Consider the following 57,671-nt stretch of genomic DNA (forward strand, 5'->3'; position numbering starts at 1 on the left):
CACCCCGAAGGGATCCACTCGCTTCCCGCGCTCGACTTGCATGTATTAGGCACGCCGCCAGCGTTCGTCCTGAGCCAGGATCAAACTCTCCATAAAAGTTAAGTTTGACTTGCTCATTTGCACACCGGATGTGCTTCGTTTCAAATCTCTTCTATAAAAGAAGAAATGTTTTGACGTACTGGTTGGTTCGTTCAGTTTTCAAAGATCAAATGTTTTGTTTGCCGCTTCAAAACAGCGACTTAATTAATATATCATGTGCAGTTGTTTTCGTCAACAACTTTTTATGATTTATTTTGTTAAGCCATTTGCGGCTTGCCGCTCTCTTAACGCGACAAGTAATAATATATCATGGCATTCAGAATGACGCAATAGGTTTTTCAAAAAAAGATACATATTTTCATAGATTGGTCTTTCTATATAAGTTATTCCATTGAAAGAGGGTGTTTTTAGGATCCCGGAGGAAAGTTAAATAATAAGGAAAGTTCTAATTAAAGAAAGATTTTCCGCAAAATAAAAAGGGCGAAGTTTAAACTCCGCCCTTTTAAATAATCCAAAAATGAATAGCTGTTAATGACAATACCCCAGGAACCCCCAGGATAGCTGATACGATTGCCGTAAAACCATTGATTGGAACATGCAACCCGAATTGGGCTCCGAACAAGTTCACGAAAAACAATAGAATGACAGCTACAATCAGCCTGGTCATGACCTGCCCTACAACCTTCAACGGCTTGGCCGGCATGCCTATAATGAGTAATAACGGGATGGCCAGTCCTAATAAAAGAATGACGAGTACCGGATCCATAAAAAACCCCCTTGTCCAAGAAACTGTTCTATCAACAGTCTATGCTTGTAAACAAGAGGGTAGTACACCGATTAAGACAAAGCATTGATTCCTCTGAATCTCGCTTCTCTTAATAGGTAGAAATATTTCGCTTTGACGACCGCTAAGTCATTCAAGCCGTCGTCGCTCGGTTCGATGCTCTGTTCAATGATCGTGTTTAACGTTTCCCACTCCCGCTTCAACTCTTTAATATGAAGGAGGAGTTCTCGATCCATTTCTTTTTTCACTTTTTTCTTTCTGCCAAACAAATCTTCTCCCCCCTCCTAAAGTTCTCTTCGTCCTTCAAGAGCTTTGGACAGGGTCACTTCGTCTGCATATTCTAGGTCGCCCCCAACCGGAAGACCATGAGCAATTCTCGTCATGCGAATTCCGGAAGGTTTTACGAGACGGGAAATATACATGGCTGTCGCTTCCCCTTCAATGTTCGGGTTTGTTGCCAGAATCAATTCTTCAATTCCCTCGTCTTTCAACCGGTTGATCAGGCTTGCTACGTTGATATCTTCCGGACCGATGCCGTCCATAGGCGAAATCGCGCCGTGAAGCACGTGATATTTCCCCCTGAATTCTTTCATTTTTTCCATTGCGATGACATCCTTTGGATCCTGAACGACACAAATCAACGTTTGGTCTCTCGATTCATCCTGACAGATGGAGCAAGGATCCTGGTCTGTAATGTGCCCGCAAACGGAACAATGAGTAAGTTCCCTTTTCGCGTTGACCAGTGATTTGGCAAAATCGAGGACATCATCCTCTTCCATTTCTAAAACGAAAAAAGCCAGGCGAACAGCCGTCTTCGGTCCGATTCCTGGCAGTTTCGTAAAACTGTCGATCAGTTTTGATATAGGTTCCGGGTAATACATGAAAATTCCTCCTAGAACATTCCTCCAGGCATACCTTTCGTGAATTGTCCCATAGTATCATTCGTTTTATCATCCACTTGCTTCAATACGTCATTTGTAGCTGTAATGATCAAGTCTTGCAGCATTTCTACGTCATCAGGATCGACAACTTCTTCGTCAATCTCAACGTCGGTGATTTCCTTCTTTCCGTTGGCTGTCACCTTTACCATACCGCCACCTGCAGAAGATTCGAAGGTCATTTCATAAAGCTCTTCTTGAGCCTTCATCATTTTCTTCTGCATTTTTTGCATTTGTTTCATCATGTTATTCATGTTTCCTCCACCACGCATGGAGCATTCCTCCTTTAAATAGCTGTTAATCTTGGACTTCTATTAAATCATCTCCGACTAGTTTCCGGGCTTCTGAAACTAGAGGATCCTCTTCACCCGCTTGGGATGGAGACGTTTCACTTTCTTCTCCTTCTATTCCAGACCCTCCGTCAGATGATTGTTTCTGTTTCCGAACGTATTCTTCCCTGATTTCCTGCCAGTTCTGTTCGGGGATCGGAATGATCGTCAGCGGTTTCCCGATGAATTCCGTCAGCAATGGCTCAATAGTCTTCTGGTGTTCCGATGCCAATGAGCAATGGATATCATACCGGAAAGCAAGCACAAGCGCCTTCGAAGAGGCAGCTCTCGGCTTACTGTTCAAAAGCGTCGCATGGGCTGGAGCGTTCGTCCGCTTCAAAGCTTCCATAAAGTCCGCCCAGCGTCCCTGAACATTCTTGATGTCTTCCTTGGACGCTTCGTTCAACACTTGGCGAATACGTTCATAGGGAACATTATACCCTTTTTTTCCGGATTTTGCAGGGGCTCGCTTTTTCGGCGCCGCCTGTGGTTGTGGCGTTGCACTGACCCCTTTTTCTTTCAGGCTTGCCAGCTCCTTTTCAAGGCCTTCAATTCTTCTTGCCAGTTGATCTACGGCTTCTGATTGGACCGGCTGTCCTTGGGCAGGTCCCGCCTGAACTTCCACCATATTCAGCATGGCAATTTCTATGAAAACTTTCGGGCTCGTCGTCCATTTCATTTCCTGTTGGCAACGGTTTAGTTCGCGGATCGCTTGCTGAATCCAAACCGGAGACAATTCGCCTGATAAGCTTTTGAAAGCTTCATCTGGAATCGCCCTTTCCAAATTATGCTCAAGGTCTGGTGCACTTTGGAATAAAAGCAGATCCCTCAAATAATAGATCAAATCGAAAACAAAGCGGCCAGGATCTTTTCCTTGTTGAATCAATTCATCCACCGCTTCAAGAGCTGCTCGTGCATCCTGATTATGAAGCGACTGCAAAACCGCTGTTAATTTACTTTGAGAAACAGATCCCGTCACCGCAAGAACGTCTTCTATCGTCACTTCATCTTCACTGTAGGAAATCGCCTGGTCAAGTAGACTCAGGGCATCACGCATTCCACCTTCTGCTGTGAGCGCTACAATTTCCAACGCTTCTCTTTCAATAGCGATTTCTTCTATTGATGTGATTTTTTCCATTCGTTCAACCATCGCTTTTTGCGAAATCCGCTTAAAATCGAACCGTTGACACCTGGATATGATCGTCAATGGAATTTTATGAGGCTCCGTTGTTGCAAGTATGAATATGACGTGCTTTGGAGGTTCTTCTAATGTTTTCAATAAGGCGTTGAAAGCTCCCATCGAGAGCATATGAACCTCATCGATGATGTACACTTTGTAAGGCACCGCACTAGGAGCATATTTTACCTTGTCCCGGATTTCCCTGATTTGCTCGACCCCATTGTTTGAAGCGGCATCAATTTCAATGACATCTGAGATCGATCCATCCTGAATACCAAGGCAAGCATCACACTCATTACACGGTTCCTTCACAGGGGAACGCTCGCAGTTGACGGCTTTTGCGAAAATTTTGGCAGCACTCGTTTTCCCTGTCCCCCTCGGTCCAGAGAATAAATACGCATGCGAAAATTTATTCTGCTCAATCGCATTCTGCAGTGTCCGTGTAATATGCGTTTGTCCGACGACTCCTTCAAAATTCCGCGGGCGCCATACGCGATATAAAGCCTGATAGCTCATAAAACCGTTCTCCCTTAATAGTCTCTTCCTCATTATACCTGATTCAAGGTTGTGATGTGAACCTTGGAAAATAGGTATAAAAAAAGAGCTGCTATGAACGGATCATAACAGCTCCTTGTGTTTTCATATGTAATGCCGTGCACCCATCTTCGATGATGTGGCCCTAAGCGTTACTCATGGTTGTGGCTCGACCCAGGCACTCCCACGGCACACGGGAGAGACAGCTTACTGCTGCTTCCTTCCGGACCTGACAGGATTCACTGGTTCCCGTTGCGCAGGACCTGGGTGTCAACACCACTCACATAAGGCAGACCTTAAGGCCGCACCACCTTGGATGGGGATTCGGCCTCGCTATAGCGGATTGCGAGTACAGGGCACCGCTACCTCCCCGCTTAGCACGGCATTAACAAGTATAGCGAGTTTTCGAGAAAAATGCAATGATAAAACACTGTTAATTATTAGTCGATGGCTTATTTTTCTTACGCTCGCGCAGTTTCCGGAAAAAATCCGTCAATATTTTTCCACATGTTTCTTCCATAACACCCGGAAGAACTTCTGATTTATGATTGAAGCGATCGTCGTCTAATAGATTAAGAAGCGTACCTGCACAACCTGCTTTCGGATCCTTGGCACCATAAACCACCCTTGGAATTCTCGATTGCAAGATCGCACCTGCACACATTGGACAGGGCTCTAAAGTGACATACAAGGTACATTCCTCAAGTCTCCAGCTTCCTACTTGCTGGTTCGCCCTTTCAATTGCGATGAATTCGGCGTGGGAAGAAGCCAACTGGGATGTTTCCCTCTGATTGTACCCTTTCGCAATCACTTCTCCATCTTTCACAATGACGGCCCCGATCGGAACTTCCCCTTCCCCCTCAGCCTTTTCCGCTTCTTCTAAAGCAAGTTTCATATAATGTTCATCGGCAAACATGAGCTTCCTCCTGTGATTTTCAAGAATAATTCTGTTTTCCTCTTTCATACATTATTAAAGATGAGAAAGGAGCGAATCCATATGCAAATCCACGTCGTTCAAGAAGGAGATTCGGTATTCTCCATTGCTGGTCTCTACGATAGTACGCCAAACGCCATTATCGAGGCAAATGAACTGGAGACCCCGGGGGACCTTGTCATCGGTCAGGCTCTAGTCATACCGATTGTCGGACAATTTTATTTTGTCCAGCAAGGGGACAGCTTATATTCCATTGCTCAAAAGTTCAATACCACTGCTGAAAAGCTTGCTCAGGTAAACGGCCTTCAAGTCGGAGCCCCTCTTCCAGTTGGTTTGCGTCTTTACATTCCAGATGAGCCACCAAGACCTATTACAGCGAATGCTTATATTGAGCCTTACGGCGGAGAAGTCTCTGACACGCTTCGTGCTTCTGCTGAAAACAGGGCGGGTTCACTAACCTACCTGGCTCCGTTCAGTTATGAGATTCAGGAAGACGCTTCATTGAAAGCTCCACCTCTTGATAATTTCAAAGAGATTGCTCAACAGAACGATACGGCTCTTATGATGGTCGTTACAAACCTGGCGGAAGATGGATTCAATGCTGAATTAGGCAGGAAAATCCTTTCTGATGAAGCCTTGCAGGATAAACTGCTCGACAACATCATACAAACGACCAAGCAGGTAGGGTTTAAGGACGTCCACTTTGATATGGAGTTTCTCCCTCCTGAAATGAAAGAGAACTATAACCAGTTTCTGAGAAAAGCAAAGCAGCGATTGGCCGCTGAAGGCCTACTCATTTCCACCGCCCTGGCTCCTAAAACAAGTGCCGACCAAAAAGGAGCCTGGTACGAAGCCCATGACTACAAGGCCCATGGGGAAATTGTAGACTTCGTTGTATTAATGACTTATGAATGGGGGTACAGCGGCGGTCCTCCACGTGCCGTATCTCCAATCGGTCCTGTCACAGAAGTGGTCGATTATGCGTTGACTGAGATGCCAGCAGAAAAGATTCTTCTCGGTCAAAATTTATATGGCTATGACTGGACTCTTCCTTATGAGCCAGGTGGGGAGTTTGCAAAGGCAATCAGTCCACAGCAAGCCATTCAAATTGCGAGAGAGAACAATGTCCCGATTTCCTATGATCAGGAAGAACAAGCTCCTTACTTCACTTATACTGATAACGCCGGAAAGAAACACGAAGTATGGTTTGAAGATGCCCGCTCGATTCAACAAAAGTTCGACTTGATTAAAAATCGTGGTCTTCTTGGCATCAGCTATTGGAAACTGGGACTTTCCTTTCCTCAGAACTGGGTGTTGCTTGATGGGCAATTCAGTATTGATAAGAAATAGAGAGAGATCCTTGCCTGCAAACGATCAGACAAAACCTCAAACAGTCACTTACACCTGCGGAAATGTAAGTGACTATTCTTTTTTCACAAAAGTAACGACGTGCGTTTGAACCTCTGTATCATGAAACGCTTGAGATAGACCTTTTTCTTCTATTTCCCTTTTTGATACTGGTCGGTAAGGAACCTCTACGCTGAACGGTTTTTCAAATGGAAAAGGGTGAACGGAAACTTTCTCTTCATCTACCCAACGGGCGATCATGCCATCCGGAGCGAAATCAAAGGACTGCCTGAATCCATTTTTAAACCATGGAACTTCTTCTTCTTTCGGTATTCCAGGTTCCTGCATGCATACATAAAGGGACAAATCGTCACAAAATTGCAAGCGGCGAAAATGAAGGTCATAAACATCATAAGGAATGTCCATCTCCATCGCTTCGAACAAATGCTGCTGACGTGTTTTTTCTTCAGCTAAAAATGCTTGTACAGCCGGATCCTTGTCATCCTTAGAAAAGAAAGACGCGTAATGCATACTGCAGAGCATACCAGCATACAAGGAACGGTCGGCTACCTCTTTGATCCCGCGCTGATAGGCCTGCAATTTTTTCTCTAACGGATAATCGACGAACGTATAAGGACGCTCCTTTTCTTTATTCCATTCCGGATGATCATCCAGCGGAATCCAGGCTCTGTCGTGCTGCTGTATCGCCCAATCCGCTTCTTCTCTCAATTTTGAGCGCAATAAAAAATTATTCTTCCAATGGGCGACGATTTGGGCTGATATCTTGGCGTGCTCATGCTGAGGAATCAGGTGAAACTGGTGTTCTTTTTCAATGACAATCATCGTTTTGTCCTCCTCCTTCTATACGTATGCATGTATGTAATATAGAACGATCTATGATCTTCCTTTCATTATATAGGAACTTGCCCGTCCTCTCTACAATAGGAGGTTACAAAATTGGTACTGTTTTGGTAATCGTTCTTCTATAATATGGAAGGATTGTGGAAGACTCAATTTCGAAATGTTTCGGGCTTCGTTGCCTAGTTGAGTGTAAGGGGTGGCTGGGAAGCTCCTCGCTTTCCTGCGGGGGAGTGGCAAGCTTCCTCGGACTACGTCCTGCGGGTAAAAAATGCATGGTGAGACCTCACAGGCGCAGTTCGAGGAAGATCAAGAGAACAGAGGAAGTTCGATTAAGTTCGGCACGTCCTGTGCCAACATCAAATGCCCCCACCTCGTGTGGGGCCCCGCGGAAGCGAGCTATTCCCCGCAGCCCTCATCCACTCAACAAAAATCTCGAAACTTAGTCTTCCACAGTCTAGAGCTTTTGTGATTCAAGCCAGTAGGTTTGTTAAAAAGAAGAAAAAGGCCATGGGGGAGAAATTCCCTCATGGCCTTGCTTTCTATTTATTTCAAGAGTTTTAAAGCTTCACGGTTGAAGGCTGGAATATCATCAGGCTGGCGACTTGTGACCAGTTGGTTCTGACAAACGACAACTTCTTTATCCTCATAGTTGACGCCTGCATATTCCATATCGACGGAAATAGATTTGAACCCGGTCGCTGTGCGGCCTTCGAGAGTTTTAGCCGTGATCAATAATTGTGGCCCATGGCAGATGGCGAAAACAGGTTTCTTTTCATCCATAAAATGTTTCGCAAAGGAAACGAATTTCTCATCACCACGCAAAATATCAGGTGAAAAACCACCAGGGATAAACAATGCATCAAAGTCTTCCGGTTTCACATCATCAATGGATGTATCAATTTTAACGGAAGATTCTCCCTGTTTTCCTTCCACTTCTTTGCCTGCTTCCCATTCAATGGTCGTTACTTCGTGGCCTTCGTTTGAGAACGCTTCTGCGGGTTGTGTATATTCTACATCTTCAAACATGGACGTCATGACACAAGCAATCTTACTCATATCTCAATCATCTCCTTGAATGTATGGGTTGAATTTGAACACATAGGATATCTTCCCCCGTGAGATGATTTTAAACCTAATTTCCACTTAATGGTTATTGGAAGTCTTTCATCGAAAACTGCTGGAAGGTTGTATCCGATTGGTTTCGGTACACTTCCTTCCCTGCAATCGTATTGATAATATGAACATTCCGGTGTACGGACAATCCTAAATTCGTAGCTCCTGCTCCGTGTGAGTGGACGAGGTTGGTCAACGTAAAGAAGTGATGGTCACGATCATCGTTGAAAAGGAGCTGATAATCGCGTGATACTTTATACATCTCTTCCTCTTCCCATTCGATTTTTTCTTTGAAACGGGTCATGAACCAGTCAGGGAAATGAGGTTTGTACCCTGTGGCCAGTACCACTTTTTCGGTTGGATACGTGTACTCGACTTCTTCCTGCCACTGTTTACACTGCAGGTGATATCCGTCCTCTTTCGCTTCAATGCCTTTAATTTCAGTCATCGGTTGAATAAGGACACGGCTATCCTGCATGCCGGCTGTTCGATGGTAAAGCTTCGAATACAGCCTCGTGAGTGTATCAGGATCAATTCCTTTCCGAAGCGGTCCGAGCGTATCGAGAGCATCCTTCCGTTGTTGGAGACTCAAGGCATGAAAGTAATCGACGAATTCCGGTGTGAACATTTCTTGAGCAAACTTAGCCGTGTCCAATTGAAAGAGCCCTCCGGATCTTGTGAAGAGGCTCAATTTCATATCCGACTGTCTGTCCTGCTCTTCTAATAAATCAAGGAAAACCTCTAAAGCGCTCTGACCGGAGCCGACAATGGTCACATGCTTTGCCTTCAGTAAATGATCTTTTTCAAAAAGGTAGCGACTCGTATGCATCACATCTTCGTTCGGTAACCGATCCATACCATCCAAAATCAACGGTTCACTACCCGTTCCCATGACAATGTGCTTGGCTTGGAAGTACTTTTCCTCACCCGTCGCCGTTTCTTTGACCACCACTTCATAATGGGGGGCATCCGCTTCTTTATGGTCCATCACATCAACGACGGTATGGCCGAAAAACAGACCTTCCAATTGCTTGGCCACCCACTGCATGTAGTGATTGTATTCTTGACGCGGAATTTCAAAATGGCGATGGAAGAAAAAAGGGAACATCCGGTCGTGCTCGTGCAAATAATTCATAAAGGTATAAGGGCTTTTCGGGTCAGCGAACGAGACAAGGTCCGCCAAAAAAGGTACTTGTAGATCCATCGTTTCTATAAGCATCCCTGGATGCCAGACAAACTCAGGGGTCTTGTCAAAAAAGACAGCATCCAAATCTTCGGTCTGATCAAGCAATGCGGCCATTCCTAAATTATAAGGGCCGATTCCGATCCCGATGACATCATATATTTTATTTTCCATTCCATCACTTCCTTATACCATCAATTTTCCCTATGATGACGTGTTTGATTCTTTCCAGAGCCGGTCCAGAACAATGACAAGTACAGTCCCGACCAACAATCCATTGCTCAGTAAGTTTTGTAAAATCGCCGGAACACCACTGAAGGCTTCTGGCGGAAGGAACATGAGTCCAATTCCCAGCAGGAAAGACAGACCTAAAATGGTGAGCCTCCGTTCATCCAGCGTTTCACTGGTCATGTTAGATAATCCAAGTCCCATCAATTGGACAAAGGTTGCAAGCAAAGCTGCGTTAGCTACCGGTGCGGGAATGCCAGAAATAAACGCCACCACCGGCGGGAAAAACGAAAACAACACCAATAATAATGAAGCATATAAAAAAGGACGTTTCCTTTTTTGCCCCGTCAATTGCATGAAACCAGAAGATGAGGCAAGCGAAACGTTAGCCACTGCTGAAAAAATGGCTGTAATTCCGTGGTTAATCCCTAGAAAACTGCTTCCTTTGTTGACCTGATCATATGTATACTGTGGTTTTCCATAAACGGTATGACTGACCGCAATAATGGATGCCACCAGATTCGACAATAAGATCACAGCGGTAATAAATCCTAACGGGAGCGTTCCCCAAGTCAGTTGAGGCGGGCCCCACGCAAAAATTTCAGGCAATGAAAAAGCTGCGGTTCCTCCCGTTTCATTGGCATTTCCATTGAAAGTTATGGCATACAATACCCATCCCAAACCAATTCCAATCAAAACAGCGAAACTTTTCAACCAACCTTTTCCCATGACCGATAAACCGATCACAAGCGCTAACGTAACAAAAGCAACAAGTGCCTGTTTTCCATCGACGGCTTCTGTCGACTGCTGGATGCCTAACATCCCTTGAAGAAACGTCCCGCTCAATTGAACGGTCAGTAAAAATAAAAAAGCACCCGTAACGAGTGGTGTGAACACGAAAAGCACCCGGTGCGATAAACGAAAAACGCCAAACAGGAACAGAAAAATCCCTGTCCATATCATCGTCCCCTGGAGAACTTGTAACGTTTCCATATAGCTGTCGCCCGACTGGGAACCACTATATGCCATGACAGCAAAAATGCTGATCCAAAGGCCGGCGGGTCCTTCCATAATCGGAAGCCGGTGCCCGAACACCCCTTGTAGGAAGGAAGCGATGCCGACGACAAAGAATGTCCGTTGCATCAAGCCTGCCACTTCATTGAAATTCAATTCAAAAATAGAACCGATGACAATGGGCAGGGCAACCGCACTCGCCAACAGAAATACGAACCATTGAATGGTCTCTAATGAGCCGTCCAAAAACCGTGTAGATCCTTCTTTCATCATTGTGCCACCTGCAATCTATGTAATATCTCTCCATATCTTACCATAGGATACATAAAATATATGTTCTCACGCTTGCTCGTTCCACGTGAAACAACCGGTCAAACAAGTCTTATAAAAAAGGAAAAGCACAGCCCCAAAAGGAGCTGTGCTTTCTTCTATTACTCTTCAAGAGTAGACGTGTCGCCAGTCGGTAACCCAAGCTCCCAGGACTTCAGGAGACGTCTCATGATTTTACCACTACGCGTTTTAGGAATCGTATCCTTAATTTCGATCTCCCTTGGAGCGGCGTGAGCACTCAACCCTTTTTTAACGAACTGACGAATGTCTTCGAGCAATTCATCGGATTGTTCGTGCCCTTCTCTGAGGGTGATGAACGCTTTAATGATTTCTCCGCGTTCAGGGTCCGGTTTACCGATGACTCCCGCTTCCGCTACTGCTTCGTGTTCGATCAACTTACTCTCCACTTCAAATGGTCCAACACGCTCACCGGAAGTGTTGATGACATCATCAAGACGGCCCTGGAACCAAAAATAACCGTCTTCGTCTTGATACGCACTATCTCCGGAAACGTACCAGCCATTCAAGAAATAACTTTCATATTTCCCTGGGTTCTTCCATACGGCACGCATCATGGACGGCCATCCCTGTTTGATCGCAAGGTTCCCCATTTGATTGGCAGGGAGTTCATTCCCTTCATTGTCGACAATGGCAGCTTCAATGCCAGGGAACGGTTTACCCATGGATCCCGGGCGCATATCCATCGCAGGATAGTTACAAATCAACATACCGCCAGTTTCCGTCATCCACCATGTATCATGGATACGTAAGTCGAAGGCTGAAAGACCCCATGTTACGACTTCAGGGTTCAACGGTTCTCCTACACTTAACACGTGTCGAAGGGAAGATAGATCATGTTTTTTAGCCACTTCTTCCCCAGCACTCAACAGTTTACGGAAAGCTGTCGGAGCGGAATACCAGACGGAAACATTTTTCTCTGCAATCGTTCCATACCAATCATCAGGACTGAATCGTCCACCACGAATGACATTCGTCACCCCATTTAACCATGGAGCAAAGATTCCGTAACTTGTCCCTGTCACCCAGCCTGGGTCTGCTGTACACCAGTACACATCATCTTCTTTTAGGTCCAGCACCCATTTACCTGTTTGGTAATGTTGGAGCATGGCATTGTGGACGTGGTAAACTCCTTTCGGCTTGCCTGTTGAACCAGACGTGTAGTGAAGGAGCATCCCGTCTTCAAGGTCCACCCATTCGATATCAAATTCATCTGATGCTTTCTCCATTTCCTCTTCATAAGAAATGTAGTTGCCGGGTGCATCGCCGCCGACAAGCACGACTTGCTTCAAGTTCGGAAGCTCATCTGCCGGCACACGCTCAAGCAATTCAGGAGTCGTAATGAGCATCGTCGCTTCACTGTCCTCCAAGCGGTCTCGTACGGCTTGTTCCATAAATGCTTCAAACAGCGGTCCAGCAATCGCTCCTACTTTAAGAATACCAAGGAAGGCGGCATAAAACTCCGGGCTTCTCGGCATGAAAAGAAAGACACGATCGCCTTTTTCTATATTGTGTTTTTTCAATACATTCGCGAATTGATTACTTTTCAACTTCAAATCTTCAAAAGTAAGAGTCTCTTCTCTATCCGGTGCAGAGTAGATCAGAGCTGCCTGATCCTTCTTATCAGGGTTTTCTGCATGGCGATCGACAGCTTCATAGGCAATATTCACTTTGCCTGTCTCGTTCCATGAGAACTGTTCTTTCACTTCTTCCCACTGGAAATTCTCATACGCTTCTTTGTAGTTATCCATGTTGTGATTGCCTGATCGAGCTGGAATTGGTTTCATGTCCATATTCATCATCACCTCATAAGAATGTTTTGTAAACGTTTTCCTTTTGTGGCTGAAGAAAGCTCTGATCCTTTCAGAGCCACGAACTGCATACTTTTCTGAAAATTTTATGAATTACTTCTATTGTAGGGGATTTCTACTCACATTTAAAGTGTTATCTCCAAAGATTTACAGAATTAGGACAAGGGAACGAGGTAAATTGACAGCATTCTACTCTATTTATATAATGAAACGAGCATAAAAGCTTCATAGTAGAGGTTTCTTAGCCAACCCCTCTATAAAAAACTAAGGACCACGACTTTTGATAAGCCGCAGCCCTTAGCCGCTGCGGCTTTTTTATTGGAAATACATTCAAAAAGGAGCATGACCCATGCCAGGACGCAACGATCAAGAACTTGATTTATCTCTCCTTGGTAATCAAGGAACTTCCTATTCTTTCGAGTATGACCCGGAGGTCCTCGAAACGTTTGATAACCAACATCCGAACCGTGACTATTTCGTTAAATTCAACTGTCCGGAATTCACCACCCTTTGTCCGAAGACGCGCCAACCTGATTTTGCAACCATCTATATCAGCTACATTCCAGACGTGAAAATGGTGGAAAGTAAGTCACTCAAACTCTACCTCTTCAGTTTCCGGAACCACGGTGATTTTCATGAAGATAGTGTAAACACGATCATGAATGATTTGATTGATTTAATGAATCCTCGTTATATCGAGGTATGGGGTAAATTCACGCCACGCGGGGGAATTTCCATCGATCCATACTGCAATTACGGAAAACCAGGCACGAAATTTGAACAAATGGCGGATCACCGCTTGATGAATCACGACCTTTACCCTGAAAAAGTTGATAACAGATAAAAAAGAGCTGCGACAAGGATCGCAGCTCTTTGCTTTTTATTGTTTATCATCTTTATATTGCATATAAACGACTTGTGTAACAAGAAAATCTTCCATTCCGTGTTTTCCGTCCGCTCCGCCAAGTCCTGATTTTCTCATTCCTGCATGATAGCCTTGGACAGCTTCGAAGTTTTCTCGATTAACGAACGTTTCACCGAACTTCAGTTCATTCACGACTCGCATGGCTTCATTCATGTCTTCGGTGTAAACAGAAGAGGATAATCCGTAATCTGTATCATTTCCTTTTTCAATCGCCTCATCCAATGTCTTGAATGTCGTCACGGGTATGACAGGACCGAAGATCTCTTCCTGGATAATCTGCATATCATGGTTTACATTTGTAAGGATGGTCGGTTTATAAAAATAACCTTTGTCTAAATCCCCACGTTCTCCTCCAATCTCAACCTTCGCCCCTGCGTCAACCGCTTCTTTTACCATGCTCTCTACTTCTTCAAGACGATCTTTACTTACAAGAGGGCCGACATCCGCTTCCTTATTTTCACGAGGATCTCCCATAGTCAGTGATTCAAATTTGTGACGTAACTTCTCAAGCAGCTCATCCGCCACACTTTCATGAACATAGACACGCTCAGCGTTCGTACAGGCTTGTCCATTGTTAGCGAGACGGGAAGTTGTAATACTTTCAGCTGCAACATCAAGGTCCGCATTAGCGGTAACGATGGCAGGCGCCTTACCTCCAAGCTCCAAGTTCACTTTCGTTATATTTTGTGCAGCGGCTTCCATCACTTTTGTACCTGCTGGCACGCTACCCGTCATGGATACCATGTGTACATTCGGATGAGAGGCTAGCGTGTTCCCGATTTCTGACCCTGTGCCTGTCACCACGTTATAAACGCCTTTTGGAATCTCGTCCATCGAATCAACAATCTTTGTAAATTCCATCGCTGTATTCGGTGTTTGCTGACTGGGTTTCAATACTAATGTATTTCCTGTTACAAGGGCTGTTGCTACTTTACGAGCCAAAATGAACACAGGGAAATTCCAAGGTACGATACCCGCCACTACTCCGATCGGTTTCTTATAAATGAAGATATTCTCATTTTTACGGTCACTTGGTACAATTTCGCCTTCGATTCTACGGGCCCACTCAGACATGTATCGGAAATAATCGATCGCAAGGTCCACTTCTCCACTGGCAAGCTCATAATCTTTTCCTTGCTCTTCTTGTAATAGATCAATAAAAGTGGCTCGGTTTTCTTCTATACGGTCTCCAAGCTTCCTTACAATTTTCCCTCGTTCAATATTGGGCGTAAGCTCCCACCCTTTTTGAGCTTCAAATGCTGCTTTTACCGCTCGATTCACATCGTCTTCCGTGCCTTTAGGTATTTGAGAAATGACCTCTTCGGTCGCCGGATTTAGAATATCAATCCATTCAGACCCGTTTGATTCTGTATATTCTCCGTTAATGTAAAGTTTATGTTGCTGCATGAAAAATGACCTCCTGTTGGGATTTACCATTTTCATTCCCCCTGAGATAGAGAATAAACAAACCAGTGTTCAACAATATGGCAGGATTATGTAAGACTTTCGAGACTTTTGTTGAGAGGGTGGGGCGGAGGGGAATGACTCGCTTTCCGCGGGAGCACGGTGAGCCTCCTCAGGCTAACGCCTTGCGGGGTCTCACCAAGCACTCTTTTCCCGCAGGAGTCTTGCCATTCCCCTCCGCCCCTTGCCATGGAAGATTCTCGAAACCACTTCCGCAATAATCAGTATGTATGATAGAAAGAAGCGGATTGTATTAAATGCTCCAGATTACATGAAAGCCTGATACAGAGCGCTTTATACTTCTAAACAGTGGGGTAGTGGGAGACGATTCAACTTGGTACAGGGGTTCGTTTCTCCCTTACATGGAATGGGGTGGTTGGGAAGCTGCGAGACTCCCGTGGGAGAAGGAGATAGGCGAGATCCCGCAGGACGCAGTCCGAGGAAGCTCGGCGCTCCCCCACAGGAAAGTGTTCAAATGTGGAATCGCCCTGGTAGACACGACTGGCATAAGCAGAACAGCAACGGAATGTGCCCTTTCATTCCGTTGCTGTTCTGCTTATGACGCGAGTGTCTGGGCGATGGAGCTAGACGAGTTGCTTCCCAGCCACCCCTGACGCTCAACCAGGCAACGAACCCCGGCAACATCTTGAAACTGAGTCTTCCCCAATCGGGAACATATCTGCAATTGCTAAGTATTATATCGGGCATAAAAAAAGCCCTGTAGGGACAGGACTTTACCATTCGAGGATGAAACCTTTAATTTTCTTGCCATCACCGGACTCTGATTGCTGCTCAGCCTCGAAATATGGATCCTCTTCCTTGAAATGATAAGAGATTGTTTCAGGCTTGAGATAAAGCTTATACTCTAGGTCCGTCACCTTTGGTAGGGAAATGTCGGCAACTGTTGTTTGGTCTCCCTCCTCATCAATAAGAAGAATATCAATGTGATCATATCCATGTGCAACTAAGTGTTCTTTTAAATCCATAAACGACTCCTCCGTCCAATTATTCTAGTTCCATGATACCCTTTTCCAAACTTCGAGAAACGTTTGATTTTATGTAACAGCGGGAAAAGATTCCCGCTTTGTTTATTTATTAGTATCCATAACCGTATCCACGGCCACCCATATAAGATGCACCGATGATGATCAAAAGGATGAACAAAACAACCAATAGCGCGAAACCGCCACCGTATCCTCCGCTCATTCCATTCCCCCCTCTCTTACTTACTTTACTACCTTATTCAGGAGGGCTAAAGAAGGCAGGGCATGAGCGGAATTAAATCTTTTTTCTTCTTTTCATTCACAACGTCAGAAATGAAAGACACGCTTTATGGAAAGGAGTGCAAAGTATAAAGACTGGACAAAAAAGGCCACTCCCCACAAAGGGGCAGGAATGAATTTTGTCGCTCTCGCTAAGTTTGCTGCATCACCGGCTTGCCCTGGAGATATAAAACTGATCCACATCACCTCAAAAGCACTGGTGACAGACTCAACAAGGACGAGTGAAGCAAGGAACAATAAGACATACTGGACCACCTGTTCATGACCGGTTCTCAGAAGCCATAGAAACCCTGCTCCAAAGGTGAGAATCCAGAATAACCCATACACATTTCTTACCCAGAAAAGGAGATTGATAGCTAGAAACGCCATTAGAATATAAATCATCCAATTATATTGCCCACGACTGATCAGAAAAAAGAAGACGAAGGCGAAGAAAGAAGCAAAGACATAGCCAGCCATGCTTGTTAATACTTGACCAATCCATGATGTATGTCCTGTCAAAGCAAAACCGGATGTATTCGGTAACAGGGAAATTCTCCTTACTTCTCCTCCTGTTATGAGTGCCATCAGGGAATGACCGCTCTCATGAATCATTGTGTTCAGGATAGCGAAGTATTTTCCAACGACCGGGAGTTGGGTGAGCAGTAAAGCCAGGATAAGAGCTGAAAGAACCTGTAATTTCATAAAGAGCACTCCTTTCTTTGTGACCTTTTAATCGCTTTCTACTTACATATGACGTATCTTAAGAATAGAACCAATGGTAACAAAGGGGAATGGACATGCGAAAGTTAACATGGATATCGAGTTCAGTGATCTTACTACTTTTATCCAGCTGTGCTTCTTCATCGGATTCAAGTGAGACGACCGTAAGAATTGCGGCAGCTGCAAGTTTGAAAGATGTGATGGAAGAGCTGGCCCCTCTATTTGAGGAGCAATATAATATAGAACTGGAAACCATATACGGAAGCTCAGGTAAACTTGCGAGACAGATTGAACAAGGGGCTCCTGTAGACGTATTCTTGTCTGCGGATCTTCGTTGGATCGAACTTCTCAAGGAGCAAAACCTTGTCGCAAAGGATACGTACATAGAATTTGCAACCAACCGGATTGTCCTCATTGGTCATGATTCCACGAGTCCTTTGGATACCATCCAGGACTTAAAACTAAAGGAAAACGAACAGCTTGCTGTCGGCAATCCCGAGAGCGTGCCTGCTGGTACTTATACGAAACAAGCGTTAGAAAGGATTCAACTTTGGGGCAGTTTAGAGGGTCAGATGGTTTTCGGAAGCGATGTAAGGCAAGTCCTTGCTTATGTCGAATCTGGTCAAGTGGACTATGGTTTTGTCTATGCCAGCGATGCCATGATTTCAGATCAGGTAATCACTCTAACACAAGTAGACAATCGTCTTCATGATTCGATCGTCTATCCGGGAATCGTCATTTCGGAAAGCCGGACTAAGGATCAAGGGCAGAAATTTCTTTCCTTTTTAACAAGCGATCAAGCGACAGATATTTACAAAGCTTATGGATTCAATCCTATGAGAGGTGGAAAGATAGAACAATGAACCTCGAACCTCTTCTTTTGTCACTGAAAGTAGCAGGAATTGCTACTTTCATCGTGTTTATCATCGGAATGATCAGCGCACGAATCATTTCCAGAAAATTATTTCCCGGGAAAAGTATCTTAGAATCGATTCTTTTACTCCCTCTCGTCCTTCCTCCGACCGTGATTGGATTTGGTCTGCTATATTTATTTGGTAAAAACGGGTGGTTGGGTCAATGGCTGATGGACTGGTTCAGTTTACAGGTTGTTTTTTCCTGGATCGGGGCCGTCATTGCCTCTGCCGTCGTTTCATTTCCTCTTATGTACCAGAGTGCATCGGCAGCTTTCCAAAATTATGATCAAAACCTGGAGAACGCAGCTTTGACGATGGGGGCTTCGAAAATAAAAGTGTTCTTCACCATATCGCTTCCGTTAGCCTGGCCCGGATTGCTGGCGGGATTAGTCATGACTTTCGCGCGTTCCCTAGGTGAGTTTGGGGCTACGTTAATGATCGCTGGGTATATTCCCGGGGAAACAGACACCATTCCGCTCGCCATTTATTTTGCTGTCGAATCCGGTCGAATGGAACAAGCTCTCATGTGGGTGATCGTTATTCTCTGCCTGGGGTTCAGTGCGGTATTATGGCTCAATACATGGAGCCGGAGGAAGATCAATTTTGTAAGAAAAGCATAAAAAAAGCTGAAGCTCCGATCTGCTTCAGCCAGCGCCCCCGGCAGGATTCGAACCTGCGGCACACGGTTTAGGAAACCGATGCTCTATCCCCTGAGCTACGGGGGCGTATGAACGTACGAGTAATATTATACAAAACAAACCAAAGATTGAAAAGCAAATACACCTTAAAATTATCGCTCGGATGTTACTTCCAACGTTTGTATATGATAAAATACTATTTGTCTGTCTAAACGTATCGTATTTTGTAAGTGAGTGATGAACACTCACGTTTTTTTGAATTGAGTTTGAAGGAGGAAAAGAGATGGGAGATTTACCTTTCATATCCGTTGAAGGGCCCATTGGGGTTGGGAAAACGTCTCTGTCTAAAAAGCTCGCCTCCCAGTTTGATTTTCATTTGCTGAAGGAAATCGTTGAGGAGAACCCGTTTTTAGGCAAGTTTTACGACAATATTGAAGAATGGAGCTTCCAAACAGAGATGTTCTTCTTGTGCAATCGTTTCAAGCAGCTCGAAGACATCGATCGCAAATATTTGCAGTCGGGCAAGCCGGTGGTCGCCGATTACCATATATCCAAGAATATGATTTTCGCACGACGCACATTGAGAGAAGATCAATTTGATAAGTATGCGCAGATTTTTGATATATTGACACACGATATGCCTAAACCGAATATGGTCGTCTATTTACATGCGAGTTTAGATACACTGCTCGAACGCATCCGCATGCGTAACCGTGATGTAGAGGCAAATATTCAACCCTCTTATCTTGAACAACTCTCTCAAGACTACGAAGATTTCATGAGGCATTTTGAAGCCACTCACCCAGAGATTCCTGTGATCCGTTTGAACGGGGATCACTTAGACTTCGTAAAACATCAAGATGATTTAAATTATATTGTTGATCAAGTAGAGCAGCATTTAAATAAAGGAGAAGTTATCAAATGAATGCACGTGAACGCTATGGAATTCCACATGACAGCGTCATAACGATTGCAGGTACGGTCGGAGTCGGCAAGTCAACGATGACCAATGCACTCGCTGATGCCCTCAACTTCCGTACCTCTTTTGAAAAAGTCGACACAAATCCTTATCTCGACAAATTCTACCAGGATTTTGAACGCTGGAGCTTCCATTTACAGATTTACTTCTTGGCGGAACGCTTCAAAGAACAAAAGAAAATCTTTGAATATGGCGGCGGGTTCATCCAGGACCGTTCCATTTATGAAGATACCGGCATCTTTGCACGGATGCATTATGAAAAAGGGACGATGTCCGCGACCGATTATGAAACGTATCGGAACCTGTTTGATGCGATGGTGATGACACCATACTTCCCTCATCCCGACCTTTTAATATATTTGGAAGGTTCGTTTGATGATATCCTTTCCCGCATCAAAGAACGCGGACGTCCGATGGAACAAGAAACCCCGATTGAATATTGGGAAGAGATGTTCACGCGTTATGACAATTGGATTGATAATTTCAATTCCTGTCCTGTCCTGCGCCTTAATATTGCCGACTATGACGTACTGAATGACAAAACAAGCATCGAACCCGTCCTTGAAAAGATCGGGCACTTTATCCAACAATCCCGTAAATGGCGCTCCAGTCATTTATTGACGTAATCATAAAGGAAAAACTCCTGATCGTCCATCCGATGTCAGGAGTTTTTTTGTCTATAATCTTCAATCATCTTCCGGTGACTACCAATCATCTTCTCCGGCAAATCATGAAATTCGAAAAATTTCACCTGTACGGTTTCCACAGGATCAAAATTATAATTCCCACGATAAACTTTAGTGAAATAAGCCGTTGTCACAACGTAAAATTCATCTCCATTAGGTGCCCGACTGAACTGATCTGCTCCTGAGTAAACATTCAACAATTGCAGGTCATCGACTTCTAATCCCGTCTCTTCGAACGCTTCACGTTTCGCGACTTGTTCGGTGCTTTCTCCAAGCTCCATCAAACCACCCGGCAGTCCCCATACACCTTGAGGAGACGTTCGTTCCTGCAGCAAGATACGTCCCTCTCTATCAAGGATGATCACAACAGAGCCAACCAATATAACCGGTCGATGACCAATGATTGCACGTAAGTCCTCGACATACCCCATACGATCCCTCCTCTCTTCACCCTTCCATTATAACAAGAGAAAAGGCCCCCTTTGAAAAAAGGAGCCCTTCTTGAATTTTATCGTTCCATCGTATTCAGCAGTTTTGTAAAGGCGACAGCACCGCCCACCATCACTGCACCAATCCATGGTGTATGAACAAGACCAATCGTATCAACGATCACACCACCAACAGTAGATCCAATAGCAATCCCCACATTGAAGGCGGCTATATTCAAAGCTGATGCAACATTGACCGCAGATGGCACATATTTCTCGGCTAATTGAACGACCAGAATCTGCAAGGCAGGTACGTTCATGAAAGCAAATAACCCCATGAAAAACAATACAACCAGACTCAACCCTTTAAATGGAATGACGAAGGCCAAAAGGAGCAATACGATCGCCTGCAACACAAACATCCAGAACAACGCCCTGATCGGCCTTTTATTGGAAACTTTTCCGCCAATCGTATTTCCGATCGCCACCGCAACTCCATAGATGAGCAGAATCACGCTGACAAACTTCGGATCGAAACCTGTCACTTCTTCTAGTAAAGGAGCAAGATACGTGAAAGCCACAAACGTTCCGCCATATCCTAATCCTGTAATGGTGAAGGAGAGCAGAATCCTTTTTTCTGTTAGTATTTTTAATTGGTCACGAAAGCTTGCCGGTGGTGCTTCTTCCAGGTTTTTAGGGACAAGCAGAGCACTTGCGATGATCCCGATCACGCCGAGCAAAGCTACACTGGCAAATGTCGCCCTCCAACCAAAGGTTTGTCCAATGAATGTTCCTAAAGGGACACCGGTCACTGTTGCAACCGTCAATCCGGTAAACATAAAGGCAATGGCACTTGCCCGCTTATGCTCAGGGACTAAACTTGCAGCAATGGTCGAACCGATCGAAAAGAATATTCCATGAGAAAAAGCAGTGATGATCCTCGCCATTAACAGCAACGTAAAACTTGTCGACACGGAAGCCACCAAATTACCAAGAATGAAAACAACCATTAGAGCCAGCAATAAACTTTTCCGGCTCATCTTATTTGTGAGAGCCGTCAAAACAGGAGCTCCTACAGCAACACCGACCGCATAACCGGATATCAAAAGACCCGCAAGCGTAATGGATATTGATAGGTCATCGGCCATCGTTGATAACAAACCTACGGGTACGAATTCTGTCGTTCCAATCCCGAACGCACTAATGGCAAGGGCTAACAAAGCAAACGAAAAACTTTTTGATTTATGATCAAGTGAATTTTCTTGGATATTCTCTGCGTGTGAACTCATCCTTTTCCTCCTAACAAAAATAGATAAGAATTAAAACTAAAACAATGTCTCCAGGGCGCCTCTGGATGACAAACCTTATTATGAGGGCTGATCGAACACTTGAGAAGTACGCACTTCTGTGTGCTATAGGCACCTGGAAGTAACAATTGTATGAAATAGGGGATGGTGAGATTGTTCGTGCGAAATCTTTTTAACTTATCCTTCTTTCGTGTATAGTGAATCATCGGATATACATGCTATAAGGAAACATACGGGAGAAAAAGGAGGTAAAGCTCATGCCAAAATATAATATACCGGTTGAAGCCGCACTTGAAGTGATTGGAGGCAAGTGGAAGGTCGTCATCCTTTGTCATTTGATCGAAAATAAACGACGGACAAGTGAACTGAAACGGTTAATGCCAGGAATTACACAGAAAATGTTAACCCAGCAGCTGAGGGAATTGGAAAGGGATGGAGTCATTACTCGAATCGTTTATAACCAGGTACCGCCTAAAGTCGAGTATGAACTGACGGAATACGGATGGACATTAAAAGGGGCATTAGACATGTTGTGTGCCTGGGGGGAGCAGCATATTGAAAAGACTTACCCCAATAAAGAAGAGGTATGATTGAATTCTTAATAAGGTACAAAAAAGCCCTCACCGATCATCTCCGGTGAGGGCTTTACTTTTTCCATTAAAGGCAAAATAAAAAATCGTTACACGAAGTAACGATTTCTGTTCTATAAATCTCCAATATTTATGCGCTATTGTTGATATTAATATGGCGGAGGAGGAGGGATTCGAACCCCCGCGGGGCGTAAACCCCCTGGCGGTTTTCAAGACCGCTCCCTTCAGCCGGACTTGGGTACTCCTCCGTGTGACCGACAATGAATATAATATCATGGTTGTCCGTATCCGTCAACAGAATTCCTTAATTTTTTTAAAAGAAGTTGTTGTCGAACAATCACGAAAAAATGTCACTTCGTTATTATACAAATTCTCTTCAACAGAGTCAAGAGCGATCCGCACGCTCCAATTCCGAAGAATAAACAAGGAAAAACGCCTAGAACCATCAATAGGATCCAGACATCTTTCCTGTTAATCTTTATTTGATTTGGTTACTTGATGACTTCTTTTCCACCCATGTATGGACGTAGAACCTCAGGTACGATAACTGTTCCGTCTTCCTGCTGATAATTTTCAAGGATGGCTGCAACGGTACGACCGATGGCGAGACCAGAACCATTCAACGTGTGTACGAATTCAGGCTTCCCTTTTTCTTCTCTACGGAAGCGGATGCCTGCACGACGCGCCTGGAAATCTTCGAAGTTAGAACAAGAGCTGATTTCACGATACGTCTCTTGACTCGGAATCCACACTTCAATGTCGTATTTCTTCGCTGCTGTAAAGCCAAGATCTCCTGTACACATGCTCATGACACGATAAGGGAGTTTCAAGAGCTGAAGGACTTTTTCTGCATGCCCTGTCAATTCTTCAAGAACTTCATAAGACTTTTCCGGCTTTGCCAGTTGGACAAGCTCGACTTTATTGAATTGATGCTGACGAATCAACCCTCTTGTATCACGACCGGCAGAACCTGCTTCAGAACGGAAGTTCGTGCTGAAGGCTACGAATTTTTGCGGAAGATCTTCAACAGAAAGAATTTCTTCTCTATAGAAGTTAGTTACAGGCACCTCAGCTGTTGGTACGAGGAAATAATCCCAGTCCTCAATTTTAAAGGCATCTTCTTCGAATTTCGGTAATTGACCTGTACCTGTCATTGCTGTGCGGTTGACCATTTGTGGTGGGAGCATTTCCTGATAGCCATGCTCATCCGCATGAAGATCCATCATGAAGTTTAGCAAAGCACGCTCCAGACGGGCACCCAGCCCTTTATAGAAAACGAAGCGGCTTCCTGTTACCTTAGATGCTCTTTCAAAATCAAGGATGCCTAACTCTGTTGCTACATCCCAGTGAGGTTTAGCTTCGAAACCGAATGCCGGAATCTCCCCTACTTTTCGTGCTTCGATATTATCTTCCTCATCCCCACCGACAGGTACACTTTCGTGAGGGATGTTCGGGATGGATAATAGAAGCGTTTCAAGCTTTTCTTCTACTTCTTTCAGCTCTGTATCAAGCGTTTTGATACGATCGCCGACTTCACGCATTTCCTTGATTTTATCATCGGCGTCTTCCTTCGCTTTTTTCAGCTGGGAAATTTCCTTGGATACTTCGTTACGCTTCGCTTTTAATTCCTCTGTTTCCTGAATCAGCTCACGGCGTTTGCTATCTAAATCACCGAAGGCATCCAAGTCAGAGAGGTCTTCTCCACGGTTTTGTAATTTTCCTTTTACTTCTTCAAAGTTCTGACGTAAGTATTTCATGTCCAACATGTTTACTTCCTCCTTTATATACTCACTTGATTAATTGGAAGCTAAACAAAAAGCTCCCGTCCCTAAATAAGGGACGAGAGCTTTGGTTTATGCTTCCCGCGATACCACCCAAGTTGAAGGTCCATGTGACCTTCCGGCTTCACTCATAACGGTGAGTACCGGTCTGACTTACTTCATTCAGTCAGACACTCAAGGATGGATTCACATGTCTTCTCCGTCAGTTCACACCAGCCACTGACTCTCTTTGGGAAGAAGGAACATGTTACTATTTCCTGTCATCGCGTTTAATTATGGTTTGTGTTACATAAGATTAGCGGATTCAGAATTATAATGCAAGTGTTTTTTTAGCTGCTTCTACCATTTTTACAAAATGGTCAGTTAACCGATGGTCGTCCGTCAATTCCGGATGGAAGGAACAGGCTAAATAGTGGTCTTCCTGAGCGGCTACAATATGACCGTCATAGCGGGCCAACACTTTCGTATTTCCCCCAACTCCTTCAATGTAAGGAGCACGGATGAATACGGCATTGAATCCTTCTGCCACACCCTCGATATCGAGATTTGCTTCAAAACTTTCACGCTGCCGTCCGAAAGCATTACGACGGACTTTGATATCCATGACCCCTAGATGAACGTCATAAGAACCATCGATTTCTGAAGCGAGTAGGATGAGCCCTGCGCACGTCCCGAAAATCGGGTTGCCGCTTTTCCCGAACTCACGGATCGGCTCCAGGAACTCGTACTTATCGATCAGTCTGCGGATGGTCGTACTTTCGCCACCAGGGATAATCAAGCCATCGATCTCTTTCAGCTGCTCTGTTCTTTTGACAACAAGACTTTTGGCACCTGTTGCTTCGACAGAACGAACATGCTCACGGAACGCACCTTGCAGGCCTAATACACCGATTGTAGTCATGCTGCATTCTCCTTTGCTTACTGGCTGCGATCTTGCATACGCTGTTCAGGAGTAAGGGTAGACATTTCCATACCCTTCATGGCTGTTCCAAGACCCTTAGACAATTCACCAATCAACTTGTAATCGTCATAATGAGTCGTTGCTTCAACAATTGCACGTGCAAACTTTTCAGGATTGTTGGATTTGAAGATACCGGAACCAACAAATACTCCGTCTGCTCCCAGCTGCATCATCAAGGATGCATCTGCAGGAGTTGCAATACCACCGGCAGCGAAGTTAACGACAGGAAGACGTCCTTCTTCACGGATCTCCATCAAAAGATCGAATGGAGCGCCGTTATCTTTTGCATAGACCATGACTTCATCTTCAGATAGTCCACGCAAATGACGGATTTGAGACTGAACCTGACGCATATGGCTGACAGCTTCCACAATGTTTCCTGTTCCTGGTTCACCCTTCGTACGAAGCATGGATGCACCTTCACGAATACGGCGTGTCGCTTCACCTAAGTTACGGCAGCCGCATACGAATGGCACTGTGTAGTCATCTTTTTTAATGTGATAGATTTCATCAGCAGGAGTAAGAACTTCACTCTCATCGATATAGTCAACGCCCATGGCTTCAAGGACGCGTGCTTCTGTAATATGCCCAATACGTGCTTTTGCCATAACTGGAATTGAAACGGCATTCATCACTTCTTCAACGATCGTAGGATCAGCCATACGAGCGACTCCACCTGCTGCGCGAATGTCTGCTGGAACTCGTTCAAGAGCCATTACGGCTACTGCACCTGCTTCTTCAGCGATCTTTGCTTGTTCTGCGTTCACGACGTCCATGATGACGCCACCTTTTTGCATTTCTGCCATGCCGCGTTTTACGCGATCCGTACCTGTTTGTGCCATGTTGATTCCTCCCTAACAGCTCTATAGTTTAAGCATTTTATTTTGAATCATAGATTCTTATTCTCTATTGTAACGCATTACTATATTAAATCCCACTGGTTATATAGGGATTTTTTCACCTAAAACCAGCCTTTGACCATGTCGACTGCGCCTGTAAAGATATCACCAAAGAATTCACCGATCGCTCCGAGGGTCAGCATGAACCAGTTGGCTTTTTCCACACTGGATGAAGCGATGATATCAACGGTTTGTCCACCTTCAGAGAGAATATTTCCGTAGTCCTCTTCCCCGTTGTAAACGAGTTTCGCTGTCCCGACTTTCTGCCCTTTTTCAACAGGGGCGACAAGGTGGCCTTCGTCATCCAACTGGTCCTCAGAGATGTTGAATTGAATCTCGTATTGATCTTCTTCTCCGTTTTTAACAAGTGTGCTCAAAGCCGAACTCGTTTCGATCGCTACTCCATCTTCTTTTCCTTTTGCGACAGGAAGCGTCGACTCTTCTTCAGGAGTAGCTCCTGCTGCGAAAATTTCCTGACGGGAGAATTGATTGAATCCGTAGTCCAGAAGTTGTCTTGTTTGATTGAAACGAGAAGCTCGGGACTCAGATTTCATAACAACGGAAATAAAACGCTGCCCGTCCCGTTCTGCTGTTCCCGTAAACGTGTTTTGGGCAAGTTCTGTGTAACCCGTTTTCAAACCGTCCATCCCTTCATACTCGAACTGCTTCAAGTTCTGTCCAGGCATACCCGGAAGCATCCAGTTCCAGTTCGTCACGGTTTGTCCAGCAAAATCTAGTGTCGGTTTGCTTGAGATCTCAAGCGCTTCCGGATAATCATTCGTTAAGTGATAAGCAAGCAGCGCGGCAGACTTCGCTGAAAGCATGTTCGTCGCTTCAGGGTCTGTCCCTTCAGGATAATTGTCTCCCAAGTGGGAGTTATTCAGTCCTGTTGCATTCACAAAATCATACTCAGGCAGCCCCATTTCAGCTGCTTTCTCGTTCATCATCTGAACGAATTCGCCTTCACTGCCAGCAATCAATTCAGTAAGAGCAATGGTTGTCGCATTATCCGAGTTGATCGCCATTGCCTCATATAGTTCACGTACAGTGTATTGTTCGTCCAGTTTCAGGCCAACCCCTGAAAACTCAGGATTCGCCGATATATCAAAAGCGTATTGACTAATTTGTGTTGTCGTATCCCAGCTGATCTGACCTTCCTCAATCGCCTCCATGACAAGATATTCAGTCATCATCTTCGTCATACTTGCAGGAGGTAATGTCAAATCTGCCTCTTTTTCAAATAAAATCTTCCCTGTTTCCGCGTCCACGAGTATTGCCGATTCTGCGCCAACATCTACGCTTGCGTATGTATGTCCAGGATTCATAGACACAGCAAAGAACCCCATAAGCAATGCCACCATCAAGGCCATAGATGTTTTTAATCTTTGTGTCACTTTCTCAACCTCCACCCTTAAAATATGCATCTTTGTTATTTTATCACATGCGCATACAAAAGAATAGACAGGGAAAAGTCCCTGTCTATCACTTTTTATACGGGTCAAACGGAGTAGTTTGGCGCTTCTTTTGTAATTTGGACATCATGTGGATGGCTCTCTCTTAAACCGGCCCCTGTAATTCTTGTGAACTGTGCATCTGTACGCAAAGCACTGACGGTCGGTGTTCCGCAATATCCCATTCCCGATCGGATACCCCCGAGTAGCTGATGAATGGAATCTGCCAATGGCCCTTTATACGGCATACGGCCTTCGATCCCTTCCGGTACAAGTTTCTTCGCTTCTTGATCATTTTGGAAGTAACGATCTTTGGACCCAGACTCCATGGCACCGACAGATCCCATCCCCCGGTACACTTTGAACCGGCGTCCTTGGAAGATTTCCGTTTCGCCAGGGCTTTCAGATACACCGGCAAGCAAGCTTCCGAGCATAACGGCATGTCCACCTGCGGCAAGGGCCTTCACGATATCCCCTGAGTATTTGATTCCTCCGTCGGCAATGACCGGCTTATTGTGTTTTTCCGCTTCTTTCGCACAGTCATAGACGGCAGTGATCTGAGGAACGCCGACACCCGCAACGACACGGGTCGTACAGATGGAACCTGGTCCGATTCCGACTTTGACAACATCTGCTCCTGCTTCGATCAATTCACGTGTCGCTTCTGCTGTCGCTACGTTCCCAGCGATGATATTCACCTCTGGATGACGGTCCCGGATGCGCTTCACTTGATTAATCACACCTTGAGAGTGGCCATGGGCGGTATCTACGACAAGAGCATCGACGCCCGCTTCCACTAATTTATCAATACGCGTCATCGCATCGGCCGTGACACCGACAGCGGCAGCACAGAGAAGACGTCCTTGTTCATCTTTCGCGGATAAAGGAAACTCGATCACTTTCTCGATATCTTTGATTGTGATCAATCCTTTGAGAATCCCATTGTTGTCGACCATCGGAAGCTTTTCAATCTTATATTGCTGCAAGATTTTCTCTGCTTCATCCAGTGTCGTTCCTACAGGGGCTGTGACAAGGTTCTCACGCGTCATGACGTCACTGATTTGTATCGAATAATCTTCAATGAATCGGAGGTCACGGTTGGTGATGATTCCGACAAGTTTCTGTTCTTCCACACTATTGACGATCGGCACACCGGAAATACGGAATTTCCCCATTAAATGTTCAGCATCAAATACTTGGTGTTCCGGAGTCAAAAAGAACGGGTTTGTAATGACGCCGCTTTCGGAGCGTTTCACTCGGTCGACGTGTTCCGCTTGCTCTTCAATCGACATATTCTTATGAATCACGCCAAGTCCTCCCTGACGTGCCATACCGATTGCCATTTCCGCTTCCGTTACGGTATCCATTCCGGCACTGATGATCGGCATATTCAGACGTAATGTCGGAGACAATTCTGTTGCCAACGAAACATCACGCGGCAAAACATCGGACTTAGCAGGCAAAAGTAGTACATCGTCAAACGTTAAACCTTCTTTTGTAAACTTGTCTTCACGCATGCTTGACCTCTCCTTTTCTTCTTAAAATAGTTTGGGTGAAAGTGGGTAAAATAAGTGGTACATTCTCGTAACACCAATTTCTTATTGTTATTTACAATACGACAATGGTCGGGCTTTTTCAACCATAAAAAAATGGGGGAGAATTCCTTTTATGTTAGAAAGGAGGAGGTTTCTTTGCACTCGACGGATCCGATTCTCACTTACCTTCAAGTGACCGCACATACAAGACCTTTTTTGTTTTCTTGTTATGAAAAAATCAACCATTCCAGAGCCGAGCATCATGCGTACAATAATGCAGAACGGTTCATTCACGGACTCAGCCTTGGTCAAGATTATTGGTCGACCGCTTTACATACACCTCTGAGTGTAAAGCCTCTTCTTTTTTATTATGGCATGAATCACTTTATCAAAAGCTGCCTATTGACGGTTGACCCTGGTTATCCCGCCACCGCAAAGGTTCTTGCCCATGGACTATCGACGCGTAAGAGAAAAAAACAGCATTACCGTTTTTTAGAAGATGATATCCGGATTCAACCGCATGGATTATTTCCGCACGCAGCTGAGCATTTGTTTCAATTTTCTTCGGAAAAAACAAAGATATCCATGGATGAATTGCTTCGTCCCTTACCTGGTATGGAAGAGATTTTCCAACTTAAGAACCCAAGTCCTATCCCTATGGAAGAAGAATGGCCTGAACTGTTGGCCTACTTTGCTGTCCTTTATAACTTGAGTATGCTCGTTCGTTATGAAGGGGAGTGGTGGGGAGAAATGGAGCAGATGAAAGATCGGGAGGATTATGTATTCATCGTCCATTTTTTACATTCAGCTGCGGACCGCATTCCGAAAATTTTCGCTTCCTGGCTGAAAGACCAGTTTGCATCCATTTCATGACGCAAACGGGTCTCTTTTTTTATTCATAGACTTCTACAATATGAAGGTTCAACTGCTCTTTCAACGGGAGGATCTGTCCGTCTTCAACGATTCGCACCAGCGGCCTTGTTGGGTTTGCCTTTTCTACAAAAATCACTTCTGCTTCACGGTGATCAGATAAACGAATGTTGGTACCCGTAAAGTAACTGGTCATTTCTTTAACTAAAGCGCTGATCACTTTATGATCATAGCGGCCGAACTGCTCCTGAAGAATTTCTTCGAGCACTTTATAAGGCGACTGTTTCCTCCGGTACATCCTCTCAGACGTCATGGCATGGTACATATCACAGACAGCGATAATCTGGCTGAATGGGTGGATTTTATTCTGACTGACTCCCAAAGGGTAGCCTGTCCCATCCAAGCGTTCATGATGCTGTAAAATAGCTACCTTCGCGTGAGTGCTCAAGGAAGAAATTTTTTCTACGTTACGATAACTGTAAGTCGGATGGTTTTTCACCATCTCGTATTCCCTCTCTGTTAAAGGTGACTCTTTCCACGTAATATGTTCACTGATTTTCGCCATTCCACTATCGGCAAGGAGACCGGCTAAACCGACTTGAATCCATTCACCGTAATTGTACCCCATCTTCGAAGCCACATAACTAGATAACAGCCCCATCGCAACACTGTGATGATAAATGTAATCATTACTGGAGGTATAATGATGGAGCGAGAAAACTTCCCGTCCTGCAGATTCGACCGCTCTCTCAAGGAGGGGGACCATTACTCTGCGAATCGCGCTAATATTTAAAGGCGATCCACCTTGCCACGAAACGAACCACTTTTTATACTCCTGAACAGCAGTTAAATAGGATTCAAAAAAAGGAAGGACAGGTTCCTCCGAACGCAGCTCAGGATGTAGGTTTTCTTGGGGTTCCTGCTCGGAAGCAATGAAAAGCGAACCGTCTGACCGACGATTGGAAACTTCAACGATATCAATATTAAATTTATTCAGTACATCAATATGGACGGGTTGAAGGGTCGTATTTTTGGAAACAATCGGTCGATTGGTCCGCCCCATAACGTCTTTCGTCAAGAGACATCCCGGTTCCAATTGTGATGTCGCTACCCTCATGGCAATAAACCGCCTTTCACTAGTTTCTTTTATATAAGGATCGTTTTAAATTCCTAAATTATATATAGTTCTATATTACCATGAACCATTGAAAAAAATAGAAAATATTTCAAAAGTATTGGATAACTCTGAATCTGTTCCTCCTCCATATATAAAAAAAGTCGCCTGCCGGAATAAATCGACAGGCGACGGATCATGGAAGTTTGCTTACTTATGATTCATCGGACTCTTCTTCTGTTGGTTCTTCTGATGTTTCTGGACTTTCTTCAGAAGCCTCACCTTGTGACTCCGCTTCTTTCTCCAATGCTTCTTCCACCAATTCTTCCTCTTCTTTTTCTGACTCGACACGAGCGACGGTCGCGACTTCTTCCCCATCTCCAAGACGAATCAAGCGTACGCCCTGTGTGTTCCGTCCGGTTTCAGATATGCTTTCCATCGGCATACGGATCAAGACGCCACTCGCGGTGATGATCATAATATCCTCTTCGCCATTGACGGCTTTCGTAGCGACGACCTGACCATTTTTATCTGTCAGATTACACGTAATGATTCCTTTACCACCACGGTTGGTAATCCGATACTCGTCAGCTGGCGTGCGCTTTCCATAGCCTTTGCTCGTAACGGTGAGCACTTGCAGGGAATCATCAAGGATTTCCATGGATACGACTTTGTCGTCTTCACGGAGGGAGATCCCTTTGACACCTGCGGCTGTACGGCCCATGGCACGGATTTGATCTTCGTTGAAACGAATTAAGTATCCGTTCTGCGTGCCAATCATGATGTCTTTCGTGCCATCTGTCAGTCGGACAGAAATCAGCTCATCATCTTCACGCAGGCCAAGGGCGATTAGCCCGCCTTTTCGGATATTCGCGAATTGGGAGAGCGTCGTCCGCTTCGTGATTCCGTTCTTCGTTGTAAAGACGAGGTACCAGTCATCAACAAAGTCTTCAACGGATATGACAGCATTGATCCACTCATCACGTTCCACGTTCAACATGTTGATGATCGGAATCCCTTTAGCCGTTCGACTGAATTCAGGTACTTCATAACCTTTGGCTTTATATACTTTCCCTTTGTTTGAGAAGAAAAGCAGGGTATTGTGTGTCGACGTGGACAATAAGTGTTCGACAAAGTCCTCTTCATGTGTACCCATGCCCTGGACGCCTCGTCCGCCTCTTCGCTGTGAACGGTACGTGGATGCAGGGAGACGTTTGACATAGCCCTGGTGAGTGACCGTGACGATGACCGTCTCTTCGGGGATCAAGTCCTCGTCCTCGATGAAGTCTGTCCCGCCAAGAACGATTTCTGTACGGCGCTCATCGTTGTAGCGCTCCTTCACATCAAGCAGTTCTTCACGAATGATTTCAAGAACCTTCTCATCGTCAGCAAGGATCGCTTTCAATTCTTGAATCAATTTCATGACTTCCTGGTATTCATCCTCAATCTTTTCACGCTCTAGTCCTGTCAGACGCTGTAGACGCATATCAAGAATCGCTTGGGCCTGCTTTTCAGAAAGGCCGAAACGGTCCATCAAACCGGTACGTGCGATTTCAGTGGTTTGCGATTCACGAATCAGTGAAATGACTTCATCCAGGTGGTCAAGGGCAATACGGAGACCAGCGAGGATGTGTGCACGCGCTTCTGCTTTTCTTAGTTCGTATTCCGTACGGCGGCGAATGACGACTTTCTGGTGTTCCAGATAGTGCTCAAGACACTGTTTCAAGTTGAGCACTTTCGGGTGCCCGTTGACGAGTGCGAGCATATTGATGCCGAACGTTGATTGCAAGGCCGTCATTTTGTAAAGGTTGTTGAGAAGAACGTTCGGGTTAACATCCCGACGTAACTCAATGACGACACGCATCCCATTGCGGTCCGACTCATCACGGAGATCTGTGATGCCATCGATCTTCTTATCGCGGGCGAGATCTGCGATTTTTTCGACGAGACGGGCTTTGTTCACCTGATAAGGGAGCTCCGTCACAATTAAACGAGCTTTGCCGTTGGCTTGTTCTTCAATTTCCACATCCGCACGGACCGTGATGGAGCCTTTCCCTGTTTCATAGGCTTTGCGAATGCCACTTAAGCCGAGAATTTTACCAGCCGTCGGGAAATCCGGACCATAAATATGGTTTTCCATCAGTTCCTGGATGGTAATCTCCGGGTCCTTACTAAGAGCGAGCACTGCATCAATAACCTCACCAAGCTGATGCGGAGGGATGTTCGTCGCCATTCCAACCGCAATTCCTGAACCGCCATTGACGAGCAAGTTGGGAAATTTGGCTGGAAGCACTGCAGGCTCCCGTTCTGTTCCATCGTAGTTATCGTTATAGTCGATTGTATCCTTGTTGATGTCGCGCAGAATCTCCATGGAAATTTTCGACATACGTGCTTCCGTATAACGCATGGCAGCTGCGGCATCTCCATCAACCGAACCGAAGTTTCCGTGTCCGTCGACGAGCATATATCGGTAGTTGAAGTCCTGTGCCATACGCACCATTGTGTCATAGACAGCAGAGTCCCCGTGAGGGTGGTACTTACCGATGACTTCCCCTACGATACGTGCAGACTTTTTGTAAGCTTTGTCCGCATGCATACCAAGGTCATGCATCGCATACAATATCCTTCTGTGTACAGGTTTCAGGCCGTCTCTGACATCAGGAAGAGCACGGGCTACGATGACACTCATCGCATAATCCAGGAATGAGGTGCGCATTTCGTGACTGATGTTGACTTCCTGTACGCGCGGACGTTCGGGTTGATCCACCATTCTTTTACCTCCTAGTTACCTAAAAGGGGAAAGGATATGTTCGCCTCCCTTTCCCACTCTTTCATGACATTTGTTTTATATTAAACATCAAGGTTTTGTACATATTGTGCGTTCTCTTGAATGAAGTTACGACGCGGTTCCACTTTATCACCCATCAAAATATCGAAGGTTTCATCCGCCCCCATCGCATCTTCTAAGCTGACCTGAAGCATCGTTCTCGTTTCAGGGTCCATCGTCGTTTCCCAAAGCTGTTCCGGGTTCATCTCTCCAAGACCCTTGTATCGCTGAACACCTGGTTTTGGTGAACTGGACAGCTCAGCAAGCTTCGCATCCAGTTGCTTATCGCTGTACGTGTAGTAAATCGCTTTTCCTTGCTGGATCTTATATAGCGGCGGCTGAGCAATATAGATATAGCCATGTTCAATCAATGGACGCATATAACGATAGAAGAACGTCAATAGTAATGTACGGATGTGTGCACCATCGACGTCAGCATCGGTCATGATGACAATTTTATGATAACGTGCCTTTGAAATATCGAATTCTTCACCGATTCCTGTACCAAGGGCGGTAATGATGGCACGGACTTCGTTGTTAGAAAGGATTTTATCCAAACGTGCTTTTTCAACATTGATGATTTTACCACGCAATGGCAAAATCGCCTGGAAATGACGGTCCCGTCCCTGCTTGGCAGATCCACCGGCAGAGTCACCCTCAACAATATAAAGTTCAGAGATATTGGCATCTTTGGAAGAACAGTCCGCTAGTTTACCTGGGAGGTTGGAAACCTCCAGCGCATTTTTACGGCGCGTCAGTTCACGTGCTTTTTTTGCGGCCATTCGTGCTCTTGAAGCCATCAATCCTTTTTCAACAATCGTTTTCGCCATATTCGGATTTTCAAAAAGGAACTTTGTGAAACTTTCTGAGAACAATGAATCCGTCACGGTACGGGCTTCACTGTTACCAAGTTTCGTTTTCGTCTGACCTTCGAACTGCGGGTCCGGGTGTTTGATCGAGATGATTGCTGTCAAACCTTCTCTGACATCGTCTCCTGTCAAGTTCGGATCCGTTTCTTTGAACATATTGTTTTTACGTGCATAGTCGTTGATCACACGTGTCAAACCGGTCTTGAAACCAGATTCGTGCGTTCCGCCTTCATACGTATGGATGTTGTTGGCATAGGAATATATGTTGCTCGCGAATCCGTCATTGTACTGCATGGCGATTTCGATGGAAATCTCGTCTTGTTCATCCTCAATGAAAAAGGCATCATGCAGGGTTTCGCGTGTGCGGTTCATATGTTCGACGTAGGAAAGGATTCCGCCTTCGAAGTAGTAATTCACAGGCTCTTCATCTGTACGCTTATCTTCGATCGTGATTGTAAGACCCTTGTTAAGGAAAGCAAGCTCCCGCAAACGATTGGCAAGAATTTCGAACTTGTATTCCTCTGTCTCTGAGAAGATTTCCGGGTCTGGTTTGAATTGAATGCGTGTTCCCGTCTGATCAGTCTCTCCGATCACCTTCAAGTCTTCTTCTGGAACACCACGGTGATAAGCCTGGTAATGGATGTTTCCATCACGGTGGACGAACACTTCCAGTTTCGTAGATAAGGCGTTTACGACGGACGCCCCTACACCATGGAGTCCTCCGGATACTTTATATCCGCCCCCGCCGAACTTACCTCCGGCGTGAAGAACGGTCAAAATGACTTCAACAGCAGGACGTCCCGTTTTCTCCTGAATCCCGACAGGAATACCACGGCCGTTATCGGTAACCGTAATGCTGTTGTCTTTTTCAATCGCGACTTGAATATGATCGCAAAAACCGGCCATCGCTTCATCGATACTGTTATCGACGATTTCCCATACGAGGTGGTGAAGGCCTTTTTCGTTGGTGGAACCAATATACATTCCTGGACGTTTCCTTACCGCTTCTAATCCTTCCAGTACCTGTATTTGACTCTCATCATACGCCTGATGCTCTTCGATAATATCTTCCTTCATGGTACTCACCTACATTTCTCAAGTGGTTTATCTCTAAATCCCTTACGTCTCTCATCAATCGGTATATTAAAAATCGGACTCTTCCGAGAAATCTTCCAGTTTGTTCAGTGTCGTCATCATGTTCGCCCGCTTCTTCAACGTATAGACAGACAGGGGGCTGAAATAGATGACATCATTCGTGATGACAATCGCTTTCGCCTGGTAGTCTTCCGTTTCAATGACTTGCTTTTCCTTACGCTGATTATGAATCATTTCTTCGATGATAGAAGAAGATGAAATCAAACTATGATCAATGATCGCCACGACATCCTTCGACTGGATGACGTGATCGTCCCCAATATGAATGAACAATTCGCCACCTCATTTCTCTACGTCTATCGTTCCTTCTTTCACACGGAAAATCTCCGCTTGTTCCAAAGCTTCATGTTCAATTCCATCAATACTTGTTGTAGAAACGAACGTCTGTACTTTTCCTTGAATCGTATGAAGCAAATGCGACTGTCTGAAATCATCCAGTTCACTAAGTACGTCATCAAGAAGCAAAATGGGATATTCGCCTACTTCACTATGAATCAGTTCAATTTCAGCGAGTTTCAAAGACAAAGCTGTCGTCCGCTGCTGCCCCTGTGATCCATAGGTTTGGACGTCTTTTCCGTTCACGTAAAAAACGAGATCATCCCTGTGTGGTCCTGCCAACGTCGTCCCGCGTTCCACTTCTTTTGATTCAATTTCTGCAAACTTTTCAGAGAATGTATCTTTTATTGTTTCCAAATTCATATCCTCTGATACTCGTACACTCGCATCATAAGCAATTTCCAGCTTCTCCAACTGCCGACTGATTCCTTCATGGATCGGTGTGGCCCATGACCTTAGAAGCTGCAGGAATTTAAACCGGCGTTCCACAATCGTCGTTGCATGTTCAATCAGCTGTTCTGTCAAAACACCGAGCATCGTCCGGTCCGCCCCCGGCTTCCGCTGCAAATCTTTCAACAGGTGGTTTCGTTGTCTGAGAATCTTTTGGTATTGACCTAAATGATAGATATATGTGGGTTGTATTTGGCCGATTTCCATGTCAATAAACCGACGACGCACCTGAGGACTCCCCTTCACAAGATTGAGATCCTCAGGTGCAAACATCACCACGTTCAAAGCGCCGATGTAATCGCTCAGACGCTTTTGCTCAATATGATTTAATTTCGCTTTTTTCCCCTTTTTTGAAACAATGATCTCCAAAGGAAAGCGACGGTTCCGTTTAAAGATACTCCCTTTTATTTTACCATACTCTTCATCCCACTGTATCAGTTCTTTGTCTCTTGGCGTACGATGGGACCTTGTAAAAGCGAGTACATAGATCGCTTCCATCAAATTGGTTTTTCCCTGGGCATTTTCACCAATGATGACATTGATCTTATGGTCGAACGTCAATGAGAGCTCATCATAGTTCCTGAACGAACGTAATGATAACTCATGGATATACATAAAAGACGCCTGACCTAAGCTTCTTTGACGACAGTATAGCTGCCGAATTCTTCCACTTCTACTGTATCGCCCACATACAGTTTCCGGCCACGACGATTGTCAGGTTCTCCGTTTACGAAAACTTCAAATTCCGACAAGAAAATTTTCACCATTCCACCAGATTCGACAATATTGGCTAATTTTAAAAATTTCCCTAATGGAATATATTCTGTACTGATACCGATCTCTTCGTTCATATCATTTCACCCTATTTCATGAATTCACCTATCTTTCATTTTACTAAAGATAGATGTGTAAGGAAAGTGTCAGACAATGAAACAGGTCTGTATGCCTCTTTCATCTTTTGTTTGCTGGCATTTCACCCTATTCACTGAGACATTCCTCCACCATTCGGTCATTTTCGATTGCTCTTTTCCACACATAAAACTTAGGTGCCTAACTATTAGGTGCTGTGAAAACGAACAGTTATTAACAAAGTCAACGCAACTTGACCTTCACCCAAATCTGACCAATAAGAAAAGGTGCTCTATGCAAAACATAAAGCACCTTTTTACCTTTACCTTTTTCTAAGATTTAATAAGTTCGGACTGGAAGAATCAATTGTAAAATTTGATCATCATCGACAGGGCGGATCAAGAATGGACGCATCGCTCCTGTAAATTCGACTTTCACTTGGTCATAATCGACTGCTTTCAGTGCGTCCATCATGTATTTGGCACTGAAGGAAATCTTCAGATCTTCTCCGTCGACATCCGTCGCCATTACTTCTTCGACAACATTTCCTACTTCCGGGGAGTTCCCTGTGATTTCAAGATGATTGTTTTCTTTTGTTATTAAACGAACAACGTTGTTGCGGTTCTCTTTCGCAAGAAGAGATGCCCGATCCACTGATTGCAGCAATTCCTTCGCATCAATTTTGACGATGGTTTTGCTTTGTTCGGGAATCAGACGGGAAGTTTCCGGATAGTTTCCATCAAGCAAACGGGAAAGGAAGTACAGATGTTTTGTACGGAATAGAACCTGATTTTCTGTCACACTCACTTCAATCGTTTCTTCGGAATCATCAAGAATTTTGTTTAATTCCGTCAAACTTTTACCTGGAATGACAACAGCAGGTAAAGATTTTCCTTCGGGTTGTTCCAAAGGTATTTTTCGAGAAGCTAACCTGTGACTGTCGGTAGCAATGAATTCCAGGCTTCCGTCTTCAAGCTTCACATGAACCCCCGTCAGAATCGGCCTTGTTTCAGAAGTTGATACGGCAAACACGGTCTGACGGATCAAATTTTTTAAAAGATCAATCGGAAGTTCAAAGCTTTCTTCTGTATGCAGCTGCGGAAGTTGTGGGTATTCCTCTGGATCCTGGCCATTCAAATGGAATTCTGCATTTCCAGATCGTATCGTTACATTACGAGTATGGTCACTCTCTATTTCTACTGTATTCTGGGGAAGTTTACGAACAATATCAGGGAAATATTTAGCTTGGAGAACGATACTTCCTGGTTCGATATTTTCTACATAAACAATGCCGTCTTCTTCACTAGGTATGAAAGATTCAATTGAGATATCTGAATCACTGCCTGTTAATTTGATTCCATCTTCACTCGCTTCGAGTTTCATTCCCGTTAGAATTGGAATCGTTGTTCTGGAAGAGATGGCCTTCATGACGTTCTGAACACTATTGATCAATTGATCTCTCTGGATAACGAATTTCATTTTGAATACACTCCTCCTACTTGAGCATATATTAATTATTTTTATTATAAAATGCAGTAATAGTACTAGTATGGGCTGTGGAAATGTGGATAACAAGGTAAAACGTTTATTCTGCAAGGTTATCCACATGTGGATAGGGTGTTGACGAACGTGCAACCTCTATTCACATTATCCACTAGTGAGATTTTAACTGTTCTCTGATTTCATCCAACTCTTTTTGCAGCTGTTGATCATCGGCCACCATTTTTGAAATTTTTTCGTGGGCATGAATGACTGTTGTATGATCGCGTCCTCCAAACTCTTCTCCGATCTTCGGCAATGAGAAATCTGTCAGTTCCCTTGATAGATACATGGCAATCTGTCTTGGGAAGGCGACGGATTTCGTCCGTTTCTTCGCTGGGAAATCTTCCAGTCTCACATTATATTTTTCACCGACCATTTCCTGAATGGCTTCAATTGTAATGACCTTCGGTTTCGAGCTAGGAATGATATCTTTCAAAGCTTCTGCCGCAAGTGATGCATTGATATCACTATTAATTAACGAAGAATAAGCAACGACACGGATCAGCGCACCTTCAAGTTCGCGGATGTTTGTATCGATTTGATTGGCGATATAAAGCATCACTTCGTTCGGGATATCCAGCCCTTCTGCTTTTGCCTTTTTACGAAGGATGGCGATTCTCGTTTCTAAATCAGGTGGAGTGATGTCTGTGATTAGTCCCCATTCAAATCGTGAACGCAGGCGATCTTCCAGTGTAGGAATTTCTTTTGGCGGACGGTCACTGGAAATGACAATCTGCTTGCTTTCTTCATGGAGTGTATTGAACGTATGGAAGAACTCTTCCTGTGTTTGTTCTTTTCCTGCAAGGAACTGTATATCATCTATTAAAAGCACGTCGACACTTCGATATTTATTCCGGAAGTTGACGGCCTTGTTGTCTCTGATGGAATTAATGAATTCGTTCGTGAACTTTTCAGATGATAGATAAACCACTTTGGCATTCGGATTATGATCCAGTACATAGTGTCCGATCGCATGCATCAAGTGCGTTTTACCAAGACCTACGCCACCATAGATAAACAATGGGTTATAAGCTTTTGCTGGTGCTTCTGCGACAGCCAGGGACGCAGCATGAGCGAAACGGTTGCCTGAACCGATGACAAACGTGTCGAATGTATATTTGGAATTGAGCATGCTTTGTGGTGATTCTTCGTTCCCGTTATTTTTTACATTCGGTACTTTTTTAGAGGATAGTTTTACATCTTCTAGTGAGTCGTCCTTCGATTCCGGAATAATGAACTTTGTATCAAGTTCCGCCCCCGTCACTTCATATAAAGTTTCCGTAATCAATCTCTCATATTGATTTTCAAGCCAATCTCTGGCGAATTCATTCGGAGCAACGATCGTCAGCGTATTTTCATTCAAAGAATCTGCTTTGGTTGCTTTCAGCCATGTTTCGAAGCTCGGTTTGCTGATTTTTTCTTTAATCTGCTCGAGCGTATTGTTCCATAATTCATTGATGTTCTCCAAATTGTTTCACCCCTCTCTGTTTCAGTGGAAAACAAAAAAGCCTTTCGTTCTCTTTTTCGAACGTAGCAAAAGGATCGAAAGGCATTCGTATAAGGTTTGTATAATAAATAGCGTTAAAAAACCTCTGATCGGATGTGGATGTCCGAAAGTTGATTTTACTAGAGTTCTAGAAAGTTATTTTCAATATCCACATTGTTGTGCATAACTACATAAACAGTCGTGTTAATAACTGTCCACACGTTATCCACAATCTGTGGAAAAGATTTTAGGTCTTCAGAAGTCATTCACGGTTAAACACAAATATAATACCAGATAAAATCGGCAGTTGCAATGGTCCAGACTAACTTATCCACAATTTCAACGCCTTGTAGACAAAACTCATCCACAACACTATATTTTGTGATTTTCTTGTCGATATTTGTTGTGGACAGTAGAAATGGCAGGTTTAAATTATACACAGATCCTGTGAATGTTCGCTAGGGGGAGATTTTGTTCGCTTATTTTAGACAGCAATATCCATTTGTTATAGTACAGGCCTGTTATATAACGGCGGTGCCCTTTAATGGCGCAGTCTGTAAATTAAATGTTGACAAAAAGCAAGGGGATTTATTATACTAATCGGGACTGCCTTTTAGATGTATTATTGGAATTTTCCTCAGGAGGTGTATATATAATGAGTAAACGCACGTTTCAACCAAATAATCGTAAGCGCAAAAAAGTACACGGCTTCCGTGCACGCATGAGCACGAAGAACGGTCGTCATGTTCTTGCACGCCGTCGTCGTAAAGGAAGAAAAGTTCTATCAGCATAGGCCACTGAAAACAATCAGTGGTCTTTTTTTCAGTATAATGGTCAAAAGAGGGGACGGATCTTCGTCCCTCTTTTGTTTTTTAGAGAAAAGATGCGCATAGAATTCTTTGTTCATTTTTTTATAGATTTTGATCGCCTGAAAAGGTGAGAGAAGGATAAAAAGAGATGTTTTCCTACATAATGGTAAAAGATCTCTTACTGGGAGTAGTGGAAGGCACAACGGTCTGCCCAAGCCACCTTGTTTGTGATTTTGGAGGGTGTTCGATGAAAAAAGCTTATCGTATTAAAAAAAATGAAGACTTTCAAAAGGTTTTTCGTCGCGGGCAGTCGTTCGCCAATCGCCAGTTGGTCCTTTATTATATGAAAAAGGAAGAGCAATCCCATTTTCGCATCGGTTTATCGGTCAGTAAGAAAATCGGTCATGCGGTCATGCGGAACCAGATCAAGCGGTATCTAAGGCAAGCCTTCCATGAACTGGAGGAAGAGATCCAACCGAATTATGACCTTGTCATCATTGCCCGGAAACCGACGAACCAAATGGAATTTCATGAGATAAAGAAAAGCCTGACCCATGTGTTATCACGGTCAAAGCTATTAAATAAAAAAATTCGCACGTAATCATATAGAATTATGGTATCAACTAATGCTAAACTTATGATTGTCGTATAGTCATCGGTTTGTATTAAAAAAAGATAGAAGAGCGATTTCAGTAAGGAGGAAGGAACGTTGCGGAATAAATTACTCATCCTGGTCGCGATGACAGGTGTGCTTACGTTCCTATCCGGGTGTATGGAAGTCAACAAAGAGATCACCTCGGATAGTACAGGATTTTGGAATGAATATATTGTATATCCATTATCACAAACATTGTTGTTTTTCGCTGATGCTACGAATGGAAGTTACGGGTTGGCGATTATCATCGTTACCATCATCATTCGTCTCCTGCTTTTGCCATTGAACGTCAAACAATTGAAAAGTTCAAAAGCGATGCAGGATATCCAGCCGGAATTGAAAGAACTGAGAGAAAAGTATTCTTCCAAAGATGCTCAGACACAACAAAAACTTCAACAAGAAACGATGCAGCTTTTCCAGAAAAACGGTGTCAATCCACTCGCGGGTTGTTTACCAATCATCGTTCAAATGCCGATTTTGATCGGTTTTTATCATGCAATTATGAGAACAGAAGCTGTTCAAACCCATAACTTCTTATGGCTGGAGCTTGGACAAGCCGATCCGTTCTTGGCGATTCTGACAGCAGCAACAACTTTCTTGCAGCAAAAATTAATGATGGCAGGAGGAGCGGCTGCACAGAACCCGCAAATGCAAATGATGCTATATATCATGCCGTTGATGATCGGTACATTCGCATTCTTCTTCCCATCTGCCCTTGCGTTGTACTGGATTGTCGGTAACGTTGTCATGATTCTTCAAACCATTTTCATTCGTAAACCAATGATGAAAGATGAGACAGGAGGAGCAAACTAGTGAAGCAATGGACTGCTACGGGAACCACAGTTGATGAGGCGATCCAAACAGCACTAGAGCAATTACGCACATCAAGAGATCAAGTCGATGTTGAGATCATTGATGAAGGTAAAAAAGGATTTCTCGGTTTTGGTACGAAACCAGCGATAGCAAAAGTGTCTATTAAGAAAAATCCAGTGCAGGACGTCGAAACATTCATCTATGAAGTAGCAGAACAAATGGGCGCTCCTGTCCAGGTGAAAACAGAGCTCCGTCAGCGCGACATTTATATGGAGCTCGAAGGTGAAAAGATTGCGATGTTGATCGGCAAGCGCGGCCAAACGTTGAATTCGCTTCAATATTTGGCTCAGCTCGTCGTGAACCGCGAGTCCGATGTCTTCTATACCGTCATGTTGGACGCAGAAGGATATCGTGGCCGGAGAAAAGAAACCTTGGAAAATCTCGCACATCGATTAGCGGAAAAAGCGGTACGGACCAATCAGGAAGTAAAGCTTGAGCCGATGCCGTCGTATGAAAGAAAAATCATTCACAGTGCGCTGCAAAACCATAAAAAAGTCGAGACGGATTCTGACGGGAACGATCCCCGCAGACACGTCGTCATTCGACCTCAATAATGTATTACCCATGCTTCTGTTCATCTCTCATTGAACAGAAGCATTTTTTATTGAACCCTAAATCAACAAACGCTCCCTATTGTTAAGTAATCAGTTTCGAAACTTTTGTTGAGTGGATGGGGGCTGCGGGGAATGACTCGCTTTCCGCGGGAGCGCGGTGAGCCTCCTCGGACTGCGTCCTGTGGGGTCTCACCATGCACTTTTTTCCTCTTCGTTATCCGGTTCCGGCGCCGAGCGGCTAGTGAGATTTCCCTCGCTTCTGTACGATAAGTCAACATCGAATCGCTACGCTCTTCGTGTTTCCTTTATCTCCGCCAGCTCAGTCCAATCCATACGCCGCTGAACGAGGCGCCTGCACACTTAAGGTAGGAGTCTCGCCATTCCCCTCCGCCCCTCTGTCATATAAGTATCTCGAAACCACTTCGGAATAAGCTGCTTTTTTCACATGATAATTGGATGGGAATCAACTCCTAAGGACGCTATTATGTATACGAAAAGCTTGTTATAGAGCGCTTTATGCCTATAACAACTCAATAGTGGAAAGCCCCCTCCCACAGTGAAGGGTTCGTTTCTCTCCTACATCGAATGGGGTGGTTGGGAAGCTGCGAGACTCCCGTGGGAGAAGGAGATAGGCGAGATCCCGCAGGACGTAGTCCGAGGAAGCTCGGCGCTCCCCCACAGGAAAGCGAGTGGCTTCCCAGCCATCCCTCACGCTCAACATGGCAACGAACCCCGAGGCATCTCAAAACTGAGTCCTCAACAATACTGCCAGATGTTTCAATAAATAGCTGGTGGTCGTATTGTTCCCTGGAATGGTGGGGAAAATGATAGGAAGAGTTATGCACATGTGGATAACTAAAAGGTACGGAATTAGGGAATATACGTGTTGATATCTTTTCAAAACACGTGGCGGTGTGGTAAGGTAGTATGTTAGTGACAACAAAAATATTCCTGTTGTGGATAAATATAAATCAAACATTTTTTCAGGAGGTGAGTGCGTGTGGAAACAGATACGATAACCGCAATTTCGACCCCTATGGGAGAAGGAGCCATTGCTATTGTCCGTTTGAGTGGACCAGAAGCGGTGGGCATTGCTGCGAATCTTTTTAAAGGGAAGGATTTGAACCAGGTCGACTCCCACACCATGCATTACGGAAAGATTATTGACCCTGAATCGGGCGAAATGGCGGAAGAAGTGATGGTATCTGTCATGCGTGCCCCGAAAACTTTTACAAGAGAAGATATTGTCGAAATCAACTGCCACGGCGGCCTCGTTTCGGTCAACCGTTTATTGGAGATTGTGCTGGCGAGCGGTGCCAGATTGGCGGAACCCGGAGAATTTACGAAACGTGCCTTCCTGAATGGGCGCATCGACCTTTCTCAAGCGGAAGCGGTCATGGATTTGATTCGTGCGAAAACAGACCGGGCGATGGATGTCGCGTTGAGACAAATGGACGGCAGGCTATCGAAGCTGATTCAGGAGCTAAGACAAAAGCTTCTCGAAACGCTTGCTCATGTCGAAGTGAACATCGACTATCCGGAATATGATGACGTCGAAGAGATGTCCCATGAAATGATGGAAGAGAAGACGAAAGAAGTGCACGAAGAAGTCACCCGTATTCTTGAAACCGCGAAACAAGGGAAGATTTTAAGGGAGGGACTGGGTACGGCGATTATCGGTCGTCCGAACGTCGGAAAATCATCCTTGATGAATGCCCTTGTCCATGAAAATAAAGCGATTGTGACAGAGGTGCCAGGTACGACTCGTGATGTGATTGAAGAATACGTCAATGTCCGTGGCGTTCCGCTTCGTCTTGTTGATACGGCAGGAATCAGGGAAACAGAAGATATCGTAGAAAAGATTGGTGTCGAACGTTCCAGGCAAGTACTGAAAGAAGCTGACCTGATTCTATTTGTGTTAAACTATGGGGATGAGCTGAGCGAAGAGGATCAAAAACTTTTCGAGGCGATCCGTGATATGAATATCATCGTCATCGTTAACAAAATGGACTTGGAACAACGTTTAGACCTTGATCAAGTGAAGGAGTTGGCTGGAGATCATCCTGTGATTACAACATCCTTGATCCGTGAAGAGGGAATCGACCAGTTGGAACAAGCGATTGGCGATACATTCTTTGAAGGTGATCTTGATGCTGGTGATATGACGTATGTTTCGAATGTCCGTCATGTTCAGTTATTAAAACAAGCGAAACAAGCCCTTGAAGATGCCCAAAACGGTATGGAGATGGGAGTTCCGCTTGATGTCGTCCAGATCGATGTTACAAGAACGTGGGAGATTCTCGGAGAGATCGTCGGGGATACGGTTCACGAAAGCTTGATCGATCAGTTATTCTCGCAATTTTGCTTAGGAAAATAAACGTTCTGTCCGAACGATATTCATTATGATAAAAAAGGAGAGTCATCCGAATGACATATGATGCAGGGCATTATGATGTAATTGTTATTGGTGCTGGTCATGCCGGAGTAGAAGCAGGTCTTGCAGCTGCGCGCCGTGGAGCGAAAACGTTGATGCTGACCTTGAACCTCGACCTCGTTGCCTTTATGCCATGTAACCCGTCCATTGGTGGTCCCGCAAAAGGGATTGTTGTACGTGAAGTGGATGCTTTAGGTGGCGCTATGGGGCGCGTCATTGATAAAACGCACATCCAAATGCGTCTTTTAAATACAAGAAAAGGCCCAGCGGTACGAGCGTTACGCGCACAAGCTGACAAACCGCTTTATATTAAAGAAATGAAGCGGGTACTTGAGAACCAGGAGAACTTGACACTTCGTCAGGCGATGGTTGAAAAAGTACTGGTGGAAGATAACCAGGTCAAAGGTGTCGTCACCGAAACAAAAGCGGCCTACTACGCCCCGACCGTTATTGTTACGACCGGTACATTCATGCGCGGCCGCGTGATCATCGGCGACTTGTCGTATGAAAGTGGCCCGAACAACCAGCGTTCAACCGTTTCTCTTTCTGAACAGTTGGAGGAAATGGGTATTGAAATGGTCCGCTTCAAAACCGGAACACCGATGCGTGTCAACAGTCACACCATCGACTATTCTAAAACTGAAATTCAGCCAGGAGAAGAGGAGCCGCGTTCCTTTTCTTATGAAACGACAGAGTTCATCACCGATCAAATTCCGTGCTGGCTGACGTACACGAATGAAGACACGCATAAAATCATTAATGATAACTTGGGGTTATCTGCAATGTATTCAGGCGCGATCAAAGGGACTGGGCCACGATATTGTCCATCCATTGAAGATAAAATCGTTCGTTTCAATGACAAACCGCGTCACCAAATTTTCCTTGAACCGGAAGGAAGAGATACGGAAGAAGTCTATGTCCAAGGCCTTTCCACTTCTCTGCCGGAGTACGTGCAGAATGAAATGATGCGTACCGTTCCAGGTCTTGAAAAAGCGGAAATCATGCGTGCCGGCTATGCAATTGAATATGATTCTGTCGTGCCGACCCAGTTGTGGCCGACACTTGAAACGAAGCAGATCGAAGGACTGTTTACAGCTGGACAGCTTAACGGAACTTCCGGGTACGAAGAAGCCGCCGGACAAGGCTTGATGGCAGGGATTAACGCAGCTGCAAAAGCGCTTGCTCTTGAACCATTGATTCTTGACCGTTCTCAAGGTTACATTGGTGTCATGATTGATGACCTTGTGACCAAAGGGACAGGCGAACCGTACCGACTGCTTACGTCCCGAGCTGAATTCCGTTTGATGCTTCGTCACGATAATGCGGATCTCCGTCTGACAGAAATCGGTTATCAACTCGGTTTAATTCCTGAAGACCGTTATGAGCGCTTCCAGGAGAAGAAACGTTTGATTGAAGATGAGAAAAAACGTCTCGACAAAGTTATTTTGAAGGAGACGGACGAGGTGCAATCTGTCATTGAAGAAGCGGGTGGATCAAAGCTGAAAGATGCCATTCGTGCGACTGACTTACTGAAACGTCCAGAAATGAATTACAGTCACTTGGAACGTTTGACTCCGAGCGAGGTTTCCCTGCCTGACGATGTCAAAGAACAGGTGGAAATCCAGGTGAAATACAGCGGCTATATTAAAAAAGCCCTGGAACAAATCGACCGCATGAAGAAGATGGAGACGAAGAAAATTCCAGAGGATATTGATTATGATGCGATTCACGGCCTTGCGACAGAAGCTCGTGACCGTCTGAAATCCGTCCGGCCACTATCTGTCGGCCAGGCTTCCCGCGTATCCGGGGTGAACCCGGCGGACGTTTCCATTCTGCTTGTTTATATTGAACAAGGGAAAATCGCCCGCGTATCTGGGGAATAATTTGAAAGGATGGACTTATGGATATCAATACCTTTCTTAAAGCATTACAGGAACATGGCATAGAGCTCGACGATCAACAGCAGCGTCAGTTTAAAAAGTATTTTGACATTCTTGTCGAGTGGAATGAAAAAATGAATCTTACGGCAATTACTGATCAAGAAGGCGTCTATTTGAAACACTTTTATGATTCATTGACGGCTGCCTTCTACTATGACTTTAATCGACCGCTCCGCATTTGTGATGTCGGAGCGGGGGCCGGTTTTCCGAGCTTACCTTTGAAAATCGTCTTTCCTCAATTGAAAGTGACGATTGTCGATTCTTTGAAAAAACGAATCACATTTTTGAATCACTTAGCCCACGAATTGGAGTTGGATGATGTCGCTTTTTATCATGATCGTGCCGAAAACTTCGGAAAAAATGCGAATTTCCGTGAAAGTTATGACCTCGTGATGGCACGCGCTGTTGCGCGAATGTCCGTCCTTAGTGAGTTATGTTTGCCGTTGGCTACGAAAGGCGGCCGATTCATGGCGATGAAAGGTCCGAACTTGAAGGATGAAATGGAAGACGCAAAGGTCGCGATTCAAACCGTCGGTGGTGAAGTGCTTGACGTTCACACGTTTGAATTGCCAGAAGAGGGCAGTGAGCGAAACATCGCCATCATTGAAAAGAGAAGAAAAACACCGAAGAAATACCCGAGAAAAGCCGGAACACCCAATAAAACACCGATTCAATAACATCGTTTGCCTCTCTGCCTTTGGTAGAGAGGCAATTTTTTTAGGGAATAGGAACGAGGACGTAAACTGCTAGTTACAGTACATTGAATTAAAGATACAGGACATTTAAGGAGAGGATCAAGAATGGAAATTATTGTGTTATCAGATACGCATATGCCAAAGAAAGCAAAACAGCTTCCGGAGCGTTTTTTAAAAGAATTGAAGGACGTGGATGTCATTATTCATGCTGGAGATTGGCAGACTTTAGATCTATATGAAACACTGAAAGACTATGCCCCTGTCTACGGTGTATATGGCAATGTGGATGGAAAAGAGATCCAAAACAAATTTCCGGCAAAACAAATGCTGGAATGGGAAGGGTACCGGATCGGACTAATCCATGGCCACGGAGAGAAAAAGACGACGGAAAAACGTGCGCTGGAAGCCTTCGTGGAAGATGACGTGGATGTGCTCATTTACGGCCACTCTCACATACCAGTCCTGCGTTATTTTAAGAAAACACTATTGTTCAATCCGGGCTCTCTTACTGATAAAAGGCGCGTGCCTATGTACTCATTTGGGAAACTTTCTTTGACGGAAAAAGGAATTCATGCGGAACATATCTTTTTTGTTGACTGATGAAAATTAATTTCATATAAAATATTATTATAATGAAAGGAATTTCCCCTCTTGTTATCGAAAGGTATATAGGAGAATGTAAACGCTATCGTAGTGTGAAAGGGGATTGAAATGTCAGAGAATTTATTTCGTTTAGATGGAAAAATAGCAGCCGTTACTGGTGGAACTAGAGGAATCGGTCGTGCTGTGGCGATCGGTCTTGCTGAAGCTGGAGCCGATGTTGCTTTGTTACAGAGAAACACATCACAAATCGATGTCAAAGAAGAAATTGAAGGTTATGGCCGCACCTGCCACATCATTCCGTGTGATTTGAATGATAAAGAGCAAGTGAAAAAGGCGATTCCATCCGTGGTGGAAGCGTTCGGTCGTGTGGATATTCTAGTGAATGCAGCAGGGATCCAAAGGCGTTCGGATGCTGTTGAATTTTCCGAGGAGGATTGGGATGATGTCCTGAATATTAATCTAAAAACGACGTGGATTCTCTGTCAGCAAGCAGGACGTTATATGGTGCCGAACAAGAGCGGGAAAATCATCAATTTCGCTTCCTTGCTGTCCTACCAGGGAGGAATTCGTGTACCTGCTTATGCGGCTTCCAAAGGTGGTGTTTCCCAGTTGACGAAAGCCTTATCCAATGAATGGGCGAAAGAAGGAGTCAATGTTAACAGTGTCGTGCCTGGCTATATCGCGACAGACATGAATACTGCGCTTATCCAAGATGAAGATAGAAATAAACAAATCCTTGATCGAATTCCAGCTGGCGACTGGGGGAAACCGGAAGACTTCGTTGGTGCTGTCGTTTTTCTTTCTTCTGATGCCTCCCGTTATGTTCACGGACATCAATTGGCCATAGACGGTGGCTGGTTAGGAAGATAAAAAAATCCCGCTCCTTTTATGAGGAAGCGGGATTTTTTTGGCATGTCGGGCAGTAATAACAACGCCGGGAAGCGGCACGGAACTTGATGATTTCTGTTCCGTCAATCCGGCACAGCTGGCCTTCACGGTTAAAGACCCAATGTCTGTATTCATAGCGCTTTTTGCCTTCCTTTTTCAATTTTTCCGCAAGCGCTGGATCGTTTGTAATGCCTTTGTTTTCGTAGGAGCGCCACATCAGATCGATGCACGCTTTTGCTGCAAGGTAGAGCTGTTCCTTTGTGCAATCGATTGGTCTTGAGAATGGGGAAATCCCGGCAACGAATAATATTTCACTGCGCAAGTAATTCCCAATACCACCGATGAATCCCTGATCCAGGAGGAGAGAGGTCCACTTTCTTCGTAGAAATCTCTTTTCCTGGAAACGTGCAAGAAGATCCTCTGGCGTCACATCTTCACTTAAGAGATCGGGCCCTACTTTTGAAAGAAACGGGTGCTCTTCTTCTTCTCCATCTTTTAGTACTTCAATATCTGATGCACTGTAAAGAAGGGCGGATTTCTTTTCATTATGAAGTGCGAGCCGCAATTGTCTGTTCGTTTTCGGGTAGTTGTAGGCGTTTCTGATGTACCATTTTCCGTACAATTGGTTATGCGAATAAATGACCTGGTCATGATCGAAGCGGATGAGCATCGCTTTTCCTTTGGTGTCGACCCGTGTCACTTTGGATCCACGCAGGATTTCTTCATACCCTTGTAAATGGTCAAAGGCAAAACTGATATCGATGATGGTTTTGTTTTTTAATGCTTTTTCTACCGAATCTGCGGCCCGTCTGATTTCTGGTCCTTCTGGCATCTGTTTCGTTCCTTTCGATCAGCTGGATGTAAACATTCCACCGTTGATATGGATGAACTGGCCTGTGATGTAGGTTGAATCGTCGGAAGCAAGCAGGACGTAGCTTCCCACGTGCTCTACTGGCTGTCCTGGACGTCCCATTGGAGTGTTTGTACCGAACTCTTCGACTTTATCTTCTGGGAAAGTAGCCGGGATGAGTGGTGTCCAAATCGGCCCTGGAGCTATACCATTGACACGTATACCTTTGTTCACTAATTGCTTCGCCATGGAGCGGGTGAAAGCGACGACGGCTCCTTTCGTTGCTGTGTAATCGACAAGCTCGGGGTTGCCGACATACGGATTGACGGATGCTGTATTAATAATGGCACTTCCCGGTTTCAAATGAGGGATGGCCGCTTTCGTCAAATGGAACATAGAAAAAATGTTCGTTCGGAAGGTGCTCTCCAGTTGTTCGGTCGAAATGTTCAGTAAATCATCTGTCGGGTGTTGTTCGGCAGCGTTATTGACGAGAATATCCAGTCTACCAAGTTCGTTCACTGTGCGTTCGACCGCTGTTTTGCATATGTTCTCATCCCCAACGTCTCCAGGGATCAAGATGGCACGCCGGCCTTCCTCTTCGACCTTCTTCTTTGTATATTCGGCATCTTCATGTTCCTCTAAATAAGAAATGGCAACGTCGGCACCTTCTTTTGCGTAGCCGATGGCGACGGAGCGCCCGATGCCGCTGTCACCACCGGTAATCAAGGCGACTTTCCCGACTAATTTACTTCCACTTGTGTAGTCTTCATCTGCTTGTAGGGGAAGGGGGTTCATTTGTTTCTCTACCCCTGGCTGCGTGGATTGTTCTTGTCCTGGTTGGCCGTCTGTTTGTCGTTGTTCTCTATTCATAAATGGATTCCTCCTCAAATCATGTTTGTTTGATGTCATTCCACCATTTGGGAAAAATCAAACAAACATAATAAAAACCCCTTCATGGTAAGAGCTATGAGGGGGTTCTGGAAGAGCGTAATAATAATGACCTTACGAAAAGTCCAATGATGATTCCTGGCAGTAGGAATAGAATGGGCAGCCAGACTGGTCCAATTAAAACCCCTCCTACCTTGAATAGAGGAGAATAGATCAGTCCAACGGTCACGGAATAGGCACAAAACGCAAAAGGGACAAAGGTATAAGGGGGGCATTCTCCATCTGCCTGACAATAAGCATCCCAGACTGCGAACATGTAAATACATGGGTAAAACATCAGCCATTGATAGTCCGTCACTTCAATGGCCTTTTCTATATTTCCGTGAAAGCTATGGACAATCGCCATGTTGAAGGAGCTGTTCACGTTGAGAATCACTTCTAATAGGATGAAGGATAACCCTTTGATGACCTGCCCGTTCAACAGCTGGCCGAATCCCGGAAAAGCAATGCTCCATAATAAAATTTCCAATCGTTTTTCTTTCATATCGATTCCTCTTCCGCTAAAAATTATTGGATGAGTTTCTCTCTGTCTGGAGCTTGAGGGGGTTCTTCAAACCATCCATTGTGGATCATGATATCCAGACCGTCTTTGGAATAGATCGCTGTATCTAAGATTAATTTTTGATAGGTAAACACGATATCGTAGCGGAGGCTTACAGATGAACTAGTCGCGTAATTTCCTTGTCCAGCTGAAGCAAGGACACTAATTAGATACATCATCAATCGGTCAGAGAAGACAGGATCCGTGTGGGTGGTCAAGAAGTTCGCAGATACCATCGGTGTCATGATCCCGGACTGATCCAAAAGATTCGAGAATAATTTGCGATGTTTAATCGACATCTTTTTCCCTTGTTTCATAAACTCTTTGACGGTTTTATTTTTACTTGTCTGAGCAAACCCCTGACATACCACTTCTCCGATGGTGTTATTTTTTATGTTTTCATACAAGTGGGTGATTTCCATTGCATTCAAGGAGCGCTTACTGAAAGGATGATAATAACTTTTCGATTCAATGTATTCCGTCTCTTTATGGATGGCAATTTGAGGTGGTCTTGTATAAATCCCCTTTTCAAGACCGATGTTCACACACTCGTGGAAAAGGTGGTCCTGCTTACGAATTCGTTCACTGAAAAAATTCCGAACATCTTCTCTCGAAGATGCCCCTAAAGAGAATCCATCAGAAGTAAGACCCGCCTGCCCCATATGCTCTAGAAAGGTCAACATGAATGAGTCTGTAAACAACTTCGGAGCATTCGGATTCAGGTCATCCATAGAATAACCATTGGGAACGGGAAGTTCTGCTTCCTCAAAAAAACGACGGCAATCATTCATGCCAAGTTCTGCAATTTCTTTTGCTAACCCAATCAAAGGTTGGATTTCTTCATCCCGATGAGTCAATTGGAAATGCTCCAATACGGGGATGGCCATACTGTTCTGGATATATTGTGTCCATAATAGTCCGATTTCATTGGCTGTCAGTGTTTTTTGGGACATATTGGTTTCCCTCCTGCGGTGATGGTGGCGGTTCTAATTTACTTTCTTTTACTTCATCCTTGTACAAAAGGTACCCCGGTAAACAGACTAAGTTCAAAAGAAAAATGTAAATCAGCAATTTAGCTAGCCAGTCGATGACGAACACGGTTGATATAAACACTAAGGCAACGATGAGTAATGGCGATACATAAGCGTAAATCATGGTTCGTCCTCCTTGTCTCTTTTATACTTTCCGTCCAGGTATAAATTATTACGAAAAGAGGATGATAGGAGAAAGAAGTCAGACATGGAATAAAAGGAGTTCGTCATGTGGAAATGGAAGCGGAAGGACAAACAGCAGCCAGAAAGTGTACAGCAGACAAAGAAGCAGAGCGGCACTCTTTCTGAATTTATCCAGGCGATGAAACAATCGGAGGATTTCGTTCATTACGAGTTAAGTGGGAATACGAGATGCACAATCTCGTATTTGAAAACGATGTGTGATTCGAAGATATTGAATAGAAGTGTCTTAACGACATTGAATGAAGAGTCCTTGCACACGTTACATGATATGAAGGAAAGAATTCCTGTAGAGAACGTTCGAGTGACATCTAAAATAAATCTCATAGAAGAAAAAGTCATGTTTGGTTACATCATGATACAGATGCATGAAACCGATGAGGAAGTAGTCCTTATCCCTTCCATTTCTTTAGAATCGAGAAATGTCAGCATACCTGAAGTAGAATTCAGTGTCGTTGGACCTAAAGAGGCGTTCGTGGAGACGCTGAACACGAACATTAATCTTATTAGAAAGCGTCTACCTTTACCGCAGTTAACGATAAAAGAAATGAATATTGGTAAGGTGTCAAAAACGCGTGTATGCGTCATCTATATCAATGGAATTGTAAACCAGTCCAACGTGGAAACGGTTGAACAGAGGTTGAAAGGGATTGAAATTGATCACTTGACGGACAGTTCCTTTATAACCCAGATTATTGCTGATAATTCCAATTCCCCTTTCCCTCAGTTGTTGGATACTGAGAGGCCTGACCGGGTCGTATCTAATCTGGTTGAAGGAAAAGTAGCCATTCTTGTAGAGGGCTCCCCCCATGCATTAACCTGTCCGACAACGGTCGTCGAATTCTTCGGGGCTTCTGATGATTATTTTCTTCCCTGGCACTTAGCGACAGCATTCCGGTTGATTCGATTATTTGCCGTCATCTTTTCTGTTTTAAGTACACCCTTATACGTAGCAGTTCTTACGTATCATCATGAAATGATTCCGGCTGCTTTGATGGCGACCATCGTTTCCTCGCGTTCGGATATTCCTTTTCCACCGATATTGGAAGTAATTGTCCTGGAATTGGCGATTGAATTGTTACGTGAGGCAGGAGCCAGACTTCCGACGAAAATCGGTCAAACGATCGGTATCGTAGGAGGTATCGTTATTGGGACAGCAGCTGTAGACGCGGGACTTACGAGTAATGTGCTCTTGATTATCGTAGCTCTTAGTGCCCTGGCTTCCTTTACAACACCTGTCTATCAAATCGGCAACACCATTCGCCTTATTCGTTTTCCTTTTATCGTCGGGGCACAGCTTTGGGGGCTTGTAGGGGTTTCGATGTGTATGGTCTTCTTCATTGGTCACCTCATCAAATTACAATCGATCGGTCGTCCTTTTTTCGAACCACTCTATCCACTTAGAGTCAAAGATTTGAAGGATGCCTTTATTCGGCTACCTTTTAACAAGCAGACAGAACGACCTGTTCTCATGAGGACAGAAGATACACAACGGATGAATCCATCACGTGTGAACGCAAAGAGGGATATCGATGAATAAATTAAACAACTCTAAGGGGTTGAATATACCTGAAAATTATCTGGTGACACCCACGTATGTCTTTTTTCTCATCCATAGCATGCAGGTGGGAGTCGGGATTCTAGGGTTTGAAAAATATTTAGTCGAAAAAGCCGGATTTGATGCATGGATTTCTGTATTGATTGCGGGAGGGATCCTGCATATCATTCTTTGGATGATCTATCGTCTCCTTCAGAATGGCGGTGGAGATATTGTAGAGATTCATAAAAACATTTTTGGCAAGTATCTAGGGGGGTTCTTAAGCCTTCTCTTTTGTGCTTATTTCACCCTGCTTGCTTTTACCGTGGTGATCACTTTCATAGAGGTCATTAAAGTCTGGGTATTTCCTGGCCTTCATGTATGGGTCTTTGCCTTTGTCCTCCTGTTTCTTGTTTACTATCTGGTAAGTGGAGGATTTCGTGTCATTACGGGAGTTTGCCTGATCAGCGTTATCATCGGACTGCCGATTTTACTGCTGAAGTACTTTCCTGTCGAGGCGGGTCATACAATGAACATCTTTCCAGTAATTAGTCACAGTGTCACAGACATATTAGGCGCGACGAAACAAAGTATCCTTAGCTTCCTAGGGTTAGAATTCCTTTTGATTTATTATCCATTTATCAAAAATCCTCAGAAATCAAAGAAATGGGCGCATTATGGTGTGTTCTTCACGACGATGGTTTATTTGATCAGTGTCCTGGTGACGTTCGTTTATTATAGCGAAGAGCAATTGAAGCAGGTGGTATGGGGAACCATATCGGCTTGGAAAATCGTTGAATTCCCTTTCATCGAGAGGTTTGAGTTTGTAGGGATCGCCATGTGGCTGTATGTTGTCCTTCCGAATATCTGTTTAGGTTTATGGGGAGCGACCAGGATTCCTAAACGCGTGTTTAATGTTAAACAGAAATATGTGGTCATCCTCTTCTGCATTGCCATCTATTTCCCGGCTGTTTTGATAGATGGTCGACCGATGATCGATGCGGTAAACAATTTATCAGGGCAGCTTGGTATGTACGTTTTGATGTATATACCTGTTTTATTAGTATTGAAGACAATCTCAGATAAAGTGAGGAAACGGACATGAAAAAACATTGGATTTTTCTTATGATGGTGTCTGTTATACTTCTCGCAGGCTGTATGCCAAGTAGAAGTGTAGAAGAGAACGCGATTGTCCAGATTGTCGGATATGATGTAGGTGAGGAAGAACGCATGCGCGGGACAGTCTCCATACCTCAATACGGTAAAAGCGAAGATAAACAGGCAGCGTCGGAGCTTTATTTAACGGTTGAAGCTGATTCAAGCAAAGATGTTGAAGTGGAAATACAAAAGCAATCGTCGAAGCCGATTTCTATTGGAAAGCTTGCAGTTACGCTATATAGCAAAGAAATAGCTGAAAAGGATTTAGCGGATACTGTCGATGTACTTAGTCGAGATCCACGACTGAGTAGGAACATGTTTTTAGGAATCGTCGACGGTTCCTCCAAAGATTTAATAGAGAGTGGGTACACGCAAGACGAAACGACCTCCAAGCACCTGCAGGGACTCATTGAAAACAATACGCTGCACAATTTCCCATCAACAAGCCTGCACGATTTTTTATACGCGTATTATGCGGAAGGAATGGATCCGTTCCTTCCAATGCTTAAGAAACGCGAATCCTTTGTTGAACTATCTGGTGTCGCCTTTTTTAAAAAAGGGTTGCTTGTTGCTGAGGTGCCGGATACTAAAATTTTCACATTTAAAATGTTAAAAGAAAATTTTGTAAAAGGAATGCAGGACCTTCCCTTTGAAGGCGGGACCATCATGATGGAAAACATCGGGTCAAACGTCGATTACAGTCTATCAGGACCGCTTGAAAATCCAAAATTCACGATCAAAGTCAAACTAAAAGCTGAAGTTAATGAAATGGCGGGCATTGATCGCAAGGCATCTCCTAAACTAGCGAGGGAAATGGAAGAGAAATTCGTCGAATACTTCAATAAAGAAGCAGACGAACTCATTTCGTTATTCAAGGAAAAAGACGTGGATCCGCTAGGTCTTGGTAATTTCACAAAAACAAGAAAAGGCGATTTTGACCTTACTCAATGGCAGGACAATTACTCGGAGCTTGACGTTGATGTACAAGTGGATGTTGAAATTACGGAGTATGGGATTTTCTCTTAGTATTCTAAAAACTCTTCAGGAAAAAGTGAAAGGTCACCCATACTGAGGGTGACCTTTCGCGCGAGGGAATGGAGAAACACTCCACGGAATAAAAAAACGAGCTCCATTCTGTGGAGTGTTTCTAGTTCTTTTTCAATACCTGAAAGCGTGAGCGAACATGTTCATAATAGAGGGCCGTAAATGTCTGAGTAGTCAAAAAGACAGCAAATGAAAAGGGAATTTTATAGCCATTTTGAAATTCAAC

Annotated in this window: 56 protein-coding genes, 2 tRNA genes, 1 rRNA gene, 1 other RNA gene and 1 other annotated feature (1 of these 61 running past the window's edge); of the genes, 20 read left to right on the forward strand and 40 right to left on the reverse strand. The window is 44.5% G+C overall.

Going from position 1 to position 57,671, the window contains the following annotated elements; all coding sequences use genetic code 11:
• The 8 genes from GLV98_RS14165 to tadA form a co-directional block, all read right to left on the reverse strand.
• Window positions 1-96: ribosomal RNA gene (locus GLV98_RS14165) — 16S ribosomal RNA — on the reverse strand; the annotation flags it as partial.
• 445 nt (window positions 97-541) lie between these two features.
• Window positions 542-805, reverse strand: coding sequence for a pro-sigmaK processing inhibitor BofA family protein (locus GLV98_RS14170; RefSeq protein WP_160916357.1), 264 nt, complete (start codon window positions 803-805; stop codon window positions 542-544).
• 71 nt (window positions 806-876) lie between these two features.
• Window positions 877-1,092, reverse strand: a complete 216-nt coding sequence (locus GLV98_RS14175) for a YaaL family protein (protein ID WP_160916359.1) — start codon at window positions 1,090-1,092, stop codon at window positions 877-879.
• Between the two features lie 15 nt (window positions 1,093-1,107).
• Window positions 1,108-1,704 (reverse strand): recombination mediator RecR, encoded by a 597-nt coding sequence (gene recR / locus GLV98_RS14180; protein WP_160916361.1) that lies wholly within the window; start codon window positions 1,702-1,704, stop codon window positions 1,108-1,110.
• A gap of 11 nt (window positions 1,705-1,715) precedes the next feature.
• A complete protein-coding gene (locus GLV98_RS14185) occupies window positions 1,716-2,033 on the reverse strand; it encodes a YbaB/EbfC family nucleoid-associated protein (RefSeq protein ID WP_160916363.1) in 318 nt (105 codons plus the stop codon).
• Between the two features lie 25 nt (window positions 2,034-2,058).
• Complete coding sequence (gene dnaX, locus GLV98_RS14190; protein WP_160916366.1) at window positions 2,059-3,786, reverse strand: DNA polymerase III subunit gamma/tau; 1,728 nt, start codon at window positions 3,784-3,786, stop codon at window positions 2,059-2,061.
• A 135-nt stretch (window positions 3,787-3,921) separates the two neighbouring features.
• Window positions 3,922-4,187, reverse strand: an RNA gene (gene ffs, locus GLV98_RS14195) — signal recognition particle sRNA large type.
• A 50-nt stretch (window positions 4,188-4,237) separates the two neighbouring features.
• The gene (tadA, locus tag GLV98_RS14200) at window positions 4,238-4,720 is read right to left on the reverse strand and encodes a tRNA adenosine(34) deaminase TadA (protein ID WP_160916368.1); all 483 of its coding nucleotides are present in this window, start codon (window positions 4,718-4,720) and stop codon (window positions 4,238-4,240) included.
• Window positions 4,721-4,801: 81 nt separating this feature from the next.
• Between tadA and GLV98_RS14205 the strand changes: the two genes are divergently transcribed.
• Entirely contained in the window at window positions 4,802-6,088 is a 1,287-nt protein-coding gene (locus tag GLV98_RS14205; RefSeq protein WP_160916370.1) for a glycoside hydrolase family 18 protein, read from the forward strand.
• A 72-nt stretch (window positions 6,089-6,160) separates the two neighbouring features.
• Here GLV98_RS14205 and GLV98_RS14210 read toward each other — a convergent pair whose 3' ends face one another.
• The 5 genes from GLV98_RS14210 to acsA all read right to left on the reverse strand — a co-directional run bounded on the left by GLV98_RS14210 (window position 6,161) and on the right by acsA (window position 12,625).
• The gene (locus GLV98_RS14210) at window positions 6,161-6,928 is read right to left on the reverse strand and encodes a DUF3891 family protein (RefSeq protein ID WP_160916372.1); all 768 of its coding nucleotides are present in this window, start codon (window positions 6,926-6,928) and stop codon (window positions 6,161-6,163) included.
• A 561-nt stretch (window positions 6,929-7,489) separates the two neighbouring features.
• Window positions 7,490-8,002: a type 1 glutamine amidotransferase domain-containing protein gene (locus GLV98_RS14215; RefSeq protein WP_160916375.1), complete on the reverse strand. Its 513-nt coding sequence runs from the start codon at window positions 8,000-8,002 to the stop codon at window positions 7,490-7,492.
• 94 nt (window positions 8,003-8,096) lie between these two features.
• Window positions 8,097-9,416: a lysine N(6)-hydroxylase/L-ornithine N(5)-oxygenase family protein gene (locus tag GLV98_RS14220; protein ID WP_160916377.1), complete on the reverse strand. Its 1,320-nt coding sequence runs from the start codon at window positions 9,414-9,416 to the stop codon at window positions 8,097-8,099.
• A gap of 30 nt (window positions 9,417-9,446) precedes the next feature.
• A complete protein-coding gene (locus tag GLV98_RS14225; protein WP_237417148.1) occupies window positions 9,447-10,754 on the reverse strand; it encodes a purine/pyrimidine permease in 1,308 nt (435 codons plus the stop codon).
• Between the two features lie 161 nt (window positions 10,755-10,915).
• Window positions 10,916-12,625 carry an acetate--CoA ligase gene (gene acsA / locus GLV98_RS14230; RefSeq protein ID WP_160916381.1) on the reverse strand — a complete coding sequence of 570 codons (1,710 nt, stop codon included), beginning with the start codon at window positions 12,623-12,625 and terminating at the stop codon, window positions 10,916-10,918.
• 367 nt (window positions 12,626-12,992) lie between these two features.
• On the opposite strand from acsA, the gene queF reads away from it, so the two are divergent.
• Window positions 12,993-13,487: a preQ(1) synthase gene (queF, locus tag GLV98_RS14235; protein ID WP_160916383.1), complete on the forward strand. Its 495-nt coding sequence runs from the start codon at window positions 12,993-12,995 to the stop codon at window positions 13,485-13,487.
• 36 nt (window positions 13,488-13,523) lie between these two features.
• Here queF and aldA read toward each other — a convergent pair whose 3' ends face one another.
• The 4 genes from aldA to GLV98_RS14255 all read right to left on the reverse strand — a co-directional run bounded on the left by aldA (window position 13,524) and on the right by GLV98_RS14255 (window position 16,999).
• A complete protein-coding gene (gene aldA / locus GLV98_RS14240) occupies window positions 13,524-14,975 on the reverse strand; it encodes an aldehyde dehydrogenase (protein WP_160916385.1) in 1,452 nt (483 codons plus the stop codon).
• Between the two features lie 791 nt (window positions 14,976-15,766).
• Window positions 15,767-16,018, reverse strand: coding sequence for a hypothetical protein (locus GLV98_RS14245; RefSeq protein WP_146814456.1), 252 nt, complete (start codon window positions 16,016-16,018; stop codon window positions 15,767-15,769).
• 109 nt (window positions 16,019-16,127) lie between these two features.
• A complete protein-coding gene (locus GLV98_RS14250) occupies window positions 16,128-16,238 on the reverse strand; it encodes a YjcZ family sporulation protein (RefSeq protein WP_089650761.1) in 111 nt (36 codons plus the stop codon).
• Window positions 16,239-16,342: 104 nt separating this feature from the next.
• Window positions 16,343-16,999 (reverse strand): M50 family metallopeptidase, encoded by a 657-nt coding sequence (locus GLV98_RS14255; protein WP_160916387.1) that lies wholly within the window; start codon window positions 16,997-16,999, stop codon window positions 16,343-16,345.
• A gap of 95 nt (window positions 17,000-17,094) precedes the next feature.
• On the opposite strand from GLV98_RS14255, the gene modA reads away from it, so the two are divergent.
• A complete protein-coding gene (modA, locus tag GLV98_RS14260) occupies window positions 17,095-17,880 on the forward strand; it encodes a molybdate ABC transporter substrate-binding protein (protein ID WP_160916389.1) in 786 nt (261 codons plus the stop codon).
• A complete protein-coding gene (modB, locus tag GLV98_RS14265; RefSeq protein WP_160916391.1) occupies window positions 17,877-18,551 on the forward strand; it encodes a molybdate ABC transporter permease subunit in 675 nt (224 codons plus the stop codon). Before modA ends, modB begins: the two co-directional genes overlap by 4 nt.
• 32 nt (window positions 18,552-18,583) lie before the next feature.
• On the opposite strand, the gene GLV98_RS14270 is transcribed toward modB, so the two are convergent.
• Window positions 18,584-18,656 (reverse strand) — tRNA-Arg (locus GLV98_RS14270).
• 196 nt (window positions 18,657-18,852) lie between these two features.
• Here GLV98_RS14270 and GLV98_RS14275 point away from each other — a divergent pair.
• The gene (locus GLV98_RS14275) at window positions 18,853-19,494 is read left to right on the forward strand and encodes a deoxynucleoside kinase (protein WP_146814464.1); all 642 of its coding nucleotides are present in this window, start codon (window positions 18,853-18,855) and stop codon (window positions 19,492-19,494) included.
• Complete coding sequence (locus tag GLV98_RS14280) at window positions 19,491-20,174, forward strand: deoxynucleoside kinase (RefSeq protein ID WP_089650756.1); 684 nt, start codon at window positions 19,491-19,493, stop codon at window positions 20,172-20,174. The genes GLV98_RS14275 and GLV98_RS14280 overlap by 4 nt, the downstream gene beginning before the upstream one ends.
• Window positions 20,175-20,209: 35 nt before the next feature.
• Here GLV98_RS14280 and GLV98_RS14285 read toward each other — a convergent pair whose 3' ends face one another.
• Window positions 20,210-20,665 (reverse strand): NUDIX hydrolase, encoded by a 456-nt coding sequence (locus GLV98_RS14285; protein ID WP_160916393.1) that lies wholly within the window; start codon window positions 20,663-20,665, stop codon window positions 20,210-20,212.
• 77 nt (window positions 20,666-20,742) lie between these two features.
• The gene (locus GLV98_RS14290; protein WP_160916395.1) at window positions 20,743-21,951 is read right to left on the reverse strand and encodes an MFS transporter; all 1,209 of its coding nucleotides are present in this window, start codon (window positions 21,949-21,951) and stop codon (window positions 20,743-20,745) included.
• Window positions 21,952-22,226: 275 nt separating this feature from the next.
• On the opposite strand from GLV98_RS14290, the gene GLV98_RS14295 reads away from it, so the two are divergent.
• Window positions 22,227-22,559, forward strand: a complete 333-nt coding sequence (locus tag GLV98_RS14295; protein ID WP_160916397.1) for a winged helix-turn-helix transcriptional regulator — start codon at window positions 22,227-22,229, stop codon at window positions 22,557-22,559.
• A gap of 155 nt (window positions 22,560-22,714) precedes the next feature.
• On the opposite strand, the gene GLV98_RS14300 is transcribed toward GLV98_RS14295, so the two are convergent.
• From GLV98_RS14300 to guaB, 6 genes are all read right to left on the reverse strand, one after another.
• A tRNA-Ser gene (locus GLV98_RS14300) sits at window positions 22,715-22,807 on the reverse strand.
• 243 nt (window positions 22,808-23,050) lie between these two features.
• Window positions 23,051-24,325, reverse strand: coding sequence for a serine--tRNA ligase (gene serS / locus GLV98_RS14305; RefSeq protein ID WP_160916399.1), 1,275 nt, complete (start codon window positions 24,323-24,325; stop codon window positions 23,051-23,053).
• A 66-nt stretch (window positions 24,326-24,391) separates the two neighbouring features.
• Window positions 24,392-24,613, reverse strand: a binding site (T-box leader).
• Window positions 24,614-24,650: 37 nt separating this feature from the next.
• Window positions 24,651-25,241 carry a pyridoxal 5'-phosphate synthase glutaminase subunit PdxT gene (gene pdxT, locus GLV98_RS14310; protein WP_160916401.1) on the reverse strand — a complete coding sequence of 197 codons (591 nt, stop codon included), beginning with the start codon at window positions 25,239-25,241 and terminating at the stop codon, window positions 24,651-24,653.
• Between the two features lie 17 nt (window positions 25,242-25,258).
• The gene (pdxS, locus tag GLV98_RS14315; RefSeq protein WP_160910474.1) at window positions 25,259-26,143 is read right to left on the reverse strand and encodes a pyridoxal 5'-phosphate synthase lyase subunit PdxS; all 885 of its coding nucleotides are present in this window, start codon (window positions 26,141-26,143) and stop codon (window positions 25,259-25,261) included.
• Window positions 26,144-26,262: 119 nt separating this feature from the next.
• The gene (locus GLV98_RS14320; RefSeq protein WP_394219045.1) at window positions 26,263-27,594 is read right to left on the reverse strand and encodes a serine hydrolase; all 1,332 of its coding nucleotides are present in this window, start codon (window positions 27,592-27,594) and stop codon (window positions 26,263-26,265) included.
• A 104-nt stretch (window positions 27,595-27,698) separates the two neighbouring features.
• Window positions 27,699-29,168, reverse strand: coding sequence for an IMP dehydrogenase (gene guaB, locus GLV98_RS14325; protein ID WP_160916403.1), 1,470 nt, complete (start codon window positions 29,166-29,168; stop codon window positions 27,699-27,701).
• 174 nt (window positions 29,169-29,342) lie between these two features.
• On the opposite strand from guaB, the gene GLV98_RS14330 reads away from it, so the two are divergent.
• On the forward strand, window positions 29,343-30,059 hold the full coding sequence (locus GLV98_RS14330) for a YaaC family protein (RefSeq protein WP_160916405.1): 717 nt from the start codon (window positions 29,343-29,345) through the stop codon (window positions 30,057-30,059).
• 19 nt (window positions 30,060-30,078) lie between these two features.
• Here the strand turns inward: GLV98_RS14330 and GLV98_RS14335 are convergent, their stop codons facing one another.
• From GLV98_RS14335 to dnaA, 8 genes are all read right to left on the reverse strand, one after another.
• Window positions 30,079-31,173, reverse strand: coding sequence for an HD-GYP domain-containing protein (locus tag GLV98_RS14335; protein ID WP_160916407.1), 1,095 nt, complete (start codon window positions 31,171-31,173; stop codon window positions 30,079-30,081).
• Between the two features lie 211 nt (window positions 31,174-31,384).
• The gene (gyrA, locus tag GLV98_RS14340) at window positions 31,385-33,940 is read right to left on the reverse strand and encodes a DNA gyrase subunit A (protein WP_160916426.1); all 2,556 of its coding nucleotides are present in this window, start codon (window positions 33,938-33,940) and stop codon (window positions 31,385-31,387) included.
• Between the two features lie 80 nt (window positions 33,941-34,020).
• Window positions 34,021-35,943 (reverse strand): DNA topoisomerase (ATP-hydrolyzing) subunit B, encoded by a 1,923-nt coding sequence (gyrB, locus tag GLV98_RS14345; RefSeq protein WP_160916428.1) that lies wholly within the window; start codon window positions 35,941-35,943, stop codon window positions 34,021-34,023.
• 66 nt (window positions 35,944-36,009) lie between these two features.
• On the reverse strand, window positions 36,010-36,294 hold the full coding sequence (remB, locus tag GLV98_RS14350) for an extracellular matrix regulator RemB (protein ID WP_160916430.1): 285 nt from the start codon (window positions 36,292-36,294) through the stop codon (window positions 36,010-36,012).
• 9 nt (window positions 36,295-36,303) lie between these two features.
• The gene (recF, locus tag GLV98_RS14355; protein ID WP_160916432.1) at window positions 36,304-37,422 is read right to left on the reverse strand and encodes a DNA replication/repair protein RecF; all 1,119 of its coding nucleotides are present in this window, start codon (window positions 37,420-37,422) and stop codon (window positions 36,304-36,306) included.
• Between the two features lie 14 nt (window positions 37,423-37,436).
• Entirely contained in the window at window positions 37,437-37,658 is a 222-nt protein-coding gene (yaaA, locus tag GLV98_RS14360; RefSeq protein ID WP_160916435.1) for a S4 domain-containing protein YaaA, read from the reverse strand.
• A 337-nt stretch (window positions 37,659-37,995) separates the two neighbouring features.
• Window positions 37,996-39,135: a DNA polymerase III subunit beta gene (dnaN, locus tag GLV98_RS14365; protein ID WP_160916437.1), complete on the reverse strand. Its 1,140-nt coding sequence runs from the start codon at window positions 39,133-39,135 to the stop codon at window positions 37,996-37,998.
• Between the two features lie 175 nt (window positions 39,136-39,310).
• A complete protein-coding gene (dnaA, locus tag GLV98_RS14370) occupies window positions 39,311-40,666 on the reverse strand; it encodes a chromosomal replication initiator protein DnaA (protein ID WP_160916439.1) in 1,356 nt (451 codons plus the stop codon).
• 673 nt (window positions 40,667-41,339) lie between these two features.
• On the opposite strand from dnaA, the gene rpmH reads away from it, so the two are divergent.
• The 9 genes from rpmH (at window position 41,340) to GLV98_RS14415 (ending at window position 50,117) form a co-directional block, all read left to right on the forward strand.
• Window positions 41,340-41,477 carry a 50S ribosomal protein L34 gene (gene rpmH / locus GLV98_RS14375; protein WP_089650739.1) on the forward strand — a complete coding sequence of 46 codons (138 nt, stop codon included), beginning with the start codon at window positions 41,340-41,342 and terminating at the stop codon, window positions 41,475-41,477.
• A gap of 263 nt (window positions 41,478-41,740) precedes the next feature.
• Window positions 41,741-42,094, forward strand: a complete 354-nt coding sequence (rnpA, locus tag GLV98_RS14380; RefSeq protein WP_160916441.1) for a ribonuclease P protein component — start codon at window positions 41,741-41,743, stop codon at window positions 42,092-42,094.
• A gap of 108 nt (window positions 42,095-42,202) precedes the next feature.
• The gene (spoIIIJ, locus tag GLV98_RS14385) at window positions 42,203-42,961 is read left to right on the forward strand and encodes a YidC family membrane integrase SpoIIIJ (RefSeq protein WP_160916443.1); all 759 of its coding nucleotides are present in this window, start codon (window positions 42,203-42,205) and stop codon (window positions 42,959-42,961) included.
• Window positions 42,961-43,575: an RNA-binding cell elongation regulator Jag/EloR gene (jag, locus tag GLV98_RS14390; RefSeq protein ID WP_160916445.1), complete on the forward strand. Its 615-nt coding sequence runs from the start codon at window positions 42,961-42,963 to the stop codon at window positions 43,573-43,575. Before spoIIIJ ends, jag begins: the two co-directional genes overlap by 1 nt.
• A 1,000-nt stretch (window positions 43,576-44,575) precedes the next feature.
• On the forward strand, window positions 44,576-45,952 hold the full coding sequence (mnmE, locus tag GLV98_RS14395) for a tRNA uridine-5-carboxymethylaminomethyl(34) synthesis GTPase MnmE (RefSeq protein ID WP_160916447.1): 1,377 nt from the start codon (window positions 44,576-44,578) through the stop codon (window positions 45,950-45,952).
• Window positions 45,953-46,002: 50 nt separating this feature from the next.
• Entirely contained in the window at window positions 46,003-47,892 is a 1,890-nt protein-coding gene (gene mnmG, locus GLV98_RS14400; protein ID WP_160916450.1) for a tRNA uridine-5-carboxymethylaminomethyl(34) synthesis enzyme MnmG, read from the forward strand.
• Window positions 47,893-47,909: 17 nt separating this feature from the next.
• Complete coding sequence (rsmG, locus tag GLV98_RS14405; protein ID WP_160916452.1) at window positions 47,910-48,626, forward strand: 16S rRNA (guanine(527)-N(7))-methyltransferase RsmG; 717 nt, start codon at window positions 47,910-47,912, stop codon at window positions 48,624-48,626.
• 123 nt (window positions 48,627-48,749) lie between these two features.
• Window positions 48,750-49,244, forward strand: coding sequence for a metallophosphoesterase family protein (locus tag GLV98_RS14410; RefSeq protein WP_160916454.1), 495 nt, complete (start codon window positions 48,750-48,752; stop codon window positions 49,242-49,244).
• Window positions 49,245-49,355: 111 nt separating this feature from the next.
• The gene (locus GLV98_RS14415; protein ID WP_160916456.1) at window positions 49,356-50,117 is read left to right on the forward strand and encodes an SDR family oxidoreductase; all 762 of its coding nucleotides are present in this window, start codon (window positions 49,356-49,358) and stop codon (window positions 50,115-50,117) included.
• A 16-nt stretch (window positions 50,118-50,133) separates the two neighbouring features.
• Here the strand turns inward: GLV98_RS14415 and nei are convergent, their stop codons facing one another.
• The 5 genes from nei to GLV98_RS14440 all read right to left on the reverse strand — a co-directional run bounded on the left by nei (window position 50,134) and on the right by GLV98_RS14440 (window position 53,629).
• Window positions 50,134-50,967: an endonuclease VIII gene (gene nei, locus GLV98_RS14420; protein ID WP_160916459.1), complete on the reverse strand. Its 834-nt coding sequence runs from the start codon at window positions 50,965-50,967 to the stop codon at window positions 50,134-50,136.
• A gap of 18 nt (window positions 50,968-50,985) precedes the next feature.
• Window positions 50,986-51,855, reverse strand: coding sequence for an SDR family oxidoreductase (locus GLV98_RS14425; protein WP_160916461.1), 870 nt, complete (start codon window positions 51,853-51,855; stop codon window positions 50,986-50,988).
• 94 nt (window positions 51,856-51,949) lie between these two features.
• Window positions 51,950-52,417: a hypothetical protein gene (locus GLV98_RS14430; protein ID WP_160916463.1), complete on the reverse strand. Its 468-nt coding sequence runs from the start codon at window positions 52,415-52,417 to the stop codon at window positions 51,950-51,952.
• Window positions 52,418-52,440: 23 nt separating this feature from the next.
• Complete coding sequence (locus GLV98_RS14435; RefSeq protein WP_160916465.1) at window positions 52,441-53,427, reverse strand: DUF3231 family protein; 987 nt, start codon at window positions 53,425-53,427, stop codon at window positions 52,441-52,443.
• Entirely contained in the window at window positions 53,399-53,629 is a 231-nt protein-coding gene (locus GLV98_RS14440) for a hypothetical protein (protein WP_160916467.1), read from the reverse strand. The genes GLV98_RS14435 and GLV98_RS14440 overlap by 29 nt, the downstream gene beginning before the upstream one ends.
• A gap of 105 nt (window positions 53,630-53,734) precedes the next feature.
• Here GLV98_RS14440 and GLV98_RS14445 point away from each other — a divergent pair, with 105 nt between their 5' ends.
• From GLV98_RS14445 to GLV98_RS14455, 3 genes are read left to right on the forward strand one after another with little or no spacing between them, the layout of a single operon-like run.
• Window positions 53,735-55,246, forward strand: coding sequence for a spore germination protein (locus GLV98_RS14445; protein WP_160916469.1), 1,512 nt, complete (start codon window positions 53,735-53,737; stop codon window positions 55,244-55,246).
• A complete protein-coding gene (locus GLV98_RS14450; RefSeq protein WP_160916471.1) occupies window positions 55,239-56,348 on the forward strand; it encodes a GerAB/ArcD/ProY family transporter in 1,110 nt (369 codons plus the stop codon). The genes GLV98_RS14445 and GLV98_RS14450 overlap by 8 nt, the downstream gene beginning before the upstream one ends.
• A complete protein-coding gene (locus GLV98_RS14455; protein WP_160916473.1) occupies window positions 56,345-57,427 on the forward strand; it encodes a Ger(x)C family spore germination protein in 1,083 nt (360 codons plus the stop codon). Before GLV98_RS14450 ends, GLV98_RS14455 begins: the two co-directional genes overlap by 4 nt.
• A 121-nt stretch (window positions 57,428-57,548) precedes the next feature.
• Here GLV98_RS14455 and GLV98_RS14460 read toward each other — a convergent pair whose 3' ends face one another.
• Window positions 57,549-57,671: the 3' end of a hypothetical protein gene (locus GLV98_RS14460; RefSeq protein WP_160916475.1), read on the reverse strand. 381 nt of this gene lie beyond the right edge of the window; only the last 123 of its 504 coding nucleotides appear in the window; its start codon lies beyond the right edge, outside the window; its stop codon occupies window positions 57,549-57,551.

The organism is Halobacillus litoralis, assembly GCF_009856415.1.
GTDB classification, from domain to species: Bacteria; Bacillota; Bacilli; order Bacillales; family Halobacillaceae; genus Halobacillus; species Halobacillus litoralis_C.

Excerpts from the sequence above, each read along its gene's own strand:
- GLV98_RS14170 (WP_160916357.1), bottom strand. The coding sequence starts at position 805 with ATGGATCCGGTACTCGTCATTCTTTTATTAGGACTGGCCATCCCGTTA.
- recR (WP_160916361.1), bottom strand. The coding sequence starts at position 1,704 with ATGTATTACCCGGAACCTATATCAAAACTGATCGACAGTTTTACGAAA.
- GLV98_RS14185 (WP_160916363.1), bottom strand. The coding sequence starts at position 2,033 with ATGCGTGGTGGAGGAAACATGAATAACATGATGAAACAAATGCAAAAA.
- dnaX (WP_160916366.1), bottom strand. The coding sequence starts at position 3,786 with ATGAGCTATCAGGCTTTATATCGCGTATGGCGCCCGCGGAATTTTGAA.
- tadA (WP_160916368.1), bottom strand. The coding sequence starts at position 4,720 with ATGTTTGCCGATGAACATTATATGAAACTTGCTTTAGAAGAAGCGGAA.
- GLV98_RS14205 (WP_160916370.1), top strand. The coding sequence starts at position 4,802 with ATGCAAATCCACGTCGTTCAAGAAGGAGATTCGGTATTCTCCATTGCT.
- GLV98_RS14210 (WP_160916372.1), bottom strand. The coding sequence starts at position 6,928 with ATGATTGTCATTGAAAAAGAACACCAGTTTCACCTGATTCCTCAGCAT.
- GLV98_RS14215 (WP_160916375.1), bottom strand. The coding sequence starts at position 8,002 with ATGAGTAAGATTGCTTGTGTCATGACGTCCATGTTTGAAGATGTAGAA.
- GLV98_RS14220 (WP_160916377.1), bottom strand. The coding sequence starts at position 9,416 with ATGGAAAATAAAATATATGATGTCATCGGGATCGGAATCGGCCCTTAT.
- GLV98_RS14225 (WP_237417148.1), bottom strand. The coding sequence starts at position 10,754 with ATGAAAGAAGGATCTACACGGTTTTTGGACGGCTCATTAGAGACCATT.
- acsA (WP_160916381.1), bottom strand. The coding sequence starts at position 12,625 with ATGGACATGAAACCAATTCCAGCTCGATCAGGCAATCACAACATGGAT.
- queF (WP_160916383.1), top strand. The coding sequence starts at position 12,993 with ATGCCAGGACGCAACGATCAAGAACTTGATTTATCTCTCCTTGGTAAT.
- aldA (WP_160916385.1), bottom strand. The coding sequence starts at position 14,975 with ATGCAGCAACATAAACTTTACATTAACGGAGAATATACAGAATCAAAC.
- GLV98_RS14245 (WP_146814456.1), bottom strand. The coding sequence starts at position 16,018 with ATGGATTTAAAAGAACACTTAGTTGCACATGGATATGATCACATTGAT.
- GLV98_RS14250 (WP_089650761.1), bottom strand. The coding sequence starts at position 16,238 with ATGAGCGGAGGATACGGTGGCGGTTTCGCGCTATTGGTTGTTTTGTTC.
- GLV98_RS14255 (WP_160916387.1), bottom strand. The coding sequence starts at position 16,999 with ATGAAATTACAGGTTCTTTCAGCTCTTATCCTGGCTTTACTGCTCACC.
- modA (WP_160916389.1), top strand. The coding sequence starts at position 17,095 with ATGCGAAAGTTAACATGGATATCGAGTTCAGTGATCTTACTACTTTTA.
- modB (WP_160916391.1), top strand. The coding sequence starts at position 17,877 with ATGAACCTCGAACCTCTTCTTTTGTCACTGAAAGTAGCAGGAATTGCT.
- GLV98_RS14275 (WP_146814464.1), top strand. The coding sequence starts at position 18,853 with ATGGGAGATTTACCTTTCATATCCGTTGAAGGGCCCATTGGGGTTGGG.
- GLV98_RS14280 (WP_089650756.1), top strand. The coding sequence starts at position 19,491 with ATGAATGCACGTGAACGCTATGGAATTCCACATGACAGCGTCATAACG.
- GLV98_RS14285 (WP_160916393.1), bottom strand. The coding sequence starts at position 20,665 with ATGGGGTATGTCGAGGACTTACGTGCAATCATTGGTCATCGACCGGTT.
- GLV98_RS14290 (WP_160916395.1), bottom strand. The coding sequence starts at position 21,951 with ATGAGTTCACACGCAGAGAATATCCAAGAAAATTCACTTGATCATAAA.
- GLV98_RS14295 (WP_160916397.1), top strand. The coding sequence starts at position 22,227 with ATGCCAAAATATAATATACCGGTTGAAGCCGCACTTGAAGTGATTGGA.
- serS (WP_160916399.1), bottom strand. The coding sequence starts at position 24,325 with ATGTTGGACATGAAATACTTACGTCAGAACTTTGAAGAAGTAAAAGGA.
- pdxT (WP_160916401.1), bottom strand. The coding sequence starts at position 25,241 with ATGACTACAATCGGTGTATTAGGCCTGCAAGGTGCGTTCCGTGAGCAT.
- pdxS (WP_160910474.1), bottom strand. The coding sequence starts at position 26,143 with ATGGCACAAACAGGTACGGATCGCGTAAAACGCGGCATGGCAGAAATG.
- guaB (WP_160916403.1), bottom strand. The coding sequence starts at position 29,168 with ATGCGTGAAGACAAGTTTACAAAAGAAGGTTTAACGTTTGACGATGTA.
- GLV98_RS14335 (WP_160916407.1), bottom strand. The coding sequence starts at position 31,173 with ATGAGGGTAGCGACATCACAATTGGAACCGGGATGTCTCTTGACGAAA.
- gyrA (WP_160916426.1), bottom strand. The coding sequence starts at position 33,940 with ATGGTGGATCAACCCGAACGTCCGCGCGTACAGGAAGTCAACATCAGT.
- gyrB (WP_160916428.1), bottom strand. The coding sequence starts at position 35,943 with ATGAAGGAAGATATTATCGAAGAGCATCAGGCGTATGATGAGAGTCAA.
- recF (WP_160916432.1), bottom strand. The coding sequence starts at position 37,422 with ATGTATATCCATGAGTTATCATTACGTTCGTTCAGGAACTATGATGAG.
- yaaA (WP_160916435.1), bottom strand. The coding sequence starts at position 37,658 with ATGAACGAAGAGATCGGTATCAGTACAGAATATATTCCATTAGGGAAA.
- dnaN (WP_160916437.1), bottom strand. The coding sequence starts at position 39,135 with ATGAAATTCGTTATCCAGAGAGATCAATTGATCAATAGTGTTCAGAAC.
- rpmH (WP_089650739.1), top strand. The coding sequence starts at position 41,340 with ATGAGTAAACGCACGTTTCAACCAAATAATCGTAAGCGCAAAAAAGTA.
- rnpA (WP_160916441.1), top strand. The coding sequence starts at position 41,741 with ATGAAAAAAGCTTATCGTATTAAAAAAAATGAAGACTTTCAAAAGGTT.
- mnmG (WP_160916450.1), top strand. The coding sequence starts at position 46,003 with ATGACATATGATGCAGGGCATTATGATGTAATTGTTATTGGTGCTGGT.
- rsmG (WP_160916452.1), top strand. The coding sequence starts at position 47,910 with ATGGATATCAATACCTTTCTTAAAGCATTACAGGAACATGGCATAGAG.
- GLV98_RS14410 (WP_160916454.1), top strand. The coding sequence starts at position 48,750 with ATGGAAATTATTGTGTTATCAGATACGCATATGCCAAAGAAAGCAAAA.
- GLV98_RS14415 (WP_160916456.1), top strand. The coding sequence starts at position 49,356 with ATGTCAGAGAATTTATTTCGTTTAGATGGAAAAATAGCAGCCGTTACT.
- nei (WP_160916459.1), bottom strand. The coding sequence starts at position 50,967 with ATGCCAGAAGGACCAGAAATCAGACGGGCCGCAGATTCGGTAGAAAAA.
- GLV98_RS14425 (WP_160916461.1), bottom strand. The coding sequence starts at position 51,855 with ATGAATAGAGAACAACGACAAACAGACGGCCAACCAGGACAAGAACAA.
- GLV98_RS14430 (WP_160916463.1), bottom strand. The coding sequence starts at position 52,417 with ATGAAAGAAAAACGATTGGAAATTTTATTATGGAGCATTGCTTTTCCG.
- GLV98_RS14435 (WP_160916465.1), bottom strand. The coding sequence starts at position 53,427 with ATGTCCCAAAAAACACTGACAGCCAATGAAATCGGACTATTATGGACA.
- GLV98_RS14440 (WP_160916467.1), bottom strand. The coding sequence starts at position 53,629 with ATGATTTACGCTTATGTATCGCCATTACTCATCGTTGCCTTAGTGTTT.
- GLV98_RS14445 (WP_160916469.1), top strand. The coding sequence starts at position 53,735 with ATGTGGAAATGGAAGCGGAAGGACAAACAGCAGCCAGAAAGTGTACAG.
- GLV98_RS14450 (WP_160916471.1), top strand. The coding sequence starts at position 55,239 with ATGAATAAATTAAACAACTCTAAGGGGTTGAATATACCTGAAAATTAT.
- GLV98_RS14455 (WP_160916473.1), top strand. The coding sequence starts at position 56,345 with ATGAAAAAACATTGGATTTTTCTTATGATGGTGTCTGTTATACTTCTC.